General features: G+C 74.0%; 38 protein-coding genes and 4 pseudogenes (1 of these 42 only partly in view). 25 read left to right on the top strand and 17 right to left on the bottom strand.

The annotated features are described in order from the left end of the window. On the top strand, positions 1-1,546 hold the 3' portion of the coding sequence (locus G7070_RS14530; RefSeq protein WP_166234328.1) for an LpqB family beta-propeller domain-containing protein. The gene continues 155 nt to the left of window position 1, outside the view; only the last 1,546 of its 1,701 coding nucleotides appear in the window; its start codon lies beyond the left edge, outside the window; its stop codon occupies positions 1,544-1,546. Positions 1,547-2,450: 904 nt separating this feature from the next. Here G7070_RS14530 and G7070_RS14535 read toward each other — a convergent pair. Together G7070_RS14535 and G7070_RS14540 are read right to left on the bottom strand one after the other, a co-directional pair. Next, positions 2,451-2,789: a P-II family nitrogen regulator gene (locus G7070_RS14535; RefSeq protein WP_166234329.1), complete on the bottom strand. Its 339-nt coding sequence runs from the start codon at positions 2,787-2,789 to the stop codon at positions 2,451-2,453. Next, entirely contained in the window at positions 2,786-4,138 is a 1,353-nt protein-coding gene (locus G7070_RS14540; protein ID WP_166234330.1) for an ammonium transporter, read from the bottom strand. Before G7070_RS14540 ends, G7070_RS14535 begins: the two co-directional genes overlap by 4 nt. 237 nt (positions 4,139-4,375) lie before the next feature. Here G7070_RS14540 and hpf point away from each other — a divergent pair, with 237 nt between their 5' ends. The 3 genes from hpf (at position 4,376) to secA (ending at position 8,980) form a co-directional block, all read left to right on the top strand. Continuing rightward, positions 4,376-4,981, top strand: coding sequence for a ribosome hibernation-promoting factor, HPF/YfiA family (gene hpf / locus G7070_RS14545; RefSeq protein ID WP_166234331.1), 606 nt, complete (start codon positions 4,376-4,378; stop codon positions 4,979-4,981). Positions 4,982-5,015: 34 nt separating this feature from the next. Then, positions 5,016-6,215 carry a winged helix-turn-helix domain-containing protein gene (locus tag G7070_RS14550; protein ID WP_166234332.1) on the top strand — a complete coding sequence of 400 codons (1,200 nt, stop codon included), beginning with the start codon at positions 5,016-5,018 and terminating at the stop codon, positions 6,213-6,215. A 104-nt stretch (positions 6,216-6,319) separates the two neighbouring features. Further along, complete coding sequence (gene secA / locus G7070_RS14555) at positions 6,320-8,980, top strand: preprotein translocase subunit SecA (protein ID WP_166235351.1); 2,661 nt, start codon at positions 6,320-6,322, stop codon at positions 8,978-8,980. A 57-nt stretch (positions 8,981-9,037) separates the two neighbouring features. Here secA and G7070_RS14560 read toward each other — a convergent pair whose 3' ends face one another. Continuing rightward, the gene (locus tag G7070_RS14560; RefSeq protein ID WP_166234333.1) at positions 9,038-9,496 is read right to left on the bottom strand and encodes an Rv3235 family protein; all 459 of its coding nucleotides are present in this window, start codon (positions 9,494-9,496) and stop codon (positions 9,038-9,040) included. An 82-nt stretch (positions 9,497-9,578) separates the two neighbouring features. Here G7070_RS14560 and G7070_RS14565 point away from each other — a divergent pair, with 82 nt between their 5' ends. The 3 genes from G7070_RS14565 to pruA all read left to right on the top strand — a co-directional run bounded on the left by G7070_RS14565 (position 9,579) and on the right by pruA (position 12,646). Further along, on the top strand, positions 9,579-10,043 hold the full coding sequence (locus tag G7070_RS14565; protein WP_166234334.1) for a DUF6912 family protein: 465 nt from the start codon (positions 9,579-9,581) through the stop codon (positions 10,041-10,043). Positions 10,044-10,124: 81 nt separating this feature from the next. Continuing rightward, positions 10,125-10,928: a non-homologous end joining protein Ku gene (locus tag G7070_RS14570; protein ID WP_166234335.1), complete on the top strand. Its 804-nt coding sequence runs from the start codon at positions 10,125-10,127 to the stop codon at positions 10,926-10,928. Positions 10,929-11,017: 89 nt separating this feature from the next. Then, positions 11,018-12,646 (top strand): L-glutamate gamma-semialdehyde dehydrogenase, encoded by a 1,629-nt coding sequence (gene pruA / locus G7070_RS14575; protein WP_166234336.1) that lies wholly within the window; start codon positions 11,018-11,020, stop codon positions 12,644-12,646. A 3-nt stretch (positions 12,647-12,649) separates the two neighbouring features. Here pruA and G7070_RS14580 read toward each other — a convergent pair whose 3' ends face one another. Then, entirely contained in the window at positions 12,650-13,126 is a 477-nt protein-coding gene (locus G7070_RS14580) for a DUF2505 domain-containing protein (protein WP_166234337.1), read from the bottom strand. A 250-nt stretch (positions 13,127-13,376) separates the two neighbouring features. Between G7070_RS14580 and G7070_RS19670 the strand changes: the two are divergent. The 3 genes and pseudogenes from G7070_RS19670 to G7070_RS14595 form a co-directional block, all read left to right on the top strand. Next, positions 13,377-14,681 (top strand): annotated as a pseudogene (locus tag G7070_RS19670) (NAD-glutamate dehydrogenase); the annotation flags it as partial. 5 nt (positions 14,682-14,686) lie between these two features. Beyond that, positions 14,687-18,001, top strand: a pseudogene (locus tag G7070_RS14585) (NAD-glutamate dehydrogenase domain-containing protein); the annotation flags it as partial. A 28-nt stretch (positions 18,002-18,029) separates the two neighbouring features. Beyond that, positions 18,030-18,860 (top strand): PHP domain-containing protein, encoded by an 831-nt coding sequence (locus G7070_RS14595; RefSeq protein ID WP_166234340.1) that lies wholly within the window; start codon positions 18,030-18,032, stop codon positions 18,858-18,860. Positions 18,861-18,863: 3 nt separating this feature from the next. Here the strand turns inward: G7070_RS14595 and G7070_RS18960 are convergent, their stop codons facing one another. Next, a complete protein-coding gene (locus tag G7070_RS18960) occupies positions 18,864-19,463 on the bottom strand; it encodes an excalibur calcium-binding domain-containing protein (RefSeq protein WP_246227139.1) in 600 nt (199 codons plus the stop codon). A gap of 463 nt (positions 19,464-19,926) precedes the next feature. Between G7070_RS18960 and trpS the strand changes: the two genes are divergently transcribed. From trpS to G7070_RS14615, 3 genes are read left to right on the top strand one after another with little or no spacing between them, the layout of a single operon-like run. Then, positions 19,927-21,054 carry a tryptophan--tRNA ligase gene (gene trpS / locus G7070_RS14605; protein ID WP_166234341.1) on the top strand — a complete coding sequence of 376 codons (1,128 nt, stop codon included), beginning with the start codon at positions 19,927-19,929 and terminating at the stop codon, positions 21,052-21,054. Beyond that, positions 21,054-21,947 (top strand): hypothetical protein, encoded by an 894-nt coding sequence (locus G7070_RS14610; RefSeq protein WP_166234342.1) that lies wholly within the window; start codon positions 21,054-21,056, stop codon positions 21,945-21,947. The genes trpS and G7070_RS14610 overlap by 1 nt, the downstream gene beginning before the upstream one ends. Further along, the gene (locus G7070_RS14615) at positions 21,944-22,480 is read left to right on the top strand and encodes a DinB family protein (protein WP_166234343.1); all 537 of its coding nucleotides are present in this window, start codon (positions 21,944-21,946) and stop codon (positions 22,478-22,480) included. The genes G7070_RS14610 and G7070_RS14615 overlap by 4 nt, the downstream gene beginning before the upstream one ends. A gap of 83 nt (positions 22,481-22,563) precedes the next feature. Here the strand turns inward: G7070_RS14615 and G7070_RS14620 are convergent. The 3 genes and pseudogenes from G7070_RS14620 to ligD all read right to left on the bottom strand — a co-directional run. Beyond that, positions 22,564-24,092 (bottom strand): annotated as a pseudogene (locus G7070_RS14620) (DEAD/DEAH box helicase); the annotation flags it as partial. Between the two features lie 119 nt (positions 24,093-24,211). Next, positions 24,212-24,442 carry a DUF3107 domain-containing protein gene (locus G7070_RS14625; protein ID WP_166234344.1) on the bottom strand — a complete coding sequence of 77 codons (231 nt, stop codon included), beginning with the start codon at positions 24,440-24,442 and terminating at the stop codon, positions 24,212-24,214. 140 nt (positions 24,443-24,582) lie between these two features. Further along, entirely contained in the window at positions 24,583-25,503 is a 921-nt protein-coding gene (gene ligD / locus G7070_RS14630; protein ID WP_166234345.1) for a non-homologous end-joining DNA ligase, read from the bottom strand. A gap of 219 nt (positions 25,504-25,722) precedes the next feature. On the opposite strand from ligD, the gene G7070_RS14635 reads away from it, so the two are divergent. The 7 genes and pseudogenes from G7070_RS14635 (at position 25,723) to nudC (ending at position 34,341) form a co-directional block, all read left to right on the top strand. Next, on the top strand, positions 25,723-26,382 hold the full coding sequence (locus tag G7070_RS14635; RefSeq protein WP_166234346.1) for a helix-turn-helix domain-containing protein: 660 nt from the start codon (positions 25,723-25,725) through the stop codon (positions 26,380-26,382). Then, positions 26,379-27,083, top strand: coding sequence for a hypothetical protein (locus G7070_RS18050; RefSeq protein ID WP_206079820.1), 705 nt, complete (start codon positions 26,379-26,381; stop codon positions 27,081-27,083). Before G7070_RS14635 ends, G7070_RS18050 begins: the two co-directional genes overlap by 4 nt. Positions 27,084-27,235: 152 nt before the next feature. After that, positions 27,236-27,460, top strand: a complete 225-nt coding sequence (locus G7070_RS18055) for a UvrD-helicase domain-containing protein (RefSeq protein ID WP_206079821.1) — start codon at positions 27,236-27,238, stop codon at positions 27,458-27,460. 178 nt (positions 27,461-27,638) lie between these two features. Beyond that, entirely contained in the window at positions 27,639-30,311 is a 2,673-nt protein-coding gene (locus tag G7070_RS14645) for a PD-(D/E)XK nuclease family protein (RefSeq protein WP_431977901.1), read from the top strand. A 1-nt stretch (position 30,312) separates the two neighbouring features. Then, positions 30,313-31,293, top strand: a pseudogene (locus tag G7070_RS18965) (UvrD-helicase domain-containing protein); the annotation flags it as partial. A gap of 230 nt (positions 31,294-31,523) precedes the next feature. After that, complete coding sequence (locus G7070_RS14650) at positions 31,524-33,455, top strand: ATP-dependent DNA helicase (protein WP_166234349.1); 1,932 nt, start codon at positions 31,524-31,526, stop codon at positions 33,453-33,455. Between the two features lie 10 nt (positions 33,456-33,465). Beyond that, on the top strand, positions 33,466-34,341 hold the full coding sequence (gene nudC, locus G7070_RS14655) for an NAD(+) diphosphatase (protein WP_166234350.1): 876 nt from the start codon (positions 33,466-33,468) through the stop codon (positions 34,339-34,341). Between the two features lie 6 nt (positions 34,342-34,347). Here nudC and recD read toward each other — a convergent pair whose 3' ends face one another. The 3 genes from recD to G7070_RS14670 are packed head-to-tail and all read right to left on the bottom strand — an operon-like array spanning position 34,348 to position 42,409. Next, the gene (recD, locus tag G7070_RS14660) at positions 34,348-36,006 is read right to left on the bottom strand and encodes an exodeoxyribonuclease V subunit alpha (protein WP_166234351.1); all 1,659 of its coding nucleotides are present in this window, start codon (positions 36,004-36,006) and stop codon (positions 34,348-34,350) included. Further along, positions 36,003-39,308 (bottom strand): UvrD-helicase domain-containing protein, encoded by a 3,306-nt coding sequence (locus G7070_RS14665; RefSeq protein ID WP_166234352.1) that lies wholly within the window; start codon positions 39,306-39,308, stop codon positions 36,003-36,005. Before G7070_RS14665 ends, recD begins: the two co-directional genes overlap by 4 nt. Then, positions 39,305-42,409, bottom strand: a complete 3,105-nt coding sequence (locus G7070_RS14670; RefSeq protein WP_166234353.1) for an exodeoxyribonuclease V subunit gamma — start codon at positions 42,407-42,409, stop codon at positions 39,305-39,307. Before G7070_RS14670 ends, G7070_RS14665 begins: the two co-directional genes overlap by 4 nt. A gap of 93 nt (positions 42,410-42,502) precedes the next feature. Between G7070_RS14670 and G7070_RS14675 the strand changes: the two genes are divergently transcribed. Next, positions 42,503-44,572: an ATP-dependent helicase gene (locus G7070_RS14675; protein WP_166234354.1), complete on the top strand. Its 2,070-nt coding sequence runs from the start codon at positions 42,503-42,505 to the stop codon at positions 44,570-44,572. Between the two features lie 1,730 nt (positions 44,573-46,302). On the opposite strand, the gene G7070_RS14680 is transcribed toward G7070_RS14675, so the two are convergent. Both G7070_RS14680 and G7070_RS14685 read right to left on the bottom strand, forming a co-directional pair. Beyond that, positions 46,303-47,100, bottom strand: a complete 798-nt coding sequence (locus tag G7070_RS14680; protein ID WP_166234355.1) for a hypothetical protein — start codon at positions 47,098-47,100, stop codon at positions 46,303-46,305. Positions 47,101-47,528: 428 nt separating this feature from the next. Continuing rightward, complete coding sequence (locus G7070_RS14685; protein WP_166234356.1) at positions 47,529-47,690, bottom strand: DUF5679 domain-containing protein; 162 nt, start codon at positions 47,688-47,690, stop codon at positions 47,529-47,531. 254 nt (positions 47,691-47,944) lie between these two features. Between G7070_RS14685 and G7070_RS14690 the strand changes: the two genes are divergently transcribed. Then, positions 47,945-48,469: a M48 family metallopeptidase gene (locus tag G7070_RS14690; RefSeq protein ID WP_166234357.1), complete on the top strand. Its 525-nt coding sequence runs from the start codon at positions 47,945-47,947 to the stop codon at positions 48,467-48,469. A gap of 27 nt (positions 48,470-48,496) precedes the next feature. Here G7070_RS14690 and G7070_RS14695 read toward each other — a convergent pair whose 3' ends face one another. After that, positions 48,497-49,834: a zinc-dependent metalloprotease gene (locus G7070_RS14695; RefSeq protein ID WP_166234358.1), complete on the bottom strand. Its 1,338-nt coding sequence runs from the start codon at positions 49,832-49,834 to the stop codon at positions 48,497-48,499. A gap of 92 nt (positions 49,835-49,926) precedes the next feature. Here G7070_RS14695 and G7070_RS14700 point away from each other — a divergent pair, with 92 nt between their 5' ends. From G7070_RS14700 to G7070_RS14710, 3 genes are all read left to right on the top strand, one after another. Further along, positions 49,927-50,988: a YlbL family protein gene (locus G7070_RS14700; RefSeq protein ID WP_166234359.1), complete on the top strand. Its 1,062-nt coding sequence runs from the start codon at positions 49,927-49,929 to the stop codon at positions 50,986-50,988. After that, positions 50,985-51,500 carry a PPA1309 family protein gene (locus G7070_RS14705; RefSeq protein ID WP_246227141.1) on the top strand — a complete coding sequence of 172 codons (516 nt, stop codon included), beginning with the start codon at positions 50,985-50,987 and terminating at the stop codon, positions 51,498-51,500. Before G7070_RS14700 ends, G7070_RS14705 begins: the two co-directional genes overlap by 4 nt. 63 nt (positions 51,501-51,563) lie before the next feature. Continuing rightward, entirely contained in the window at positions 51,564-54,395 is a 2,832-nt protein-coding gene (locus G7070_RS14710; RefSeq protein WP_166234361.1) for a UPF0182 family membrane protein, read from the top strand. A 72-nt stretch (positions 54,396-54,467) separates the two neighbouring features. On the opposite strand, the gene G7070_RS14715 is transcribed toward G7070_RS14710, so the two are convergent. Genes G7070_RS14715 through G7070_RS18975 form a run of 3 tightly spaced genes read right to left on the bottom strand, consistent with a single transcriptional unit; the run spans position 54,468 to position 57,102 of the window. Continuing rightward, positions 54,468-55,808, bottom strand: a complete 1,341-nt coding sequence (locus G7070_RS14715; RefSeq protein ID WP_166234362.1) for a M16 family metallopeptidase — start codon at positions 55,806-55,808, stop codon at positions 54,468-54,470. Next, on the bottom strand, positions 55,805-56,533 hold the full coding sequence (locus tag G7070_RS18970; RefSeq protein ID WP_246227143.1) for a M16 family metallopeptidase: 729 nt from the start codon (positions 56,531-56,533) through the stop codon (positions 55,805-55,807). The genes G7070_RS14715 and G7070_RS18970 overlap by 4 nt, the downstream gene beginning before the upstream one ends. Then, positions 56,506-57,102, bottom strand: a complete 597-nt coding sequence (locus tag G7070_RS18975; RefSeq protein ID WP_246227144.1) for a M16 family metallopeptidase — start codon at positions 57,100-57,102, stop codon at positions 56,506-56,508. The genes G7070_RS18970 and G7070_RS18975 overlap by 28 nt, the downstream gene beginning before the upstream one ends. Positions 57,103-57,671 lie beyond the last annotated feature (569 nt).

Raw genomic sequence — 57,671 nt, forward strand, 5'->3', positions numbered from 1 at the left:
CGCGACCCCCATCGAGGTCGTCGAGGGCTTCCTGCACGCCCAGGCGTCCTGGCAGCCCAACTACCGGGTGGCGCGGGCCTACCTGACCCCGGAGGCGGCCCGCACCTGGCAGCCCGAGGTGGGCGTCCGGATCTACGCCGAGGGCAACCCGGTGATGGCGACCGACACCGCCGCCATGCTCCGGGCCCCCGTGGTGGGGACGCTCGACACGAGCGGGTCCTACCGGCAGTCGGCGGGCGTCCTCGACCACGACTTCGGCCTGGTGAAGGACGCTGAGGGGCACTGGCGGATCAACACCCCGCCGGAAGGTCTCACGATCTCGGAGTACCTGTTCACCAGCGCGTTCTCCCGCGTGACACCCTACTTCTTCGAGCCGGGTGGGCAGTGGCTGGTTCCCGACCCCCGGTACTTCCCGCGGGGGACGCAGGCGTACGAGGGAGCCGTGCGCGCCGTCCTGGAGGGGCCGACCGCCTGGCTCGCGCCCGCGGTGCGCCCGACCGGCGTGGACGCCTCCCTGGCCCGCGTCTCGGTCTCCTCCGACGGGCTCGTCAGCATCGTGCTCCGCGGCCCGGGCGACGGCCCGAGCGCGGACGCGCGCGCGGCGCTGCTCACCCAGTTCGCCCGGACGTTCCGGCAGTTCGACAGCCTCGCCGCCGTCGAGGTGAGCTGGGAGGGCGTCACCGAGCCGTGGACGCTGTCGCCGTACGGGCGCACCATCCCCGTGACGGCCTTCCCGGACGCGGATCCGGTGCCCCGCCAGGGCAGTCGCCAGTTGTTCGCCGTGACCGAGGGCCGGATCGTGCGGGCGATGGAGGGCGGACAGGGCGGTACCAGCCTGGTCGTGGCCCCCGGCATCAGCGGGGTCGTCACCGGGGCGGTCCGCTCCGACGCGGTGGCGGCCGCGGCGATCACCGCCGACCGTTCCTCGCTGCTGTTGGCGCCGCTGGCGGAGAACTCCGTGCGGCAGTCGCTGGCCGGCGCGGGCCTCGAGCGGCCCAACTTCGACCGGCAGGGCCTGCTGTGGGTCAACGACGGCGCTGGGGTGCTCTGGGTGACCCAGCCCGACGGCACCTGGGTCCAACTCGACACCTCCGCGGTGGGCGAGGGGACGATCGAGACGTTCCGGCTCGCCCCGGACGGCGTCCGGATCGCGATCGTCGTGGCGCGCCCCTCGGGGTCGCGGGCGCTGGGCATCGCGCGCGTGGACCGCGCCGAGGGCGTCCACGTCCGGGAGTGGCGCGAGGTCAGCGTCACGACGACGCCGGTGTCCCAGGCCTCGGTCGTGGACGTGGGGTGGCGCACCCCGGATTCGCTGCTGGCGCTGGTGGGGGAGAGCCGCACCACCCAGGTGCTCGCCGTCGCCCAGGACGGGTCGAGCATCGCCTCGATCGGCCCCACCGCGCTGGCCGACCCGGTCGAGCTCGCGGTCGCGCCCGGCGTGCCCCCGATGGTGCGCACGGCCGCCGGCGACGTGTGGCGCTACAACAGCGACTTCCGCTGGTCGCTGCTCGGATCCGGCACCACGAGCGTGTTCTACCCCGGCTGACGTCCCCGGTTTCCCCGGTCTCCGGCCCGGGGCCCGCGATGCGGCTCGGCCGCACGCGGCTCAGGCCTTCGCCACGCCGCTCGGCCTCTCGCGGCTCGGCCTCTCGCGGCTCGGCCTCTCGCGGCTCGGCGGCCGCGTGACGCGGGCCGCCTAACGTGCGGTCGTGGCGGGGTCGACGGACGCGCCGCGCGGCGGCGCGCGGAACCTCGCGGACGCCGCCGCCTCGTTGCTGCTCGGCAGCGCGTGCCCCGGCTGCGGCAACCCCGCGGCCCGGCTGTGCCCGGACTGCGAGGGGAGGCTTGCGGCCGCCGTCCCGGGGCCGGCGCCGGTGCGCGCCGGGTTCACCGTCCTGGCCTGCGCCGGCTACGCGGCGCCCTGGCGCGGCTGCCTGCTGGCCTACAAGGAGCGCTCGGCCTGGTGGCTGGCCCGCCCGCTCGGGGGCACCCTCGCCGTCGGCGTCGCGGCGCTGTGCGGGTCCACCGCGCGCGCCGGGCTGACGCTCGTGCCCGTGCCGTCGCTGCCCGCGACGGTGCGACGCCGGGGCTGGGACACCACGCTCGGGCTCGCCCGGGCCGCCGCCCGGGACCTCGCCGACGCCGGCGCCCCGGTCCGCGCCCTGCCGGCCCTGCGCCACGTCAGGCTGGTGCAGGATCAGGCCGGGCTGGGGCTGGCCGAGCGGGCCGCCAACCTGAGCGGGGCCTTCGGGGCCCGCCCGGCGGCGGGTGCCGGGGCCGCCGTGGTGGTGGACGACCTGGTCACCACGGGAGCTTCGCTGTCCGAGGCCGTCCGCGCCCTTCGGGCGGCGGGCTGGCGGGTCGCCGGGGCGGTCACCGTCGCCGCCACGCCGCGCCGGACGGACCGCGCGGGCCGGGGTCGTGACGACCCCGGCCCCGCGAGGGGTGGGCTAGATGGCGGCCACGCCGAGTTCGCCGGTCCGGACGCGGACCACGGTGTCGACCGGGGTGACCCAGACCTTGCCGTCCCCGACCTGCCCCGTGCGGGCGGCGCCGGCGATGATCGAGAGCAGGGCCTCGGCCTCCTCGTCCTCGCAGAGGATCTCGAGCTTGACCTTCAGGATGAAGTCCACGGTGATCGCCTCGCCGCGGTAGACCTCCCGGTGGCCGCGCTGCCGGGCGTAGCCGGAGACCTCCGAGACCGTCATCCCCTTGACGCCGTAGCGGATCAGAGCGAGTTGGACGTCGTCGAGGGCGTCGGGCTGGATGATGGCTGTGACGAGCTTCACTTCGTCGCCTCCTCGGTGAGTTCGGATGCGGGCAGGTCGGCCGGGTCGATCAGCAGGCTGCGCCGGACGCCGCCCAGGGCCGAGTAGTACACCGGCGAGAGGTCGTAGCCGACCTCGGAGTGCTCGGCGATGTCGATGCCGCCCAACTCGGCCGCCGTGCTGACCCGGAAGCCGACGGTCCGGGAGATCGCCAGGCCGATGACGGCCGTCAGGAGGAAGGAGTAGACCAGCACGATCAGCGCGCCGGCGACCTGGCGTCCGAGCTGGTCGAAGCCGCCGCCGTAGAACAGGCCCGCGACGCCGGCGGGGGAGGCCGGGTCGGCCAGCAGGCCGATCAGCAGCGTCCCGACCAGGCCGCCGACGAGGTGGACGCCCACGACGTCGAGGGAGTCGTCGTAGCCGAAGGCGTTCTTCAGGCCGACGGCGAACGCGCAGGCGACGCCGGCCAGCAGGCCGATGGCCAGGGCGCCCAGGGGGCTGACCGAGCCGGCGGCCGGGGTGATGCCCACCAGGCCCGCCACGATGCCGGACGCCGCTCCCAGCGTCGTCGGGTGGCCGTCGCGGATCTTCTCCACGGCGAGCCAGCCGAGCAGGGCGGCGGCCGTCGCGGCCAGGGTGTTGACCCAGGCCAGCGCCGCCGTGCCGTTCGCGCCCAGCGCCGAGCCGGCGTTGAAGCCGAACCAGCCGAACCACAGCAGCGCCGCGCCCAGCATGACCAGCGTCATGTTGTGGGGCCGCATCGGCTTGCGGCCGAACTCGAGCCGCTTGCCGACGACCAGGGCCAGCGCGAGCGCGGCCGCGCCGGCGTTGATGTGGATGGCCGTTCCGCCGGCGAAGTCGATCGCCTTGATCGAGTTGGCGATGAAGCCGCCGTGCTCGGCCGTGGCCCCGTCGAAGGCGAAGACCCAGTGGGCGGCGGGGAAGTAGACCAGCGTCGCCCACAGCACGGTGAACAGCACCCAGCCCGTGAACGACGCCCGGTCGGCGATCGCGCCGGAGACCAGGGCCACCGCGATGATGGCGAAGCACGCTTGGAAGGCCACGAACGCGAGGGCGGGGATGGTGCCCACCACGGCGTCCGGGCTCATCAGGGAGGCCAGGCCGGCGAACTGCGCCGGGTTGCCGAGCACGCCGCCCAGGCTGTCGCCGAAGGCCATCGAGTAGCCGTAGAGCACCCACAGGACACCCACGGTCCCCATGGTGACGAAGCTCATCATGAGCATGTTCAGCACGCCCTTGGCGCGCACCATGCCCCCGTAGAAGAAGGCGAGACCGGGGGTCATCAGCAGCACGAGGGCCGCGCTGATCAGGACCCAGGCGGTGTCGCCGGCACTGATGTCGTATGTCATGGCCCACAGCCTCGCCCCGGGGTGTTGCGTGCCGATGTGTGCCGCGTTCCGGAACGGTTACCGTGCGTTACGAACGTGTGAGCGCGTGCTGAGGCGGGCTCGTGAGACGTCTCGGGCCGAGGGCGTGAATGTGGCGGTTCCACGCGCTAGGGTCTGCGCATGGCACCTGAGCCGCGAACCGGGATCCTTCCCGATCCAGGCCCGGGTGCCTTCCTGTACCCGAACTAGGAGGTTGACATGGACGTCATCGTCACCGGCCGTCGGTGCACCATCTCGGATGATTTCCGGGAGAAGGCCACGGAGCGCATCCAGGGGATCGAGCGCTTCCGGGACCGTGTGCAACGGGTGGAGGTTCAGGTCTCGGCCTCACCGCACAAGCAGCCGGACCAGGCGGTCCGCGCCGAGATCACGCTGATCGGCAAGGGGCCGGTGATCCGGTCCGAGGCCTCCTCCGATGACAAGTACGTGGCGTTCGAGCACGCCCTGGACAAGATGAAGTCCCAGCTCCGCAAGGCGGCCGACCGCCGCAAGGTCCACCGCGGCCTGCGCGTCGCCGAGACGCTGGACGCCGCCTCCCCGGCCGTCAACGGGGCCGGCGAGGACGAGGGCACCGAGGTGCGGCGCATCGCCGGGCTGGAGGTCACCGGGGACGGCCCGCTGGTCGTCCGGGAGAAGGTCTTCACGACCTCGCCGCTGACGCTGGCCCAGGCGCTGGACGAGATGGAACTGGTCGGCCACGACTTCTTCCTCTACGTCGACGCGGACTCGGGCCGGCCGAGCGTCGTCTACCGGCGCCGGGCCTACGACTACGGCGTCATCCACCTGGACGTCGCCGAGAAGTGAGCGCTGACCACGGCCGGGCATCGGGGAGCCGCTGATGCCCGGCCGGCTCACGCTCGGAGCCGCCCGCCGGATCGCGCTCGCCGCGCAGGGGGTCGGCCGGCCGCGCCCGGCCGCGGTCACCATGCGGCACGTGCAGGCCGAGATCGACCGGGTCGCGCAGTTCCAGATCGACTCGGTCAACGTGGCGGTGCGCGCCCACTACATGCCGCTGTTCACCCGGCTCGGCCCCTACGACGTCGACCTGCTGCGGCGCGCCACCGACCGGGCGCCCCGGCGGCTGTTTGAGTACTGGGGGCACGCGGCGAGCCTGATCGACACCCGGCTCCACCCGGCGCTGCGCTGGCGCATGGACCGGCACCGCGAGCGGGGCGACGAGCGGGTGGCCGCGATCCTGGCCGACAAGCCCGACCTGCACGGCCGCATCCTGGCCCAGCTCGCCGACCACGGGGCGCTGGCGGCCCGCGCGGTGGACAACGAGGAGGTCCGCGAGCGCGAGCACTGGGGGTGGAACTGGTCGGAGGCCAAGCACGTCCTGGAGCACCTGTTCAACACGGGCGAGCTCAGCGTGGCCGGGCGGAACACCGCGTTCGAGCGCCGCTACGACCTGGCGCACCGGGTGCTGCCCGCCGCGGTCATGGACGAGCCGGCCCTGACGCACGCGGAGGGGTACGACGTGCTGGTGGGGCGGGCGGCCCGCGCCCTCGGCGTCGCCGACCTGGATGCGCTCAGCGCCTACTTCTACCTCTCCAAGGAGGGGACGCTGGCCGCCATCGCCCGGCTGCAGGCGGCGGGGCTCCTCGAACCCGTCACGGTGGCGGGGCTGGACGCGCCGCACTGGCTGTGGCACGAGGCGCGCCGCCCGAGGACCTGGCACGCCTGCGCCCTGGTCAGCCCGTTCGACTCGCTGACCTTCGAGCGCGGACGCCTCGAGCGGCTGTTCGGCACCCGCTACCGCATCGAGATCTACGTGCCGGCCGCCAAGCGCGAGTTCGGCTACTACGTCTACCTGTTCTTCCTCGGCGACGCGCCCGCGGCCCGCGTCGACCTGAAGGCCGACCGCGCCCGCGGCGTCCTACTGGTCCGGTCGGCCTGGCTCGAGCCGCACGCGGCGGCCGAGCCGACGGCCCTGGCGCTGGCGTCCGAGCTGCGCGCCATGGCGGGCTGGCTGGGCCTGGCGGACGTGGTCGTGGAGCCCGTCGGCACCCTGGCGGCCACGCTCGCCGCCTCGGTGTGACCGGCGGGCCGGGTCAACCTCTACGATGGAAGGTGGACGCCGAGCCTCGGCGTCCGCGACATGACGACGGAAAGCGCGGAAACGTGGGCCTGTTCGACAAGCTGATGCACCTGGGTGAGGGGCGCTCGATCAAGCGCCTGGAGGCGATCGCCAAGCAGGTGAACCATATCGAGCCCGACTTCGAGGCGATGGACGACGACGAGCTGCGCGCTCAAACGGCCGACTTCCGCCAGCGTCTGGAGAACGGCGAGGAGCTCGACCGGCTGCTGCCCGAGGCGTTCGCGACCGTCCGCGAGGCCAGCCGTCGCGTGCTGGGCAAGCGGCACTACGACGTCCAGATCATGGGCGGCGCCGCGCTGCACCAGGCCACCATCGCCGAGATGAAGACCGGCGAGGGCAAGACGCTGGTCGCGACGCTGCCCAGCTACCTCAACGGTCTGACCGGCAAGGGCGTCCACGTCGTCACCGTCAACGACTACCTCGCCAAGTACCAGTCCGACCAGATGGGCCGCATCCACCACTTCCTCGGCCTGGACACCGGCGTGATCCTGCAGCACATGACGCCGGCCGAGCGCCGCGTCGCCTACGCCGCCGACATCACCTACGGCACCAACAACGAGTTCGGCTTCGACTTCCTGCGCGACAACATGGCGCTGTCGCTTGAGGACTGCGTGCAGCGCGGCCACCACTACGCCATCGTCGACGAGGTGGACTCGATCCTGATCGACGAGGCCCGTACCCCGCTCATCATCTCCGGCCCCGCCGAGGACAACCACCGCTGGTACCCGGTCTTCGCGCGCCTGGTGACCAAGATGATCCGCGACACCCACTACGAGGTCGACGAGAAGAAGAAGACGATCTCGGTGATGGAGCCGGGCATCGCGCTGGTGGAGGACAGCCTCGGCATCGAGAACCTCTACGAGTCGGCCAACACCCCGCTGATCAGCTACCTCAACAACGCCGTGCGCGCCAAGGAACTGTTCAAGCGCGACAAGGACTACATGGTGACCGGCGACGGCGAGGTCGTCATCGTCGACGAGTTCACGGGCCGCACCCTGGCGGGTCGGCGCTACTCCGAGGGTCTGCACCAGGCGCTGGAGGCCAAGGAGGGCGTCCAGATCAAGGAGGAGTTCCAGACGCTGGCGACCATCACGCTGCAGAACTACTTCCGCATGTACGACAAGCTCGCGGGCATGACCGGCACGGCCAAGACCGAGGAGAGCGAGTTCCAGAAGATCTACGGCCTCGGCGTCCTGCCGATCGCCACGAACCGGCCCATGATCCGCAAGGACCAGGGCGACCTGATCTACCGCACCGAGGACGCCAAGTACGACGCCATCGTGGCCGACGTCGTGGAGCGCCACGCGGCCGGCCAGCCCGTGCTGCTGGGCACCGCGTCCGTGGCGAAGTCCGAGCTGCTGAGCAAGCGTCTGGTGCGGGCCGGGGTGGCGCACGAGGTGCTGAACGCGAAGAACCACGCGCGGGAGGCCGCGATCATCGCGATGGCCGGACGCAAGGGCGCGGTCACCGTCGCCACGAACATGGCCGGCCGCGGCACCGACATCATCCTCGGCGGCAACGCCGAGTTCCTCGCCGACGCCGAACTGCGCGAGCAGGGGCTCGACCCGCAGGAGAGCCCCGAGGACTACGAGGCGGCCTGGGCGAAGACCTACCCGCCGATGGAGGAGGCGGCCGAGGCCGAGCACGCCGAGATCGTCGACCTGGGCGGCCTCTACGTGGTGGGCTCGGAGCGGCACGAGAGCCGCCGCATCGACAACCAGCTCCGCGGCCGCTCCGGCCGTCAGGGCGACCCCGGCGAGTCCCGGTTCTACCTGTCGCTGCAGGACGACCTCATGCGCCTGTTCAAGGCCGACCTCATCGACCGCGTGCTGCTGGCGCTCAACGTGCCCGACGACGTGCCGATCGAGCAGAAGCAGGTCACCAACTCCGTCGCGAGCGCGCAGGAGATGGTCGAGAGCCAGAACTTCGAGATGCGCAAGAACGTCCTCAAGTACGACGACGTGATGAACCGCCAGCGCCACACGATCTACGGCGACCGCCGGCGCGTCCTGGAGGGCGAGAACGTCGACGGCCGGCTGCGCGAGGCGACCGCCAAGGTGGTCGAGCAGGTCGTGCGCCAGAACACCGAGGGCTTCTCCGAGGACTGGGACCTCGACGAGCTGTGGGGCCAGCTCCGGTCGCTGTACCCGGTCGGGCTGAAGATCGCCGACTACGAGGACACCTCGATGACGGCCGACGAGCTCGTGGCCGACTTCGTCGAGGACGCCGACCACGCCTACGACCGCCGCGAGGAGGAGCTGGGCGCCGAGGTCATGCGGGAGGTGGAGCGCCGGATCGTGCTCACCGTGCTGGACCGCAAGTGGCGCGAGCACCTCTACGAGATGGACTACCTGCGCGAGGGCATCGGACTGCGCGCGATGGCGCAGCGCGACCCGCTGGTGGAGTACCAGCGCGAGGGCGGCGACATGTTCAACGCCATGATGGGCGCCTTCCTGGAGGAGTCGATCGGGTTCCTGTTCAACCTCGAGGTCCAGACCCAAGCCGGCCCGCAGGTCGGCGTCGTCACCGACGACCAGGGCGCCCCCGCCGACGTGGCGAAGCGCGCCCTGACCTACTCGGGGCCGACCGAGGGCGGCGGCGTCGAGGTCTCCGCCGACGAGGAGGTCGAGGAGCCCGCCGAAGCGGAGACCGCCCCGTCGAACCGCGCGGCGCGTCGGGCGACGAAGAACAAGAAGAAGCGCTGACGCCCTTCGCGCGCCCGGCGTCCGACGTCGGGTCGCGCGGGGGCCCCGCGTCCGGCCTCAGCGGCGCGGCCGGCTGTCGCCGGGCAGCGCGGCCTCGACGGCGACGGCGACCCAGGCGCCCCGGCGGCGCTCCAGTCGGACCGCCACGGCGCAGCATCCCCGCGGCGTCCACAGCAGGGCGTTGGCCTCCACGGCTCCCGGCCGGCACTCCTGCAGCCGGGGGCGCCCCGCGCGCAGCGGCCCCTCGGGCCTGCCCCGGATCAGATCCGCGACGAGCGCGGCGGCGCGCGGCGCCAGCAGGGGACGCACTTGGGCGAGCGGGCGGCGTCCGTCCAGCACCTCGGCCAGCACCCGGTAGAAGGCCGCCGCTGCGCGCTCGGACGCCGGGTCGCGGCCGGGCGGCCCGTCGGGGCCGAGGATGGCCGCCGGCAGCGGCAGCGCCGGGTGCCACGGTGGCCGGTCGGGGGCGGTGAGCCGGACGAGCGGCGGGCGGGTGCGGGTCGGCGACGCGGTCATGGGTCGAGTCTGGGCGGACGCCCCCGGCGCCCGCCAGCGATGCGGCGCCACCCTGTGGACGAACGCGTGCGATGCTGGACCCATGCTTGTGTTCGTGCCCGTCCATCCCTCGGCCCTGGCCGAGTGGGCCACCACCGGCGTCCACGACGTGGAGGGGTTCGCCGCGACACCCTCGTTCCTCGACGCCTTCGACCTGGTCACCGGCGAGTCCGAGGACGCCGACCTCACGCTGCTCGAGGTCGCCGGGATCGAGGGTCTGCTCGCGAACGGCGTCCGCCTGGTGGCGGTGGGGGAGATCGACGCCGAGGGCGTGGAACCCGCCGACTTCGGCGCGGTCTCGGCGCCGCAGGTGCCCTGGTCGCGCGTCGAGAGCCTGTTCGCCGACGACGAGGTGGGCGCGGGGCGGGCGTCGCGCCTGCGGGCGGTGCTGGACGGGGCGCTGCTGCCCGAGGCGTGGGACGCCGAGGAGACCACCGACCTGCTCCGCACGACCGAACTGCTGTGGCACGGGCCCACCGAGTGGGAGGGCCTGGCCGCCCGGGCCTGATGCGCTAACACCGTTACCCGACACGCCCGGGTGCCGGGCGCGGGGGTGTGCGCGCTTGCCCGTCCCTGCCAGACTGGGGCCATGCCTAGGAGTACGTGGAAGGGCGCCGTCTCGTTCGGCCTGGTCACCATCCCGGTCAAGCTGTATTCGGCCACCGAAGAGAAGGACGTCTCGTTCCGACAGGTCCACCCCGCCGACGGCGGCCGGATCAAGTACAAGCGCGTCTGCGAGGTGTGCGGCGAGGAGATCCCCTACGGCGAGATCGCCAAGGGTTACGAGACCGCGGACGGCCGCATGGTGATCCTCGAGGCCTCCGACTTCAACGACCTGCCGCTGCCCACCGCCAAGCAGGTCGAGATCGTGCAGTTCGTCGACGTCGACGAGATCGACCCGGCGGCCTACAACAAGGCCTACTTCCTGGAAGCGGACGGCCCGGGCGCCAAGCCCTACGTGCTGCTCCGGGAGGCCCTCAAGCGCTCGGGCAAGTCGGCGCTGGTGAAGGTGGCGCTGCGGTCCCGGGAGTCGCTGGCGCTGATCCGCGCCGAGGACGACCTGCTGATGCTGCAGACGCTGCTGTGGCCCGACGAACTGCGCGACGGGGCTTTCGCCGCCCCGCCCGACGACGTGACGGCGACGCCGGCCGAGGTCGACATGGCGAGCATGTTCATCGACCAGTTGAGCGCCCCCTACGACCCCACCCAGTTCACCGACTCCTACCGCGAGGCGCTTGAGGCCGTCGTGGCGGCCAAGCTCGGCGAGGCGCCGGCGCCGGAGGCGGCCCCCGAGGAGGAGGGCACCGGCGACGTGGTCGACCTGGTGGCGGCACTGAAGGCGTCCGTCGAGGCGGCCAAGAAGCGTCGCGAGGCGGCCGCCAAGGCCGGCTGACGGCGTCCGGGACGCGCCTGGACGAGAGGATCTTTCGTGGCGGGACCGACGGGGTCGAACTCGTCGTGTCCGCCGCCTAAGCTGCCTTCATGGATGCCGTGACGCATGTTCCCTCGCCCGTCAACGAGCCCGTGCTGGGCTATGCGCCCGGCTCGCACGAACGCGCGGAACTCGAGGCCATGCTCGCGGGCATGGCCGAGCAGGATCCGGTCGAGCTGACGGCCTGGATCGGCGGCGAGCGGCGTCCCGGTGGGGGCGAGGCCATCGAGGTCACCATGCCGTCGGATCACTCCGTGGTGCTGGGCGTGCTGCACGCCGCCACCGAGCAGGACGCCCGGGACGCCATCGACGCCGCGCTGGCCGCGCAGCCGGGCTGGGCCGCGATGAGCTTCGACGACCGGGCCGCCATCATGCTCAAGGCCGCCGACCTGATCGCCGGGCCGCGCCGCGCCACCATGAACGCCGCCACGATGCTGGGCCAGGGCAAGACGGCCCAGCAGGCGGAGATCGACTCCGCCTGCGAGCTCGCGGACTTCCTGCGGTTCAACGTCGCGTTCGCCCGCGAGATCCTGGCCGACCAGCCGATCAGCTCGGCGGGGGTCTGGAACCGGATGGAGTACCGCCCGCTGGAGGGCTTCGTCTACGCGATCACCCCGTTCAACTTCACCGCGATCGCGGGCAACCTGCCCACGTCGGCGGCCCTCATGGGCAACACCGTGGTGTGGAAGCCCGCCGTCACCCAGACGCTCGCCTCGCACCACTTCGTGGAGATCCTGCGCGAGGCCGGGCTGCCCGACGGCGTCATCAACATGCTGCCGGGGCACGGCGCCGTCGTCTCCGACGTGGTCCTGGCCGACCCGCACCTGGCCGGCATCCACTTCACCGGCTCCACCCGCGTCTTCCAGTCGCTGTGGCGGGAGGTCGGCACCAACATCGACCGCTATCACAGCTACCCGCGCCTGGTGGGGGAGACCGGCGGCAAGGACTTCGTGCTCGCGCACCCGTCGGCCGACCCGGCCGCCCTGGTGACCGCGCTGGTCCGCGGCGCCTTCGAGTACTCCGGGCAGAAGTGCTCGGCGGCCTCCCGCGCGTTCATCCCCGCGTCGGTGTGGGAGGTCATCGCCGACGACCTGGCCGCGCAGACCGACGCGCTGGCGGTCGGCGACGTCCGCGACCTGAGCAACTTCACCTCGGCGGTGATCGACAAGCGGGCGTTCGACAAGCTCGCCGCCGTCATCGACACCTGCCACGCCGACCCGACGCTGGAGGTGATCGCCGGCGGCACCTACGACGACTCGGTGGGCTGGTTCATCCGGCCGACGGTCGTGGTCGGCACCGACCCGACCCACGAGGTGTTCTCCACGGAGTACTTCGGCCCGATCCTGTCGGTGCACGTCTACCCCGACGACGACTTCGAGGGCGCGATGGACCTGGTCGACGCGGGCTCGCCCTACGCCCTGACCGGGGCGATCTTCGCCTCCGACCGGGACGCCGTGGCGCGCGCCGCGGAGCGGCTGCGGTTCACCGCGGGCAACTTCTACATCAACGACAAGCCCACGGGCGCGGTCGTGGGGCAGCAGCCCTTCGGCGGCGCGCGGGCGTCCGGCACCAACGACAAGGCGGGGTCCCGCTGGAACATGATCCGCTGGGCCAGCCCGCGGGCCATCAAGGAGACCCTCGTCCCGCCGACGTCGACCGACTACCCGCACATGGGCTGAGGCTCAGCCCTCGCGCCGCAGCCAGGCGCGCCCGACGCGTCCCTGGGCCTCGAAGGCCTCCAGGATCGTCGGCGCCGCCTGGGCCTCGATGCGGGAGCCGAGCAGCGGCACCTTGACCGTGAGGTCGCCGTCGTAGGTGATCTCGCTGCCGGACGCCGTCGGCGCGAGCAGGGCGCTGCCCACCAGCGTGACCGGCGCGCCGGGCACCGTGATGGTCACCGTGCCGCTGCGCCGGCCGTCTTGCTGCGGCTCGGCCCAGGTCGTCTCCTGCACGATCCGCAGGGTCGGGCCGATGAAGGCCCGGATCTCGGACGGGGACGGAACCGAGGCCTCCACCGCGGTGCGGGCGGAGGTGGCCGCCACCCGGGCGTCCACCGAGCCGAGCTCGGCCGCGGCGTGCGCGAGGAAGTCCTCGTCGGTCACCATCGCGTGGACGCGGGCGGGGTCGGCGGGGAACTCCTGGCGGCTGATGAGATGCATGGGTTCTGATCTACCGTGGATCGCCCCGCCCCACAAGCCCGACGGGGCGTCGCGCGCGGGCCGCCCGGGGCGGACGCAGGGCAGCGTCCGTGACGGGCCCGCCCCGTTGCGGGTTACGATGGCGGCAAAGATCACACACGCAAAGGGGCGGATCTTTCATGGGGCCTGACGCGATGACTTCGCAGATCCCGGCCGAAACGGCCGCAATCTTCCCGGGGACGGCGCGGCGCGGCGCTTCGCCGCGGCGTATCTGGGGGTCGACGAACCCTCCGACGGGCCGCAGGACGACGCGCGGCGGCTGGCCGGGCACGTGCGGCTGGGGCGCCGGCGGGCCCCCGGCACCGACCTGATCGACGTGATCGCCCCCGACGGCGAGGGGACCGAGCGCGGCGCCGTCACGGTGCAGGTCGTCACCGACGACCGCCCGTTCCTGGTCGACACCGCCACGACGCGCCTGGTGGAGGAGGGCTGGACGGTGCGCCACGTCTGGCACCCGATCCTGCAGGTGGCGCGCGACGCCGACGGCGCGCTGCTCGGCATCGAGGACGACGGCGCCGCCGAGTCCTGGCTCAGCGTCGAGGCCTACCCGCCGCTCGGCACCTCCGCGGCGGACCGGCTGCCCGCGCTGCTGGACGCCTTGCGGGCCGGGCTGGCCGCGTCCCGCGTCGTGGAGGACGACTCGGACGCCCTGCGCACCGCCGCGCTCCGGGTCGCCGCCCACCTGCACGCCGACGGGGTCCCCGCGGACGTCCAGGGCCGGCCCGACGAGGTCGCCGAACTGCTCACCTGGCTCACCGAGGGGCACTTCGAGTTCTTCGGCTACCGGCACTACCGCGCCGACGGCGACACGTTCGTCCCTGACCAGGGCTCCGGGCTGGGCCTGCTGCGGGACGCCGATGGCGAGGAGTTCCACGCGCGTCTCCCCGGCGTCGACGACCACGCACTGCTCGTCGTGACCCGCGACGACCGGCGGTCCCCGCTGCACCGCTCGGGCTTCCTGGACTACGTCGGCATCCGCGAGTTCGACGCGTCGGGGGCCATCACCGGCGAGCACCGCTTCCTCGGGCTGCGGACCCCCAGCGCGCTCACCGAGCCGCTGGCGGGCATCCCCGTGCTGGGCCACAAGGCGCAGCGGATCCGCGACCTGCTGGCCTACGACCCCGAGGGGCACTCGGGCCAGGTCATCGAGCAGACCCTGACCACCTTCCCGCGGGAGCTGCTGTTCGAGGGCGACACGGCGTCGCTGGCCCAGGACGTGGGGCAGATCGCCGGCGTCCAGGAGCGGCGCACGACCCGACTGTTCCTGCGCCGCGGCCCCTACACGCGGTTCTGGACCGCCCTGGTCTACCTGCCGCGCGACCGCTACCGCACCGCGGTGCGCGAGCGGATCGAGGCGCTCCTGCTCGACCGGCTGCACGGCAGCTCGCTGGAGTTCCAGGCGGCGGTGACCGAGTCGCCCATGGCGCGGCTCATGTTCGTGGTCAAGGTCGCACCGGACGCCCGGGGTGCCGAGGTCGACCCGGCCGCCGTCCAGGAGGAGGTCATCGCGGCGACGCGGGTCTGGGAGGACGACTTCAACGACGCCGCCGCCCAGCTGCCCGCCCAGGCGCGCGGGGTGACGTTCGGGGACGCCTACAGCGAGGCGCACACCGCGCGGCAGGCCGTGCTGGACCTCCTGCTGGCCAACCAGCTCGAGGGCCCCGACGACCTGCGCTTCGCGATCTACCGGCCCGACACCGACGACGACGTGGCCGACCTCCGCTTCAAGGTGATCACCCGGGAGCGGATGTCGCTGTCGCAGGTGATGCCCCACCTCGACGCCCTGGGCATCAGCGTCATCGACGAGCGGCCGTTCCACTGGGACCTGCGCGGCGAATCGGTCTCGCTGTTCGACTTCGGGTTCATGCTGCCCGCGGGGCAGACCATGGAGGACTGGACGCTGGAAGCGCGGGGCCGGTTCGCCGACGCGTTCGCCGCGTCCTACCAGGGCCGCGCGCACGCCGGGAAGCTCAACCGACTCGTCATGACCGCCGGGCTGACCTGGGTCGAGGTCACGTGGCTGCGGGCCATGTCGCGCTACCTGCGGCAGGCGGGGATCCCGTTCAGCCAGCCCTACGTCGCGGCCGCGCTCAACGCGAACCCCCGGATCGCCGCCGCGCTGGTGGACGCCTTCCGCATCCGGTTCGACCCGGAGCGCCCCGGCGATCCGGCGTCCCGCGAGGCGGCCTTCGAGGAGCGGATCGCCGGCATCGAGCACGACCTGGACGCCGTCGAGAGCCTGGACCAGGACCGGATCCTGCGGATGTTCGTCGCCGTCCTGCGCGCCACCGACCGCACCAACGCGTTCGCGAACGACCAGGAGGCCCTGGCGCTCAAGATCGCGCCGACCGAGCTGACCCTGCTGCCCGAACCCCGGCCCGCGCACGAGATCTTCGTGTACAGCCCGCGCGTCGAGGGCGTCCACCTGCGGTTCGGCGACGTCGCGCGCGGCGGCCTGCGCTGGTCGGACCGCCCCGAGGACTTCCGCACCGAGGTGCTCGGGCTGGTCAAGGCCCAGATGGTCAAGAACACCGTGATCGTCCCGGTCGGCGCCAAGGGCGGGTTCGTCCCCCAGCGGCTGCCCGACCCGCGCGTCGACCGCGGCGGCTGGCTCGCCGAGGGGCAGGCGAGCTACCGCGTCTTCATCACCACGCTGCTCAGCGTCACCGACAACCTGGTCGACGGGGAGGTGGTCCCGGCCGACGGCGTGGTCCGGCACGACGGCGACGACACCTACCTCGTCGTGGCCGCCGACAAGGGCACGGCCTCCTTCTCCGACCTGGCCAACGGCATCGCGCTGGACCGCGGCTTCTGGCTGGGCGACGCGTTCGCCTCGGGTGGCTCGGTCGGCTACGACCACAAGGGCATGGGCATCACCGCCCGCGGCGCGTGGGAGTCGGTCAAGCGGCACTTCTACGAGCTGGGCATCGACTGCCAGGCCGAGGAGTTCACCTGCGTGGGGATCGGCGACATGGCCGGGGACGTCTTCGGCAACGGGATGCTGCTGTCGGACCACACCCGCCTGGTGGCGGCGTTCAACCACCAGCACATCTTCCTCGACCCGAACCCGGACGCCGCGGCGTCCTGGGCCGAGCGCAAGCGGCTGTTCGACCTGCCGCGCAGCACGTGGGCCGACTACGACCCGGCGCTGATCTCGGCCGGCGGCGGGGTGTTCGAGCGGTCCGCGAAGTCGGTCCCGGTCAGCCCCGAGGCCGCCGCCGCGCTCGGCCTCGACCCGGCGGTGACGGCGCTCACGCCGGTCGAGCTGATCCGCGCCGTGCTGGCCGCGCCGGTCGACCTGCTGTGGAACGGCGGCATCGGCACCTATGTCAAGGCGGCCGGCGAGACGAACGCCGACGTCGGCGACAAGGCCAACGACGCCCTGCGCATCGACGGCGGCCAGGTGCGCGCCCGGGTCGCGGGGAGGGCGGCAACCTCGGCTGGACCCAGCTCGGACGCATCGAGTACGCCGAGGCCGGGGGCCGGATCAACACCGACTTCATCGACAACTCCGCCGGGGTGGACACCTCCGACCACGAGGTCAACATCAAGATCCTGCTGCAGCCCGCCGTGGCGGAGGGACGCCTCGGGGCGTCCGAGCGCGTCGAACTGCTGGAGTCGATGACCGACGAGGTCGCGCGCCTGGTGCTGGCCCACAACATCGACCAGAACCTCGCCCTGTCGGTCGAGGCTGCGCAGAAGCCGTCCATGGCGGCCGCCTACGAGACCTGGATGCAGCACCTGGAGTCAGCCGCCGGCCTGGACCGCGACCTGGAGGGGCTGCCGAGCCGCGAGGAGATGGTCGAGCGGATCCACGACGGCACGCCGCTGACCCGCCCCGAACTGGCCTCGCTGCTGGCGTGGACGAAGATCCACCTCGAACGGCTCGTCGTCGCCTCGCCGCTGCCCGACGACCCGTACCTCGCCAACCGGCTCACCGACTACTTCCCCTCCCAGCTGCGCGAGACATACGCCCACGACATGGCGCGGCACCCGCTGCGCCGGGAGATCGTCGCGACGGTGACCGTCAACCGGTTCGTGAACTCGCAGGGCATCAGCGCGTTCAGCCGCTTGTCGGGGGAGACCGCCTCCGACATCACCGAGGTGGTGAAGGCGCAGCTCGCGGCCCGCACCATCTTCTCGGTGGCGACCTTCGAGCGGCAGTTGCCGCGGCTCGGCCTGCCCGCGCCCGCGGAGCTGAAGGTGCGGGTGGCGCTGCAGCAGATGATCGAGCGCGGGACGCGCTGGCTGCTCCACAACCGGCGCGGCGACCTGGACATCCGCGCGGAGGAGGCGGCCTTCACCGGCGGCGTCCGGGAGGTGCTCGACACCTTCACCGAGCACGCGACGCCGCGGCAGCGCGCCGTCATGGCCGAGCAGGTGGCCGAGCTGGAGGCGTCCGGCGTGCCGGCCGAGATCGCGGAGGCGACCTCGCGCGCCCTGTGGGCGCACCAGTCGCTCCCGATCGTCGACCTGTCGCGGACGTTGGAGCGCCCCCTGGAGCTCGTGTCGTCGGTGTACTTCGCCATCTCGGGCGAGCTGGGGCTGGACGTGGTCTTCGACCGGGTCAACGAGCTCGACCGGTCCACGCGCTGGGACACCATGGCGCGGGCGGCGCTGCGCGACGACCTGCAGACGCTGCAGACCGAGCTGACGCGGGCGGCCCTGCAGGCCGCGCCCGAGGCGTCCGACGCGGCGACGGTGGTGACGGCGTGGCGCGACGCGGTCGGCGGGGTGGACCGCGAGGCGGCGCAGTTGGCGGAGATCACCGACGGCGAGGCCACGCTGGCCCGGATGTCGGTGGCGCTGCGCACGATCCGCACCCTGCTCGTCTGACGGCGCGCCGGTGGGCCAGACTGCTGCCATGCGGATCGACCTCCACACCCACAGCGCCGTCTCCGACGGCACCGACGCGCCCGCGGTGCTGATCGCGAACGCGGCTCAGGCACGGCTGGGCGCGGTGGCCCTCACCGACCACGACACCTTCGACGGGCTGGCCGAGGCGGTGGACGCCGGCGTCCGGCTCGGCGTCGAGGTGCTGGGCGGCCTGGAGTTCTCGACCCGGCTGGCGGGACGCTCGGTCCACCTGCTGGGCTACGGCCCCGACCCGGACGATGCGGCCCTGAACGCCGAACTGGCGCGGGTCCGCGACGGCCGCGACGGCCGGGTGCCCGCGATGGTCGCGCGCCTGGCCGAACTGGGGTTCCCGCTCGAGATCGACGAGGTGCTCGCCCAGGCGGGCGGCGCCTCGGTGGGGCGTCCCCACGTGGCGGACGCGCTGATCGCGCGGGGCTACGTCCGCGATCGGGACGAGGCCTTCACGCACTGGCTGTACGACGGCGGACCGGCCTACGTGGACCGCTACGCCACGCCGCTGGTGGAGGCGATCGCGCTGGTCAAGGAAGCGGGCGGGGTCGCCGTCGTCGCGCACCCGTGGAGCCGGGGCGCCGCGGCGGTCCTCACGCCCGATGTGCTGGCGGAGCTCGCGGCGGCCGGGCTGGACGGCATCGAGGTCGACCACCCCGACCACGGGCCTGACGAGCGGGCGCGGCTCGCCGAACTGGCGCGGCGGCTGGGCCTGCTCGCCACCGGCAGCAGCGACCATCACGGCACCGGCAAGACGCGCAACCCCCTGGGCGCCTGCACGACCGACCCCGACGTGTACGCCGAGATCAGGCGGCGGGTCCGCGGCTGAGCCTCACTCGCAGGCGACGCCGTCGTTGTCGCGATCCAGGTGCGGGGCGTACCCCGGCTGGCCCTTCCGCAGCGGCGCCTCGCCCGCCGCGCGGACGGCGTCGCAGTTCTTGTAGTACGAGGCGCCGCCCGCCGCCTTGGTCGTCTTCGGCGCCGTCGTCGCCCGGGGCGCGGTCGTCCGGGCGGCCGGCTGCGTGCTGGCCGCCGCCGCCCGAGTGCTGGTGGCCGGCAGCGGGGCGAACTGCGCGATGGTGGGCTGCGCGGTCGTGGGCTCGGGCGTGGCCTCCAGGGCGGACGCCGCGGGGTCGGGGGTCGGCTCGGGCTCGGGCGTCGGCTCCGGCGTGGGCTCCGGCGTGGGCGTGACGGTCACGGTTTCGGTCACCGTGACGGTGACGGTGGGGGCCGGGGCCGCCGCGGGCACCGCCGTGGGCTCGGGGGTCGGCAGCATCAGGCCGCCGGTGACGAACGCGACGAGTGAGCCGCCGAGGACGGCCGCGCCCGCCTTGCGGCTGCGGATGCCGGCCCAGCGGATCCGGCCCGTGGCGACGCCGAGGAGGCCGACGACGAACGCCGCCAGCGACAGCAGGATGATGAAGACGCCCATGGCGGACACTTTCCCGAGGTGGTGGGGCCGCCAGGCGAGGCGGCGCGCGACCGCACGGACGCGGATCGCCATCGGGCACGCTAGACGTCCGCGCGGGCCCGCGCGGCCGGGAGCGCGCGCTGTCGCTCCCGCGGGGGACACGCGGGAGCGAGTCCCTCCGGCGCCGCCCCGCCACACCAATCGCGTCGTGGTCGAGGGGCGCCGCGCATCGCATTATGGCCGAGGGGCGTCGCGCACCGGTCATCACGCACCCGGCATCGCGCACGCGCCACCGCGCACCGGCCGCCACGCGTCCGCACCGGGCAGGCCACGCGGCCGAGAGGGCCCGCGACGGGGGTAGGATGCTGGGCATGAAGCGAGCGGGGTGGTGGCGGCCGTAACGACGGCCCTGCATTCCATCCCGAAACGGCCGTCCCGCGGGCGGCCGTTCTGCTTGTTCGCGGGACTTCACACGAGGAGAACCATGTCCGAGGACATCGCCCCCACCGCCGTCGACGAGGCCGGTGACGCGCTCGCCACGTCCACGTCGGAGGCGAGCCTGCACCGCTCGGAGGAGCGCAGCCGGGCCATCGAGGAGCAGATCGCGAAGGACGCCTCCGGCTTCCGGATGCTGACCGGCGACCGACCGACCGGCCACCTGCACATCGGCCACTACTTCGGGTCGCTGATGAACCGCGTCCGCCTGCAGGACGCCGGCGTCGACACCTACGTGCTGATCGCCGACTACCAGGTGATCGCCGACCGCGACGGCACGGGGCCGATCGCCGAACGCGTCACGTCGCTGCTCACCGACTACCTCTCGATCGGCATCGACCCGGGCAAGACCACGATCTTCACCCACTCCGCGATCCCCGCGCTGAACCAGCTCATGCTGCCGTTCCTGTCGCTGGTCAGCGATTCCGAGCTGTACCGCAACCCCACGGTGAAGGCCGAGCACGAGGCCACCGGCGGGCGCCCGATGTCCGGGCTGCTGCTGACCTACCCGGTGCACCAGGCCGCCGACATCCTGTTCTGCAAGGCCAACCTCGTGCCGGTCGGCAAGGACCAGCTGCCGCACCTGGAGCAGACGCGCGTCATCGCCCGCCGCTTCGACGAGCGCTACGGCCGCGTCGACCCGGCCGCGCCGGTGTTCCCGCAGGCCGAGGCGCTGCTGAGCTCCGGCTCCCTGATCCTGGGGCTGGACGGCACCAAGATGAGCAAGTCCAAGGGCAACACCATCGAACTGCGGATGACCGCCGACGAGACGGCCAAGCTGCTCAAGCGCGCCGTGACCGACTCGGACCGCCACATCACCTACGACCCGGTCGGCCGCCCCGAGGTCAGCAACCTGCTGACCATCGCCGGGTTGGCGTCCGGGCGCGATCCCCGCGCCATCGCCGAGGAGATCGGCGACGGCGGCGGCGGCGGCCTGAAGAAGTACCTCACCGAGGTGCTCAACGAGATGCTGGCCCCGATCCGCGCCCGCCGCCTCGAACTGGAGAAGGACCCCGGGTACCTCGACGACGTGCTCGCCGCGGGCAACGCCCGCGCCAACCAGGTCGCCGACGCGACCCTGGCCGAGGTGCGCGCCGCGATGGGGATGTCCTACTGATGCCGCAGGACGGAGGCTCCGGCTGGCTGGTGTCGCGCCGCACCGGAGGGCGCGCGGTGTGGTCCGGGCTCGGCGTCGTGGTGTTCGGCGCGGTCACGGTCGCCACGCTGATCGGCTTCGTGCGCGCGCCGCACGTCGACTCCGGCGTCCTGGTGCTGATCGCGCTGCCGTTCCTCGTGATGGCGGTCGTGCTCGCGCTGGAGGCGCTGGGCCAGGGACTGGTGCGCGTCGACGGCTCCGGCTACCGGACGCTGCTGGGCACCCGCCGCGCCTGGGGCGACGTGCTGGCCCTGGGTGTCGGGGAGGTCGACGGCCGCACGATGCCGGTGGTCGCCCTCGCGGACGCCGCGGGTGCGTTCCCGCTCACGCAGGAGAGCTTCCCGGGGTTCGCCGAGGAGGAGGCACCGCGCCTGGTCGCGGCGTTCGCCGCCCACTGCGGGCGCGGAGCCGGGTTCGGCGGCGTCACCGTGCCGCAGGGCTGGTGGGACGACGCCGAGGCCGAGGCGTCCCGGGTCGAGGCCGTCGTGACCGCGGGGTGCGGCCGCGCGCCGCAGGGGCGGGACCGGGTGGCGTTCGGCTACCCGGGCGTCCCCAGCGCGGTCCGGCTCGACTACGGGACGAACGCGGCCGGGGACCGCGTCGAGGTGCTGTGTCGGCGCAGTTCCGACCTCGCGCTCACGCGCGCCGGACGCCGCTGGCTCCGGCAGAACCGCAAGCGCTCGGCCGACCCGGCCACGCAGGTGTGCCTGCTGTTCGGGGACTACACGGTGGAGGAGATGCCCAGCCGCGGCGCCGGCTTCGACCGGATCGGCGTCGTGTCCGCCGCGGGCGGGCGGCTGCCGTTCAACGCCGAGGAGCCCGACCGGTTCGCGGGGCAGGGGACGCCGGGGTGAACCCGGCGGACGCACGCACCGATCCGCCCGCCGTCGCGGGGGAGTACGAGACCCTGACCGGCTTCCTGGACTTCCTGCGCGACACGATCGCGTGGAAGACGTCCGGCCTGGACGCCGAGGGGCTCGGCACGCCGCTGCCGCCCTCCACCATGACGCTGGGCGGAATGCTCAAGCACCTCGCGTTCGTGGAGGACTTCTGGGTGGGCATGACGATCACCGGGGACCAGCCGGCCGAGCCGTTCGCGTCCGCGCCCTGGGACGACGACCCCGACTGGGACTGGAGCAGCGCGCCCTGGGACACCCCGGAGGAACTCCGCGCGCTGTGGGAGACCACGGTCGCCCGCTCCCGGGGGCTGCTCGCCGAGGCGGTCGCGCGCAACGACGGCGACCTGCTCACGCCGGTGCGGCGCTGGAACTCCGAGGAGACCCTGTCGCTGCGGTGGATCCTCACCCACCTGATCGAGGAGTACGCCCGCCACGCCGGGCACGCCGATCTGCTGCGCGAGAACGTGGACGGCTCCCGCGGCGAGTAGCCCTCCGCCGCGCCGGGACGAAGGAGCGCCGCGCCCCCGAGGGGGACGCGGCGCTTCGTGTCGTTGAGGTGCCGTGGAGTGCTCAGGCCTCGACGGGCGCGGGGCCGGCGCGGCCTGCTGCTCGCCGGCGGGCTTGCCCCGGCCGCGTCCGCCGCGGCGACGCCGGCGGCGCTGCCCTCGGACTTCTCGCCGTCGTGGTCCCCGGAGGCCGCGGCCGCGTGGTCGGCGGGTGCCTGCTCGGGCTTGCCCTGGGCGGCGTCCCCGGCGACGACCTCGCCGTTGTGGAGCCGGCGGCGGGTGCGTTCGCGCTTGGGGCGCTCCTCGCGGGGCTTGCGCTCGCGCGCCTTGGGCTCGGGCGGCGCTCCTCGCGGAGGCGTCCCCGGGTGCCCTCGGGGATGTTCAGGTCGGCGAACAGATGCGCGCTGGTGGAGTAGGTCTCGACCGGGTCGGTGAAGTCCAGGTTGAGCGCCTTGTTGATGACCTTCCAGCGGGTGACGTCGGCCCAGTCGACCAGGGTCACCGCGACGCCGGTGTTGCCGGCGCGGCCGGTGCGACCGATCCGGTGCACGTAGGTCTTCTCGTCGTCGGGGCACTCGTAGTTGATGACGTGGGTGATGTCGGCCACGTCGATGCCGCGGGCGGCGACGTCGGTGGCGACCAGCACCTTGACCCGGTCCTCGCGGAACTTGGTCAGCGCCTTCTCGCGCATCACCTGCGACAGGTCGCCGTGGATCGAGGTGGCGGAGAACCCGCGCTCCTCCAGGTCGTCGGCCAGCCGCTGCGCGGCGCGCTTGGTGCGGGTGAAGATCATCACCTTGCCGGCGTGGTCGGCCTGCAGGATCCTGGCGACGATCTCGGGCTTGTCGAGGTCGTGGGCCTGGTACACGTACTGCGTGGTGGCCGGGACGGTCGTCTGGGCGTCGTGCGCCTCGGCGCGGATGTTCACCGGCTGGCTGAGGTGGCTGCGGGCCAGCGACATGATCGCGCTGGGCATCGTCGCGGAGAACAGCAGCGTCTGCCGCGACGCCGGGGTCTTGGCGACCAGGCGCTCCACGTCGGGCAGGAAGCCCAGGTCGAGCATCTCGTCGGCCTCGTCGAGGACCAGCACCTTGACGTGGCTCAGGTCCAGCGAGCGGCGGTTGGCCAGGTCCAGGAGGCGTCCGGGGGTGCCCACGACGACGTCGACGCCGGCGGCCAGCGCGTCCAGCTGCGGCTCGTAGCCGACGCCGCCGTACACGGTGAGGATGCGGGCCTTGCGGACCGCCGAGGCGTCCTCGAGGTCGCCGGTGATCTGCAGGGCCAGCTCGCGGGTCGGCGTCATGATGAACGCCTGCGGCTTGCCGGGGTGCGCCAGGTCGGCGTAGCCGGGGTCGGACTCGACGGTGATCCGCTCCAGCAGCGCGATGCCGAAGGCCAACGTCTTGCCGGTGCCGGTGCGCGCCTGGCCGATCATGTCGGTGCCGGACATGGCGATCGGCAGGGACATGGCCTGGATCGGGAAGGGATGGGTGATGCCCTTGCCGGCCAGCGCCTCGACGATCTCGGGACGGACGCCGAGATCGGCGAAGGTGGGCGGCTCAGGGGTCTGCGTGGGCAGAGGCGATTCGCTCAAGACGTGCCTTACTGTTCACCGGCGCGGAGCCGGGGACGGGACCCGTCACGTGCGCGACGCGCGTGGGTGCGCACAGCGACGAGGACGCACGAAGGCGTGCGTACCCGTGCAGTCTACCCCTAGTTGTTGACGGCGCCGAACCCGACGGCGCGGGTGTGCTCGCTGCCCAGCTCCACGTAGGCGATCTGCGCGGCGGGGATGATGACCTTGCGGCCCTTCTCGTCGGTCAGGGTCAGCAGGCCCTGCTCCTTCAGCGCCTCGGCGAGGGCCGCCTCGATGGCGCTCCCGGACTCGTTGGTCTCGACGATCACTTCGCGCGGCACGTCCCGCACGCCCACCTTGATCTCCATGCTCTCCCCTTCGACGCGTTCGTTCGGGCGAAACACTACCCGCGGCGACCGAGGGACCGGAGGCCGCTTCGCGATGGGCGAACGAATCCGCGCCGGCGCCGCGGTCGGGCCGCCAGGGGCACGGCGGTCCGGCCGGACGCTCAGCCGGCGGCGTCGGGGAGGGTGCCGCGTCGGCCGTCCAGCAGCGGGGCGAACAGGTCGCCGAGCTCGGCCACGCGCGCGAGCACCTGCGGGGCGGTGAAGCTCAGCGGGGCGCCCTCGGCGGCGGCCTCCACCTCGTCCCACGTGACGGGGGTCGCGACCGTGGGCTCGTCGCGGGCGCGCAGCGAGTAGGCGGTGACGGTGGTGCGTCCGGGGAGGTTCTGGTTGATGTCGATGAGGATCCTGCCCGCGCGCGCCTCCTTGGCGATGGCCGTCACGAACAGGTCGGGGTGCCGTGCGACGAGCGCGTCGGCGAGCCCGTGCACCCACTCCAGGACGCGGCCTGCGGGGGTCGGCACGAGGGGCGCGTACAGCTGCAGCCCCTTGCTGCCCGAGGTCTTGACGTGGGCCACCAGGCCCGCGTCGCCCAGTTCGCCGGCGATCAGCAGCGCCGCGGTCGCGATGAGCGGCATGGTGACGCCGGCGCCGGGATCGAGGTCGATGACCAGCTGATCGACCGGAAGCTCGGGCGACAGCGTGGTCGGCGTCCCCGGATCGTCGGTGTGCCACTGCGGGGTGTGGAGTTCCAGGGCGGCGAGGTTGGCCAGGTACACCAGCGCGGGCACGCCGTCGACGATCGGATAGAGGACGGGCCCTTCCGAGCCGTCCACCGTGTGACGCACCAGCCAGGGCGGGGCGCCCGCGGGCACGTTCTTCTCGAAGAACGAGGGTGCCTTCGTCCCGTTGGGGAACCGGATCCGGGTCACGGTGCGCCCGGCCAGGTGCGGCAGCATCACCGGCGCGATGCCGTGGTAGTACTCGATCACCTCGCCCTTGGTGAAGCCGGACGGGTAGAGCACCTTGTCGAGGTTGGACAGCTTGAGCGTCCGCCCGTCCACCTCGGTCACGACATCGGCCATGCCCCCACGGTAGCGGCGGGCCGGCTCGGCGAGGAGAGGGATGCGGCTGCAGGCGACGCTCGGCGTGTGAGGGCGTGAGGGTGGCGCTGGCCAGGGACGGGTACGGGCGGTTGTGTGCGTCCTTGCCGGGGTGGGTCAGCGCCCGAGGTACTCATGTGGCAGAGAACGGATGACGCCAGATGCTTGCCAGATATATGTCGAACTCGCCATACTTGTGGCATGCCCATGTCGGTGTCTGAGGCGGCGGAGCGGCTCGGATTGAGCAGCAGTCGCGTCAAGCAGATGCTCGTCGCAGGTGACCTGCCCGGCGAGCGGGTCGGACATGTGTGGGTGCTGAACGAGCGCGATGTGCGCGATGCGATCGCGCGGTGGCGGCCACGCGGTCGGCCTCTGTCGCAGCAGATGGCCGCAGGTCTGGTCGACCTGCTCGCCCAGCAGTTCGGCAGCACGGAGGGTCGGGCCTGGCTGGCGCTCGACAACCGCAACCGGTCCAGGTTGCGCTCCCACCTGCGGGCGTTGCGAGGCGCTGACCATCCCGCCGCGCTGCTGCGGGCGCTGGCCCCCAACGTGAGCGAGCGCCGAACGTTCCACTACACCGATCCGCTGCAGCCCCTTCTCGACGATGGTCGTCTGCTTGCCGGAGGGAACCTCAACCAAGCCGTCGGGATGCCCGGCGGCGATGCGTACGACTTCCACATCGCCGCGGCGGACGTGGCCGCGGTCATCGCGCACCACCTGCTGGTCGAAGATCCGCGCGGCAACCTGACTCTTCACGTGCAGGCGGCACCGCGGGCAGACCTGGCCGCATCGCTTCTCGACCTGGCGTTGCGGGGCGGCTCGCGCGCCGATGCGGTCGTCGCGGAACGGATCCAGGCATGATCGTCGTCGTCCCCTCCACCACCCCGGACGTGCAGGCGGAGGCCTGGCAGGCGGTCGGGGAGTTGTACCGCCGTCTTCCGGGCGGATGGGTGGTGGTCGGCGGCCAGATGGTTCAGTTCCACTGCTGGCGCGCCGGGGTTGCACCGCCTCGGGCAACCCTGGACATCGATCTGGGGCTCGCGACGCGGCCAGAGCCGAGCATCTTCCCGCGACTCACCGGTGAGTTGGAGGCGATGGGGTTCCGCCCGGTCCTGCATGACAGCGAGATCGAGTACCGGTGGGTCAGGCCGTCGCAGGCGGCCCCCGCCCTTCCTGTCCAGTTCGATGTTCTGCTTCCCTCGAACCTGGGGCAGCACGCGCCACGGAGCGTGAACGGCCGTCGTGGACTGGAGTCGCGCGGGATCGAATGGGTGACGCGCACCAGGCAGACCCACGAAGTGTGCGTCGGCGGCAGCACGTTCACGGTGCCAGTGCCGCATCTCCTGGGCGCGATGGTGGCCAAGTCGTCAGCCCTGCTGAACACTGCGGACAGGTACAAGGGCCGGCATCTGGAAGATCTGGCGTTGCTGTGCGACCTGGCCACGGTTGCCGACCTGCGACGCCCGCTCACCGCCAAGGAGCGCGACCGGCTCGGGCGGGCTCTCGCCCGGTGCGAACAGACGACGGCGGTCCGGCGCGCCCTGCTGGCGGTCCGAGACTGACCGCGACCGCGCGGTGGGGGTGCTCCTGGGGCCGGGCTGCGTGGGACCGGCACCGGATACCGGTGCCTGCGCGCGGACGGCCTGGCTCGTGTCTGCGTTGCGATCGACCCCCGGCTCAGCACACCGCAGAAATGTCGGAGCGAGGTGATGGGATGATCGACGTGATGAACGTCGTGGCCGCTGCGGAAGGACCGCTGCTGGTGCTCGGGGGGCCGGGCACCGGCAAGACCAGCCTCCTCGTGGACGCCGCGGCGCAGCGGCTGCGCGAGGGGCGTCCGCCCGCGCTGATCTTCGCCGCGTCCCGGCAGGCCGCCTCCGAACTGCGCGACCGGATCGTGCGCGCCTGCGGGCAGACGATGTTCGCCCCCGCGTCCTGACCATCCACGCCTTCTGCCTGGAGGTGGTGCACGCGTTCGGGCACGACGACGACGCCCTGCCCCAGCTGCTGACCGCCCCGAGCAGGAGTTCCGCATCCGCGAGCTGCTGGCCGGCTGGGTCGGGGAGTGGCCGGACGAGCTGGGCGAGGCGGTCGGCACCCGGGCGTTCGCCTCGCAGGTGCGTGCGGTGCTGGCGCGCGCCCGCCAGCTGGGCCTCGACCCGGCCGACGTGGCGGCCCACGGCCGCGAGGCCGGCGAGCGCGGCTGGGCGGACCTGGGGGCCTTCATGGCCGAGTACCTGGACGTCCTGGACGCCGAGGCGCGCCTGGACTACGCCGAGCTCGTGCACCGGGCGCGGCTGCTCCTGGAGCACCCCGGCGTGCGCGACGCCCTGCTGGCGGACGTGGGCGCCGTCTACGTCGACGAGTGGTGCGAGCTGGATCCGGCGCAGATCGCGCTGCTGCGCTCCCTGGTGCCCGACGGCTTCCCCGTCGTGGCGCTCGCCGACCCCGACACGGCGATCTTCTCGTTCCGCGGCGCCCACCCGCGCGCCGCCGCCGAGTTCGTGCGGCTGTTCGGCGGGTCCGACCGCGTCGGGATCGAGGTGCTCACCACCGCCCACGGGCAGTCGCCCGCCCTCGTCGAAGCCCTGGGCGCCGTCCGCCGCCGGCTCGGCGCGCCCGCGCTGGACGGCGCCGACACCGCCCGCGCGTACCGGGCCCCCCGGCCCGGCGGCAGCGGCACGGTCGGGGTGTGGACGCTGCCCGACGAGGCCACCCAGGCGCGCGTGATCGCGGGCGAGCTCCGCGCCGCCCACCTGGAGCGGGACGTGCCCTGGGGCGACATGGCGGTGCTCGTGCGCTCGGGCCGCCGGCAGATCCCCGCGCTCGCCCGCGTGCTGGCCGACGCCGGCATCCCGGTCGAGGTCGCAGGCGACGAGATCGGGCTGGCCGCGGAGCTGGCGGTCCGCCCGCTGCTGCTCGCTCTCGAGGTCGCCGGGGCGGGCGGCGTCCCGGACGCCGATGAGGCGCACCGGCTGCTGCTGTCGGGCTGGGGCGGCTTCGACGCCGTCTCGGTCCGCAGGCTGGGGCGACGGCTGCGCGCCGCCGACCCCGCGGCCGCGACGATGCCTGCGGAGACCCTCATCGCCCAGGCGCTCGCCGGCACCCGGGCCGTCCCCGAGGGTGAGGAGGCGCTGGCGCTGCGGCGCGACCTGCTGGCGGGGGCGACGGCCGTCGTCGCGCGGGGCGGACGCCCCGACGAGGCGCTGTGGCTGCTGTGGGACGGCACCGACTGGCCGGCCGCGCTGCGCTCCGAGGCGCTCCGCGGCCAGGATTCTGCCCCGCGGGCGCACCGGGACCTCGACGCCGTCACCGCCCTGTTCCGGCTCGCGCACGAGTCGCTGGCGCCGCCCGGCGCCGAGGGCGTCCGCTGGTTCCTGGCGGAGGTGGCGCAGCAGCAGATCCCGGCCGACAGCCAGCGCGAGGCCGCGGTGGCGGGGCGCGGCGTCCGGGTGCTGACCGCGCATCGGGCGAAGGGGCACCACTGGCCGTTCGTCGTCGTGGCCGGGGTGCAGGAGGGGATCTGGCCCGACATCACCCGGCACGGCTCGGTGTTCGACCCGCTGCGGCTCTCGACGGCCGGGCTGGGCGACGGCGTCCAGACCCGCGAGCTGGTCGCCTCCGAGCGGCGGCTGTTCCTGCTGGCCTGCTCGCGCGCGACCGACCGGCTGCTGGTGACCGCCGTCGAGGGCGTCGAGGGCGAGGAGGACCGGCCCTCCCGGTTCCTCGCCGAGTTGGGGCGCGCGGTGCGCCGGGTCGAGGCGCCGGAGCCGCGCCTCACCACGCTGCGCGCGCTCGTCGCCGAGCTGCGCCGCGTGCTGCAGGACGCGTCCGCGTCGCCCACGCTGCGCTCCGCGGCGGCGCAGCGACTCGCCCGGCTCGCCGACGCCGGCGAGGTGGACGGCCTGCGCCCGGCACCCGACGCCGATCCGCACCGCTGGTGGGGGATGCGCCCGCCCACGAGCTGGGCTGCGCCGGCCCGGGGCACGCTGCAGCTCAGCCCCTCCCAGCTGCAGTCGATCCTGCAGTGCCCGCGGCAGTACTTCCTGCAGCGCGAGGCCCGCGCCGACCCGCCGCGCCGCAGCGCGACCATCCTGGGCTCCGTGATCCACGCGGTCGCCGAGCGGGCCGCGACCGGCGAGCTGAGCCCGGACTCCGCCGCCGACCTGCTCGACGAGGTGTGGGCCGACATCCCGTTCCCCGCGGCGTGGCTGTCGGCGTCCGAGCGCGTCGAGGCGGACGCCGCCGTCGCGCGCTTCCTGGCCTGGCAGGCGGGGCACGAGCACGCGGACGTCGTGGGGGTCGAGGTGCCCTTCGCGGTCGAGGTGCAGGTGGACGGGCACCCGGTCACCCTGCGCGGCGCGGTGGACCGGCTCGAACGCACGCCGCAGGGGCACCTGCGCGTCATCGACTTCAAGACCGGGCGGCACGCCCCGACCACGGCCGAGGCCGCCGCCATGCCGCAGATCGGCGTCTACCAGCTGGCGATCGAGGCCGGTGCGTTCGCCGACGCCGCGCCGGGGGCGTCCTCGGCGGGCGGCAGCCTGGTCTACCTGCGGATGGACAGCACCGAGGGCTACCCCAAGGAGCTGCGCCAGCCCTCGCTCACGGAGGCACCGCACCTGAGCGACGACCCCGAGGAGCTCGCGCACCCGACCTGGGTGCATCACCGGGTCGCGCAGGCCCGGCGCATCCTGGCCGAGGGCAGCTTCGAGGCCCGCCCGGGCGACCACTGCACGTACTGCCCGGTGCGCTCCAGTTGCCCGGCCCGCAGCGGACAGGTGGTCTGACATGACGTTCACGCGACCCGAGCAGGTCAGCGACGCCCTGGGCATCCCGTTCTCCGACCAGCAACTCGCCGCCATCACGGCGCCGCTGGAGCCGGGCGTCATCATCGCCGGCGCGGGATCGGGCAAGACCACGGTGATGGCGGCCCGCGTCGTCTGGCTCGTCGGCACCGGCCAGGTGCGGCCCGAGCACGTGCTGGGCCTCACCTTCACCCGCAAGGCGGCCGCCGAGCTGAGCGGCCGGGTCCGCGCGGCGCTGGCCCGCGCGGGAGTGGTGGACGCCGACGGCTACGACGACGCCGGCGAACAGCTGATCATGACCTACGACGCGTTCGCCGCGCGCCTGGTGGCCGACCACGGCCTGCGGATCGGCGTGGAGGGCGACGCGCGCATGCTCACCGGCGCGTCCCGGTTCCGGGTCGCCTCCCGGGTGGTGTCGGCCGCCACCGGCCCGTGGCAGCAACTGGCGCGGCTCCGGCCCGACTCGGTCACCGAGCGCGTGCTGGCCCTGGACGGCGAGCTGTCCTCGCACCTGGTCGAGCCCGATCGACTCTACGACCACTCGCTGGAGGTGATCGGTGACGTCGAGCGGTCGCCGCGCAGCCGCACCAAGGACCTGTACGTCTCGATGAAGAAGGCGGGCTCGTTCGCCGCGGAGCGCACCGAGCTGGCCGGCCTGGTCGAGGAGTACCAGCGGCTCAAGCGGCGGCTGGGCGCGGTCGAGTTCGCCGACCAGATGGGCGTGGCGGCCGAGCTGGCCCGCCGGGTGCCGCAGGTGTCGGCGACGCTGCGCGACCAGTTCCGCGTCGTGCTGCTGGACGAGTACCAGGACACCTCCAGCGCGCAGGCCGAACTGCTGCGCGCGCTGTTCTCCGGACGGGATGCGTCCGACGGCAGGGGCCACCCGGTGACCGCCGTCGGCGACCCGTGCCAGGCCATCTACGGCTGGCGGGGCGCCGCGGCCGCCAACATCATCACCTTCGCCGAGCACTTCCCCCGCGCGGACGGCAGCCCGGCGCCCGGGTACGCCCTGACCGTGAACCGGCGTTCGGGCCAGCGCATCCTGGACGCGGCCAACGCGCTGTCCACGCCGCTGCGGGCCGACGAGGAACTGCAGTGGGACGGCATCGACACCGACCTGGTGGCCCCGAGGGGACGCCGCCGGGCGACATCACGGTGGCCAGCTTCGACAGCTGGCCGGACGAGATGGGCTGGGTGGCCGACCACATCGCCTCCGCCCACGACTCCGGACGGGCCGCGACGTGGTCGGACATCGCGGTGCTCGCCCGGCGCAACGCGCACATCCGGCCGCTGTACGCCGAGTTGCTCGCGCGCGGCGTCCCGGTCGAGATCGTGGGCCTGGACGGCCTGCTGGCGGTGCCCGAGGTGGCCGACGTGGTCGCCGTGCTCCGCGTGCTGGGCGACGCCACGGCCAACCCCGACCTGGTCCGCATCCTGACCGGCCCGCGCTGGAACATCGGCCCCACCGACCTGGCGATCCTGGGACGCCGGGCCCGCGAACTCGCCGGCGGCGGCGCGCTGGAGGACGAGCTGAGCCCGCGCGAGGAGATCGCCCGCATCATCGACACCACCCAGGCCGCCCAGTCGCCCAGCCTGGCCGAGGCGCTGATCGACCCGGGGGAGGGGCCCTACACCGACGCCGGGCGCGCCCGGCTCGGCCAGTGCGCCCGCGAGCTCACCGCGCTGCGGGGGCACGTCGGGGCGCCGGTCACCGACCTCGTCCGGCGCATCATCACCACGATCGGGCTCGAGGTCGAGCTGGCGCTGCGCGGGCCGCAGGGCACCCGTCAGCTCGACGCGTTCGTCGCGCAGGTCGCCGGCTACGCCGACATCGACGGCGACGGCTCCCTGCCCGGGCTGCTCGCCTGGCTCGCGGCCGAGGAGGACCACGGCGTCGGGCTGGAGCAGGCCGTGCCCACGGCGTCCGACTCCGTGAAGCTGCTGACCATCCACCGCGCGAAGGGCCTGGAGTGGGAGGTGGTCTACCTGCCCGCGCTGGCGGACAAGGTGTTCCCGTCGGACCGGGTCCAGGGCAACTGGCTGACCCGTTCCGACGTGCTCCCGGCGGACCTGCGCGGCGACGCCGACAACGTGCCGCAGTTGGCCGAGATGAGCGACGCCGCGTCCAAGGCCTACGCGGCCGCCCTGAAGGACGAGGCGCGGCGGGCCGACGACCGGCTCGCCTACGTCGCGGTCACCCGGGCGCGGCAGCACCTGGTCGCGACCACGCACGCGTGGAGCGACCTGCTCCGGCCGCGCGCCCACTCCCCGTACTTGACCGTGTTGGAGGGCCACGCCGACGGGGTGACCCACGCGGCCGTGTCGCCCGAGAACCCCCTGCTCACCGGGTCGGGCGGCGTCGCCTGGCCGCGGCCGTTCGACGAGGCGCAGGCGGCCCTGCGGCGCGACGCCGCCGACCTGGTGCAGCAGGCGCGCGCCGGCCGGAACGACCACCCCGAGACGCTGCTGCTCGACGAGGCGGCCGTCGTCGCGTCCTGGGACGCGGCGGCCGACCGGCTCCTGGCCGAGGCGCGGCTGCGGCGCGGCGGGGCGGACGCCGTGGCGCCGCCGTACTGGTCCGCGACCAGCCTGATCGCGCTCCAGGCCGACGCCGACGCGTTCCGCGCCGACCTGCTGCGGCCGATGCCGGCCGCCCCGCGGCGCTCGGCGCTGATCGGGGAGCAGTTCCACGCCTGGCTGGAGCGCCGCGCCCGCGAGGAGCCCGCCCTCCTGGAGGAGCCGGCCCTCGCGCGCCCCGATCCCCGGCTGCAGCGACTGATCGACGCCTTCGAGACCGGGCGTTACGCCGACCTGCGGCCGACCGCGACCGAGGTGGCCTTCTCGCTGTTCCTGGGCGGTCAGGTGGTCCGCGGCCGCATCGACGCCGTGTTCGCCACCGACGACGGGTTCCAGGTGGTCGACTGGAAGACCGGCAGGGCGCAGGACCCCGACCCGCTGCAGTTGGCCCTGTACCGGCTGGCGTGGTCCGAGCTCAGCGGCGCCCCCCTCGAGCGGGTCGACGCGGTGTTCTACGACGTGCTGGGGCGGGCGGTGATCCGGCCGGGGTCGCTTCCGGGGCGTCCGGAACTGGAACGCCTTGTAGGCACGCTGGGGGCGCCCCGCTAGTTTGGGCGTTATGGAACCGTGGGTGCCGCAGAGCGCGCTGGATCGACTCCTGGCCGAACGCGTCGACCCCGCGTGGGTGGCGGCGCAGTGGGTGGCGCCGGGCGCCCGCGTCATCGGGGTGGACGACCGCTCGAACGTCTCCTCCTCGCCCGAGGGCGACGCGCTGCGCTGGATCACCCCGGGTGGTGACTTCGACCCCGAGCACCACTTCCTGATCGGGGCGGTCGACGGCGAGCCCTGGTTCGCGGTCGCCGCGACTCCGCAGGGCCCCGCGGCCTCGCTGCGGACGCTCGGCGGCGTCCTGCCCGAGACCGAGGTCGACATCGCCATGTCCGCGGTCGCGCTGGTGAACTGGCACCGGGAGGGCGGTTTCTGCTCCGGGTGCGGCGCCGCCACCGACGTCCGCGAGGGCGGGCACACCCGCGTGTGCACCGGGTGCGCGTCGCAGTGGTTCCCGCGGATGGACCCGGCAGTCATCGTCGCCGTGCTGGACGAGGAGGGCCGCCTGCTGCTCGGCCACCGGGCGGGCTGGGAGGACGACCGGGTGTCGATCCTCGCGGGGTTCGTGGAGGCCGGGGAGTCGCTGGAGCAGGCCGTCCACCGCGAGATCCTGGAGGAGTCCGCCGTCGCTCTGACCTCGCTGCGGTACGTCGGCAGCCAGCCGTGGCCGTTCCCGCGCTCCCTGATGCTCGGCTTCGTCGCCCACGCCCGCGGGCAGCAGGTGGTGCCCGACGGCGAGGAGATCGAGTGGGCGCGGTTCTACTCCCGCGAGGAGGTCGACCAGCAGGAGGCGTCCGGGGAGCTCACGCTGCCGATGCGGTCCTCGATCGCGTCGCGGATCATCACCGCCTGGCGCGAGGGCGCCTTCGACGGCCCCGCTGACTGACCGGGCTCACCCCAGCCGCGCCGCCAGACCGCTCATCCGGCGCGCGGGGTGCGCGATGGCCTCGCGGACGGCCTGTTCCTCCCCGACCAGCAGCACCGACTCCCGCGCCCGCGAGACCGCCGTGTAGAGCAGTTCGCGGGTCAACAGCGGCGAGCCGGCGGGCGGCAGCACGACGCTGACGTGCCGGAACTGGCTGCCCTGGGCCTTGTGCACCGTCATCGCGTGGACGCTGGTGAGGCCGTCCAGCACGTAGGGGGAGTAGTCGCGCGGCGTGCCGCCGACGAGGAACCAGGCGTGCGCCCGGCCCGCGCGCGGCACCACCACGCCCGTGTCGCCGTTGTAGAGCCCGATCTCGGGCCGGTTCACGGTCATCATCACCGGCCGCCCGGGGTAGGCCTCGCCGTCGGCCACGAAGCCGGGCACGCCGGCGGACAGCCACGCGACGGCGTGGCGCGACCACTGGGCGACTCCGTAGGGGCCCGTGCGGTGCCCGCACAGCAGCCGGTGCGTCTCCAGCGCGGCGAGGGCGGCGGCGGGGTCGCCCGCCCCGACCGCCTCGAAGGTCGCTCTGCCGGCGGCCAGGACGCGCTCGCGGATCAGCGCCTGGCCCTGGGCCTCCGGCGCCAACGCGACCGCGTCGTCCGGGCCGCGCAGCGCGGCGAGCGCCGCGTCGGCGTCGCCGTGCCGGATGGCGGTCGCCAGCGTGGCGATCGCCCCCTCGAAGCGGTAGTTGTGGGTGAGCCGCGCAACGACCCCGGCGCTGGCCGGTGCCGTCGTGATGTCGGCGAGGACGCTGCCCGCGTCGACCGAGGAGAGCTGGTCGGGGTCGCCGACGAGCACCAGCCGCGCCGACGGTTTGAGCGCCTCCAGCAGCCGCGCCATCAGGGTCATCGAAACCATCGACATCTCGTCGATGATCACGACGTCGTGCGGCAGCGGCCGGGACGCGTCGTGGGCGAACCGGTTCCGCGAGCCGGCCTTCCAGCCCAGCAGCGAGTGCAGTGTGACGGCGCGGGCGTCGGGGTCGCCGAGCGACTCGGTCATGCGCGCTGCTGCCTTGCCCGTCGGAGCCGCGAGGGCGACGAGCCCGTCGGGCTGCTCGGCGCGGAGCCGGGCCATGATGCGCCGGATGGTCCACGTCTTGCCGGTGCCCGGGCCGCCCGCGATCACGGTGACCGGGCTGCCGAGCGCCAGGTCGACGGCCGCGTCCTGCCCCTGCGGCAGCCCGACGGCCGGGGCGGTCCCCAGGCGGGCCAGCAGTTCCTTGCGCACGACCTCCTGGTCGGCGTAGTGCCGCTCCAGGTACAGCGCGCCGTCCAGCAGGCGCACCGGACGGGAGGGCGGCCCGTCGGTGCCCACGGTGACCGCCGGGCTCGCGCGCAGGGCGGCGTCCCAGGCGGCCGCGTCGGGCCACCACTCGTCGGGGATCGCCGCGGCGTCCTCGACCTGACCGAGCTCGCGGATCCGGTCCAGCTGCAGGCAGATCGACCCCGCCCGCAGGGCGCGGACGGTGAGCGCCAGGGCGAGCAGTACCCGCTCGTCGGACTCCCCGAACAGGTGGCCCCACTGCTGGGCGGGATGCACGTCCGACCAGCTCAGGGCGCCCGCGGCGTTGAAGTCGGCCAGCAGCCCGGTCGCGCTCACGGCGACCCGCGTGCCGTTCATCGGCGTTCCCCCCTCAGCAGCGCGGACGTGGCGAGCACGAGCTCGGTCGACGGCGACCAGCTGAACACGCCCAGGGGGTGCCCCTCGGGCGCCGGCGTGTCCGGGCCCGCCATCCCGCGGACGAACAGGTACCCGACCCCGCCCAGGTGTCGACCCGGCTCGTACAGCGACCAGCGCCGCGCCAGGAAGCGGTGCAGGGCGACGCTGTAGAGCAGGGCCTGCAGCGGGTAGTGGCTGCCCATCATCGCCTCGGCCATCGCCTCGCGCGTGTAGTGGCCGACCGTCACGGGCTCGCCCGGGGCCGAGAGCCGGTTGGTCTTGTAGTCCACCACGACGAAGCGGGCGTCGGCGCCCTCCCCGTCGCGGAGCACCGCGTCGATCGACCCGGTCAGGAACCCGTGAAGCCGCTGCTCGGCCAGCAGCGGCTGGGCCAGCCGTTCGGGGTACGCGGCGAGCGGGTCGGAGGACGGCAGGTGCTCCGCGAGGAGCGCCGCAAGGTCGGCCACGGTGGCGCGGGGGTTGTCCAGGGCGAACTCGAAGTCCATCTCGGCGAGCCGGTCCCGGGGCGAGAAGTCCCGCAGCGTGCGCCCGGGCAGCAACGGACCCAGCGGCGTGGTGAAGCTCGGCGCCAGCGCCGCCGCGAGCGCCGCGGGCTCGACCTCGGGCAGCGGCCAGCGCCGCAGCGCCGCACCCGCCTCGCGCTCCAGCGCGTCGCGCCACTGCTCGCCCGTGGCGTCCACCGCCTCGTAGACGGCGTGCACCAGCGTGCCGAAGGCGGCGCCCGCGGGCAGGTCGGTCATGGGGGAGGGCTGTGCGAACGCCGGATCGGCGGCGACGTCGGCGGCCGGCGCCGGCTCGTCGTCGAGCAGCCCGGCCTCGGGGAGGACCGGCAGGTCGTGCGCCGCCGCGGTGAGTCCCGAGTAGGAGGTGCGGCGCCAATCGTGGTCGATGACGCGGTTCCAGGGGCGGACGTCCAGCGACGGCGCGGGCGGCCGGGGACGGCGGGTCCCGGCCCCGGCGTCGGCCCGCACGGCCGCGATCCCGGCGCCGGGCAGCCAGCCCAGCGTCAGCGGCGAGCGGTCCTCGGGGCCCTGCAGCGGGTACTCCGCGGCCGGACGCTGCGGGGACGCCGCGTCGTGGGGGGCGTGCAACAGCCGGTGCAGCGGCGAGGCGACGACGCGGGTCTGCGGCGCCCACCACGTCAGGACGCGCGACTGCGCGCGGGTCGCGCCGACGTAGAAGGCCCGCAGCGACTCGTCGCCGTCCTCGTCGAGGTGGCGGCGCCACCGGTCCGGGCGAGCGGGACCCCCGCGGCCGCCGATGTCGAGGAGTCGCTTCTCGCCGAGCGGCAGGACCAGGGGCGCGCCGCGGTCCCGCTCGACCGGGCGCTCGTCGCCGGCCTCCGGCAGCAGCACGATCGGCCACTGCAGGCCCTTGGCGCGGTGGATCGTCATCACCGTGACGGCGTCGGCGTCCGTCGCGCGGCGGCGGGTCGCCTCGCCGCCCAGCGAGGGGGCCGACCGCTGCGCGCGCAGCCAGCCGGCCAGGTCGCGGGCCCGCCGGGTCGCGGAGGCCACCTGCTGGCGGTGGAGCAGTTCCACCAGTTGCCGGTGATCGGTGGCGGCCTGCTCGCCGTCGGGACGGGCCAGTAGCCGCGCGGTCAGGCCGGTGTCGGCGTCGATCGCGGCGAACAACGCCGGGACGCCGAAGCGATCCAGGACGCGCGCCCACGTGTGCAGCAGCACGGCCCACGCGGAGTGCTGCTCGTCGCCGACCAGCGCGAGGTCGGGCACGGTCGCCCCGACGAAGTCGGTGAGATAGGCGAGCTGCAGGAACGGCCGGCGCGGCTCGTCGATGGCCTGCAGCAGCGCGACCCAGTCGGTCTGGGCGGGGGAGTCGAACACGCTGCGGGAGCCGGTGAACGTCGCCGGGATGCCCGCCGTGGCCAGGGCGGCCGCCAGGTCGCGGCCGCGGTAGTTGGAGCGCACGAGCACGGCGATGTCGGTCGGGGCCGGCGGGGCGTCGGTCGCGCGGACGCGCAACGGCCCGTCGCGGCGCAGCAGGTCGGCGACGACGCCGACGAGGTCGGCCTCGATCGCGCGTGACGCCTCGTGCGGCGCCATCTCCTCCTTGGCCGTGGGCACCACCCGCACCTGGACGCCGGCGTCCCAGCCGCTGCCGGGCTCGCCCACGAGCCGGGACGCGGCGTGGGCGTGCACTCGCGGGGCGGTGATCCCCGCGCCAAGTTCGACGCCGCGGAACAGCGCCAGCACGGCGTCGACGACCTCGGGGTCGGAGCGGAAGTTCGTCCGCAGCGTCGTGGCGGCGTCGGCGGCGGCGGTCGCAAGCTGGTAGGTGTGCACGTCGCCGCCCCGGAAGCCGTAGATGGCCTGCTTGGGGTCGCCGATCAGCACCAGGGTCGCGCTGCCGTGGAACGCCCGGCGCAGGATCGACCACTGCACCGGGTCGGTGTCCTGGAACTCGTCGACCAGCACCACGGGGAACCGCTCGGCCAGCCGCCGGCGGGCCGCGTCGCCCGTCTCGGGGTCGGCCAGGGCGGCGTCCAGGCGGCGGAGCTGGTCGTCGAAGGAGAAGATGCGACGCTCCTCCTTGCGGCGCGCCACCTCGTGGCGGACCGAGCGGGCGAACTCGACGCGGTCCCCGACCACGCCCGGCGAGCCGTGGCCCACCAGCTCGGCCTCCTCGGCGACGGCGCGGCGCGCGACGAGCTGCGCCGCCGGGTCCTCGTCGCGGCGCCCGGAGAACCGGAACGAGGCGCCGTGCGGCTCGCGGGCGAACATCCGGACGTAGACGTCCTCGGCGGCCTCGTCGGCCAGCGGCGTCAGCTCCTCGACCAGCGTCGACAGCGGCGTCTGCGGGGCCAACACCCCCAGCCCGGTGAGCATGTTGTGGCAGAACTCGTGGGTCGTCATGATCGTCGCGCGGTCGAATCCGGCGAAGGCCGCCGCCAGCCGCTCGGCGCGCGCCTCGACCTCGTCGGGGGTGCCCTCGGCGAGCAGGGCCGTGACCGCGTCGGTCGAGGCGTTCGGCACCGCGCCCGCGCGCACGGCGGCGAGGGCGTCGGCGGTCTCCTTGAGGCGCTCGCGAACGCGCAGCCGCAGCTCGGCCGTCGCCGCGCGCGAGAACGTCACCAGCAGCAGGTCGTCCACCTCGGCGTGGCCGTCGGCGAGGTAGCGCGCCGCCAGCGCGGCGATCGCGTAGGTCTTGCCGGTGCCGGCGGACGCCTCCAGCACCGTGGTCCCCGTGGGCAGCGCCCCGGTCAATGAGAAATCCGTGTTCATCCCTGCGCCTTCACGATCGGCCCCCACACCCGAACGGCGAGCGCCCCCAGCAGCGTCGGCTCCCCAGGGACCGCCCACGGGTGGCCCTTCGAGGGTTCGCCGCGCCACGGGGCCTCGTGGGCGCGGTACCAGGTGCGCCACACCTGGTCCTTGTCGTAGCCCCACAGCTTCTCCAGCTGCGGGGTCTGGCTCAACGGGTCGCCGTGACCCGCGCGCACCCGTGCCCAGAACTCGGAGACCCGCGGCGGCAGCGGCAGCACCCGCTGCGTGCCGTCGTGGGCCAGGGCGACGAGGTCGGAGAGGAAGCCGCGCGCCAGCTCGGGGGGCGGGCCGCTCAGGCGCGTGACGCCGCCCGGACCGGCGAGCAGCGCGTCGGTGCGGCGGCCGGTCTGCGCGGTCACCGCGAGTTGGCGGACCCAGGCCAGGCCCAGGTGGCGGGCGTCGACGCGGCCGTACTGCGCCTGGGCGACCACCCCGCCGCGGGTCACGACGCGTCCGCTGAGACGGACGCCGTCGACGTCGAGGTCGACCGAGGTGGTGTGCGGGTCCTCGGGGGCGGCCTCGCTGAAGCGGCGGTGGATGCTCGTCGCCTTGGTCTGGATCTCCAGCAGCGCCCCGCGGCCGAGGTGGTGCGGCGGGACGTCGCCGCTGAGCCAGCGCGCCATCAGCACCTGCTCGGCGTCCTGTCCGGCCAGCAGGCCCTCCAGCATCGTGTCGCCGACCTGCCAGCTCTCCATGTAGCCCAGTTCGAGCGGGATCGACTCGGACGCGGACTCGTCCGACAGCAGGGACAGCCCGGCCCGCTCGCGCAGCAGGAACTTGCCGGGGTGCTTCAGCAGCGACCCCAGCTGGTCCAGCCCCAGGTCGGTCAGCGGCGCCTCGCGGGGCAGCAGCCCGATCGCGTAGCGGTCCGGGGCGGGGCGGGGCTCCCTGACCAGGGCGGACGCGGCCGCGTGGGCGGCGCGGTCGAAGCTGCGGGGCGCCGCGGCGTCGAAGTTGACGGGCGCGAACGGCTGCAGCGACTCCGGCTGCACGCGGCCCTGCCCGACGGCCTCGATCAGCTCGACGACCCCGGCCGGCGGGGGGTGCCCCTCGGGGGTCAACGACGACTGGCCCTGGTAGATGACGACGAGCCGCTCCGTGGCCGCGAGCACGGCGTCCAGCACGGCCTGGCGGTCGTCGGCGCCCGGGTCCGGGTCGAGCGGGCCGCGGTCGCGGGCGATGAGGTCGTCCCCGTCGCCCAGGCCGCGGCGCGGGAAGGTGCGCTCGTCCAGGCCGACGAGGCACACGAGCCGGTGCGGCACGCGCGGGAGATCCTCCAGCCCCGCGACGACCAGGGTGCCGTTGCCGAAGGCGGGGCGCTCGCGGCGGCGTCCCCAGGCGTCCTGCAGGAGGGCGACCACGTCGGTGGAGCGCAGCGGCACCGACGTGCCCGCGCCGCGTTCCTCGATGTCGGCCAGCACCGACCAGACTTGGGCCAGCTGCCAGCCCTCCTCGAAGGGCACCTCGACCAGGAGCTCCAGCGCCTCGCGCAGGCCGGCCAGCCAGTCGGTCAGCGTGGCCTCGCCGGCGAAGCGACGCGTGAGGCGTGACAGCCGGCTCACCAGCTCGGCGAGCGCCCCGATCCGATCGGTGTCGGTGGAGGACACGTCGTCCACGGTGGCCACGGTCCCGACGCTGGCGTGGGTGTCGTCGCTGAAGGCCTCGCCGAGCGTCAGTCGCTGGACGCCGAGCTGCCAGGTGTTCTGCTGGACGTCGACCCCGAACCACGCGCGCTGCTCGCCGTTGATGCCCCAGCGCACGCCCGCGGCGGTGACCAGGTCCTCCAGGCGATCCAGGTCGTCGGGGCTGAACCCGAAGCGGCGAGCGACGAAGGGGTGCGCGGCCCAGCCGAGCAACTGGGACGCCGTCGCGCGGCTGGTGCGCAGGGCGAGCAGGTCGAGCAGGAGCGCGTGCACCTGGTTGACCCCCGCCTGCCGCGGCACCGCCACCCGGAGCTCGGCGGCCGGGTGTCGGCGTGCGGTGCCCCGGGCGTCGAGCGCGCCGTCGAACAGGGCGGCGATGTGCGGGGCGAGCGCCTCGGGGTCGGGGGTCAGCACCACCACGTCGCGCGGCTCGAGGGTGGGATCGTCCGCGAACGCCGTCGTGAGGAGCTCGCGCAGCACCTCGGCCTGCCGGCCGAGCGCGTGGCTGCTGTGCAGGGAAACGGTGTCGTCGGCCGGCAGCGGGTGGGGGAGCGGCGCGCCGGCGGCCACCGCCGCCTGCAGCGCCCCCAGCGCCGTGTCCGGACGCGCCGGGGCGGGCACCGCCACCTCGGCGTCGGCCACGGCCCGCCAGGGCGCGGCCCAGTGCGCGGCGCGGCGCCCGAGCGCCAGCGCGAGCTCGTTGGCGCTCGTCTCCGGCCCGACGACCGGGAGCCACACGTCGACCGGCAGCGCGTCGGCCAGAGCGCGGACGAGGCCCAGCCGCACCGGGGTGAGCCGGCGCGGGGCGAACACGTGCGCGGCGGGCCACGGCGGGGTGAGGGTTCCGTCGCTCAGGGATGCGGCCAGCGCCGCGCGGCGCTCGACGGGATCGGCGGCCGGGATCCGCGCGTGCAGCGCGTGCCACAGCCACGGCTGCCAGCCGTCCGGCCCGAGACCGGCCGCCGCGGCTGCGGGGTCGTCGCGCCAGGCGGTGAGCATCGTCGGCCGATGTTCGGCGTAGCGGCGGAGCAGGCGGGCGATCCGCAGGGCGTTGGCGTAGCGCTGGTCGTTGGCGTCCAGGTGCCGGCGCAGCGGGTCGAGCCCGGGCGCGGCGTCGGCGCAGGCGTCGAGGATGACCCAGACGAGGCGGGCGGCCTCCCAGGCGTCCTCGCGCGCCGGGGCGCCGCCCAGCAGTGACTCCAGCGCACCGAAGGGATGGACCTCGTACCCGGCCATGATCCCCTCGCCGTCGCGGGGGGCGGTGGCGACCCGCTGCGACAGCCAGCGCTGGACGCCGGGGCCGGCGGTCAGCAGCAGCGGTCGGGCGAACGGGTCCTGCGCGTCGGCCTCCACCGAGGCGAACGCGTGCGCCAGGGCGGCCTGATCGGCCGAGGTGTGGAGTCGCAGCTGGTTCATCGCCGACCACTGTAGGGGGCCCCGCCGACAGTTCCCGGCGGTTCCGGGAAGGCGTGATCGAGGTGTCGGTGACCGCGCCTACAGTGGGGCCTTGTGACCATCGACCCCGACGCCATCCTCGACGGCCTCGACCCCGAACAGCGCGCCGTCGCCACGGCGCTGAGCGGCCCGGTCGTCGTCGTCGCGGGCGCCGGCACCGGCAAGACGCGGGCGATGACGCACCGGCTCGCCTACGGCGCGGCCGTGGGCGCGTTCGACCCCCGCCAGGTCCTGGCGCTGACCTTCACCACGCGGGCGGCGGGCGAACTGCGCGAGCGGCTGCGGGGCCTGGGCGTCCCCGCGGTGCAGGCCCGCACCTTCCACTCCGCGGCCCTGCGGCAGGCCCAGTACTTCTGGCCGCGCGCCTACGGCAACGAACTGCCCCCCGTCGCCGACCACCGCCTGGGGCTGGTGGCGGACGCGCTGCGGCGTGAGGGGCTGCCGACCGAGACCGCGCTGCTGCGCGACATGGCGGGGGAGATCAGCTGGGCGAAGGTCAGCAACGTGTCGCCCGCCGACTACCCGGCGATCGCGGACCGGCGCCACCGCGAGGTGGCCGGGCGCACCGCCGACGAGGTGGGCCGGGTGATGGCCCACTACGAGGCGGTCAAGGCCGCCCGCGGCGTCATCGACTTCGAGGACATCCTGCTGTGCGCCGCGGGGCTGCTGGCCGAGCACCCCGACGTGGCGGGCGAGGTCCGGCGGCAGTACCGCCACTTCGTCGTCGACGAGTACCAGGACGTGAGCCCGCTGCAGCAGGCGCTGCTGGACCTGTGGCGCGGGGACTCCGACGACGTGTGCGTGGTGGGGGATCCCGCCCAGACCATCCACTCCTTCGCCGGTGCGCAGGCGGGGTTCCTGACCGGCTTCACGCGCCGACACCCCGCGGCAGTGCGGATCGAACTCGTGCGCGACTACCGCTCCACGCCGGAGGTGGTCGCGCTCGCGAACGCCGTGATGGCGGGCCGCCCCGAGGCCGTCGAGCTGCGGGCCCAGCGACCCTCCGGCCCGGCGCCGACGGTCGTCGGCGCGGACAGCGAGCCCGCCGAGGCCGCCGCGGTGGCCGAATGGCTCACGGGGCTGCACGCGGCCGGCACGCCGTGGGACGAGATGGCGGTCCTGTACCGCATCCACGCCCAGTCGCCCGCCTACGAGGCGGCCCTCGCGGACGCCGGCGTCCCGTTCACGACCCGGGGCAGCGAGGGATTCTTCGAGCGGGCCGAGGTCCGGGCGGCGCTGCGGGCGCTGGCGGGCGCGGCGAAGGCCGCGACGCCGGGGCCGGCCGCCGCGCTGCGCGGGGCCGTCAGCGGCCTGGGCTGGACGCACGAGCCCCCCGCGGGGCAGGGCAGCGTCAGGGAACGCTGGGAGTCATGGGCCGCGCTGGTCGGCCTCGCCGACGACTTCGAGCGCGACCACCCGGACGCCGACGCCGCCGCCCTGCTGGCCGAACTCGAGCGCCGCGCCGCGGCGCAGCACGCGCCGGTCGGCCAGGGCGTGGTTCTGTCGTCGCTGCACGCGGCGAAGGGGCTCGAATGGGACGCGGTGGCGGTGGTGGGCGTCCACGAGGGTGGGCTGCCGTTCACTCTGGCGTCGACCCCCGAAGAGGTCGAGGAGGAGCGCCGGCTGTTCTACGTCGGCGTCACCCGGGCGCGCGAACACCTGCGGGTCTCGTGGTCCACCAGCCGCAACGGCGGCGGGCCGCGGCGCGGCGCGAGCCGCTTCCTCGATGGGTTGGCGACCTCCCAGGCGCCGCGCCGGCCGCTGCCCCCGCGCGCCGCGCGTCCGGGGCGGAGCTCGGCGCTCAGCGCCGTGTGCCGGGTCTGCGGCCGGGGGCTCACCTCGGGTGCCGAGCGCAAACTGATGCGCCACCTGGGCTGCGAGGCCGAACTCGACGAGGCGCTGTGGGAGGCCCTGCGCGCCTGGCGCGGCGAGGTCGCGGCCCGCTCGGGCCTGCCCGCCTTCGTGGTCCTGACCGACGCCACGCTGCTGGCCGTGGCCGAGCGCCGGCCCGGCAGCCGGGCCGAGCTGGCGGCCATCGCCGGGATCGGCGCCCGGAAGCTGGCCAGCTACGGCGATGACGTCCTGGCCGTGCTGGCGTCCCATCCCGCCCCCGACGCCCCCTGACACCCGACGCCCCTGGCCTGGGGCGGCTCGTGGCCGCGGGCGATTCGTCGCGAGCCGGTGACTCGTCGCAAGCGGAGCCGGCTCCTCGCAAGCTGGGCCAGGGGGTTCGTCACAAGCAGAGGCCGCTCCTCGGGGCCGGTGCGACTCGATGCAAAGGCGGGCGACTCGACGCAGAGCCTGGCGATTCGCTGCAGAGCGCTGCGACTCGACGCACGTGGAGCGGCTGGTCGAACTCGGGGGAGGCGCGAAGCAAACTGGGCGACTCCATGCAGACGCGGCGTCGCGGCGTGGGGCCGCTCACCCGATGCCCAGACGCCCCCGTTTGGGTCAGTTGCCCCCGTTCCTACGTGGGCAACTGACTCAAGCGCGGGCGACTCGTCACAAGCAGGGGCGGCTGGTCGTAAGCGGGGGCGAGTCGTCGCAAGCGGGGGCGGTTGGTCGTAAGCGGGGGCGACTTGTCGCACGTGGGGGCGGCAGGTCGAAAGAGGGGGCGGCTCGACGCGCACCGGGCGGATCCTTGCGGACGCGGGCGTCGCGGCGGCGGTACCGCTCACCCCGATGCCCAGACGCCCTCCGTTGCGTCAAACGCCCCCGTTCCTGCGCGGGCAACTGACACAAAGCGTGGGGGATTCGTTGCTAGCGGGGCGGCCGGTCGTGAACGGAGGCGGCTGGTCGTGAGCGGGGGCGGTCGGTCGTGCGCGGGGCGGCTCGACGCGCACCGGGCGACTCCTTGCAGACCGCAAGCGCGGGCGGCTCGTCACAAGCGGGGGCGGATCCTCGCAAACGGGGGCGGCTGGTCTTGTGCGGGGGCGATTCGTCGTAAGAGGGGGCGGCTGGTCGTAAGCGCGGGCGGCTCGTCGGAAGCGGGGGCGGCTCGACGCAAGCGGGGGCGGCTCGTCGTAAGAGGGGGCGGCTGGTCGTAAGCGGGGCGGCTGGTCGTGAGCGGGGGCGATTCGTCGCAAGAGGGGGCGGCCGGTCGTAAGCGCGGGCAGCTCGTCGCAAGCGGGGGCGGCTCGTCGTAAGAGGGGGCGGCTGGTCGTGAGCGGGGGTGGCCGTCGTACGCGGGGTGGCCGGGAGTACGCGGGGCGGCTCGACGCAACGGGGCGACTCTCTGCAGAAGCGGGCGTCGCGGCGTCGGAGCCGCTCGCGGTGCCGAGACGCCCCCGTTTGCGTCAGACGCCCCCGTTCCTACGTGGGCAACTGACTCAAGCGCGGGCGGCTCGTCACAAGCGGGGGCAGCTCCTCGCAAACGGGGGCGATTCGTCGCAAACGGGGGCGGCTGGTCGTAAGCGCGGGCGGCTCGTCGCAAGCGGGGGCATCTCGTCGCAAGCGGGGGCGGCTGGTCGTGTGCGGGGGCGATTCGTCGTAAGCGGGGGCGACTGGTCGTAAGCGGGGGCGGGCCGTCGCAGAGGTGGGCGGCGCCGCGACCTGGGTGCACGCTTGGCTTGGGCGGAGCGGGCAGAGGGCTCCGCACGGAGAAGCGCTGGAATGGGAAGCGCGCCCGCTCGGACAAGTCCTGGGAATGCCACGTCGCCCAGAGTGGGCGGCGACCCGCACCCCGCGGGAAGCGGCTCACGCGCAGGCAGGGCCTCAGGCGGGATGCGGCTCAGGCGCGGGCAGCGGTCGGGTGTGAAGGGGGTCAGGTGCGGGCGGGGAACGGCTCAGGTGCGGGCAGTCAGGCGAGAACCGGTCGGGGGCGGCTCAGGCGCTCCCTGCCTTCATGCCGAACCTCACGCCGCCAGTTCCTCGGCCGGGTGCGACAGACAGTCGGGGCGCACCGGCCAGCGCCGCGCCCCCAGGACGCCGTCGGCGCAGGAGAGTTCGAGGGTGCCGCCGACGGTGTCCGGGAGCGTCCCGGACGACCAGGCCGTGGCCTGCGCCAGCGCCGTTCCGGCCGCCCAGGCGGCCCAGGCGCGGGCGGGCGAGTGGCGCGTGCGGCACAGCTGGATGAGCACGTGGGGCCAGCCCGGGTCCAGGTCGCGCCGCACGAGGTCGGTGCACGCGACGCACGCGGCCCCGGGGATCACGAAGGGGCCGACCACGGCGCGCTCGGGCTCGGCGCGCACCACCAGGTGCGGGCGCCCCGCCCGCGCGAGTTCCCGGGCCGCGACCCGGTCGACCTCGACGGCGCCCGGGCACAGCACGACGAGGCGGCCGGGGTGCGCCTCCGGCGACCAGGCCGACGCGGGGATGGCCGCGACACCGGCGGCGGACGCCACGGCGTCCGCCAGCAGCCCGTCGCCGACGATCACGGGCGGCGCCGGGCCCGCGCGGCCGTCCGGGACGAGCAGTCCGGCTGTCGCGAGCGAGGCCACCGCCCGCCGAAGCCACGCCAGTGGCACGGCGCCGCGGGCCCGCTCCAGGTCGGCCAGCGTCGCCCCAGCCCGCAGCGAGCGGATGAGCGGGGCCGCGCCGTCGGGGGCGTCGGGCAGCAGCACCTGGTCGGTGACGTCGAGCCCGACCTGCACGGTCGCGTCGGGCCGACGGACGACGCTCAGATCGGCACGCAGCCGGTAGCGGATGGCCATGGGGCCAGCGTGCCGGGGAGCATCAGCCCCCGACAGGCCTCGGCCGCGGCGGGCGACACGAGGACAACACCGCCGCACCCCGGCCGTGCGGCGGGGGAGGGGGCTGCCGCCGAGCCGGCGGTTCCACCCAGGAGCGGGTGGTCCACCAGGAGCGGGTGGTCCACTCAGGAGCGGGCGGTCCCACCACAGGAGCGGGTGGTCCCACTCAGGAGCGCGCGGCTCCACCCATGGCCGGCGGCAGCGTGCTTGGTCTGCCGTGGATGCGATGCGGATGACCAACCTGCGCGGACGCCACAACAGCCGCCGCAGTCCCCCGTGACACGGAGCAGGCCGCGCGCGTCCTCTGCCGTGAGGTGCCGCGCCTGCGCCCGGACACGCAGCAGGGGCACCGAGTTCGACTCGGTGCCCCTGGGGATGCGCTGCGGCGCTCAGGCCTTCGGCAGGAAGCGGGTCAGGTTGGTGCCGCACACGGGGCACTTGGCCTTCGCGATACGCGTGCCCTTCTCGTTCACGGTCACGTTGCCTTCGGCTTCGCGGTGGTCCTTGCACTTCACGCAGTAGAACTTGCCGCTGTAGGTGTCGTTCGCCACAGGTTTCCTCCTGGCTGAATGGGTACCCCGGCGGCGGCCGCCGGAGCGCTGACCGATTCAGCATAGGGCACCGCGGCGCTACGCCGAATAAGCGCGCGAGAAGGCCCCCGGGTGTGTCGCACGCCACGCCTTCCCCTGCGGGCGTCCCTCACATCCGGGGGCCGTGATCACAACGTAGCGTGCCCGACCCGCCGGGTCAAAACCCCGGTCCAGGATCGCTGGACGCCGCCGACGCGAGCCCTAGGCTGTCGCCCATGCCAGCCGAGGACTACGAGGTGCGCCCGTCCCGACGCCGGACCCGGACGATGACCGCGTTCCGCGAGGAGGGGCGGCTCGTCGTGGTGGTGCCCGAGCACATGACGGCCCGGCAGCGCCGCGACCTGATCCCCGGCCTGGTCGAGCGCTACCTCAGCAAGGAGGCCCGGCAGCGGCCGCCGCGGGCGGACCAGGAGATCACCCAGCGGGCGGTCGAGCTGTACCAGGCCTACATCGCGGGGCACACCGACCAGCCGGAGCCGACCATCGGGGCGCGCTGGGTGTCCAACATGGCCTCCCGCTGGGCGTCCTGCACGCCGACGTCGGGGGAGATCCGGGTCAGCGACCGGCTGCAGGCGATGCCGTCGTGGGTGCTCGACTACGTGCTGCTGCACGAGGTGGCGCACCTGGTCGAGCGCGAGCACAACGACCGGTTCTGGCAGCTCGTGCACGCCCACGCGGAGTCCCAGCGGGCGCGCGGCTTCCTCGAGGGCGTCGACTACGTCCGACGCCACCAGCCCTGACGGCCCTCCTCGCGACGAGGGCGGGGCTCAGCCCTCGGCGGAGCCGCCTCCCTTGCCGCGCTCCTCGTCGAGGAGCTGGGCGAGCATGGCGTCCAGATCGTCGGGCGGCGCCGCGACGTGGCCGCTCTCGGCGAAGCCCAGCGGGTCGTCCAGGTCGGCGCCGGTCGGCACCATGTCGGGGTGCGACCACACCTCGTCGCGGCCGGCCACGCCCCGCTGGGTGCGCACCGCGGCCCACAGGTTCGCGGCGTCGCGGATGCGACGCGGCCGCAGTTCGAGGTTGAGCAGAGTCTTGAGCGCCGCGTCCGAGGTGGACGCCGAGGCCCGACGGCGCCGGACGATCTCCAGCAGGGCGGCGCCCCGCGGGAGGAAGGCGGCGCTCGCCTGCGTCACGACGTCGTCGACCCAGCCCTCCACCAGGGCGACGAGGGTCTCGAGCCGGCCGAGGATCTCGGCCTGCTCCGGCGTGACGACCGGCTGGAACAGCTTGCCCGCGAGTTGGTTGCCGAACTCCTCGATCCGCTCGGCGGTCAGGCCGCCCTGCATCTGGGCCTCGATGGCCTCCTCGAAGGCCGCCTGGTCGAGCTTGAGGTCGCGCGCGTAGTGCTCGATGAGGGCCAGCATCTGCGGGCCGAGCCACGACACCTGCGCGAACAGCCGCTGGCGCGCCGTCTCCCGCAGCGCCAGGTAGAGCCGGACGTCGGCCAGCGGGATGTCGAGGCCGTCGGCGAACGCGTTCACGTTGGTGGGCAGCAGCGCGACGACGGGTCGCTGGGTGAGCGGGAAGCCGAGGTCGGAGGTGCTGAGCACGTCGGTCGAGAGCCGCCCGATGCCCTGGCCGACGTGGGCGGCCAGCATGCCCGCGGCGGCGGTGCGCATCATCGGCTCCATCATGGCGGCCATGCTCGCCAGTTCGGGGTCGGGGCGCTCCATCAGGCCGCCGACGGCGCCCGCGAGCGACGAGGACACCGACCCGGCGAGTTGCTGCCAGGTGGCGATGGTCTGCTCGACCCACTCGGCGCGGCTCCACGCGCTGGCCGCGGTGTCGATGCGTCCCATCGTCAGGTGGTCGTCGAGCCACAGATCGGCCAGCCCCACCGCGTCCCGGATGGTCGCGGCCTGGGTCGCCGAGGGGGACGGGTCGGGGCCGGACGCGGCGGTCACCTTGCGGGCCACATCCTTGACCAGCGTCCAGTTGAGACCGTCGCCGTCGCCGGCGGCGTCCATCTGGGCGCTGAACTGCTGGAACGCCTGCTGCAGCGGCCCCATCAGCTGATTGAGGTCGAAGGTCCCGTCGGGCCCGGGCTGGATGCCGAACTGCCGAAGGAACTCCTCCATCGGGTTCGGATCGTCTCCGGTTGCCATGGTCGTAACTCCCTTCGCTGGTGCCTCCATTGTGCGGCATCGTGCAAGCGCGCGCGTCGGGCGGGCCCACCGCGCCACGGTAGGATCGGCGCGTGACGAGGCAGACGTGGACGGCAGCCGTGTCCGCGTTGATCTTCGTCATCGCGGCCGCGATCGTCGCCATGACCCCGGTGCCCTTCGTGACCTACTCCCCGGGCGCCACGCACGACCTGTTCGCCCGGGGCGACCGCGCTCCGATCGAGGTCGCGGGCGCCCCCAGCTTCCCGGCCACCGGCAGCCTGCTCGTCGCGACCACGACGGTCACGCGCCCCGACACCCCCGTCTCGCTGCCAGAAGTCCTGTACGCCCACGTCGCGCCCGACCGCGAGGTGTTCCCGCGGGACGCGGTGTACGCGGCGGGGTCGACCAGCGCCGAGATCCGCAACCGCGAGGTGCAGCAGTTGGCCACGTCTCAGTCGGACGCCGCCGCCGCGGCCCTGCGCTCGGCCGGCTTCGTGGTGCGGCAGGTGCCGATGGTCCAGTCGGTCGCCCAGACCGGTCCCGCCGTGGACAAGCTGTTCCCCGGCGACTTCGTCACGGCCGTCGACGGCGTGCCGACGCCCACGGTCGCCGCGGTGCGCGCCGAGATCGAGAAGCGCAGCATCGGTGAATCGGTGACGTTCACCGTGCAGCGCGACATGCCCGACGGCCGCCGCGAGACCCTGGCCGTCCCGGTCGACACCACCGCGTCCAAGACGCAGGCGAACCTGCCCGTGTGGGGCGGGAACATGGTGATGGGCTACGCCCACGACCCGCGGATCACCTTCACCCTCGACCCGACCCTGGGCGGACCGACCAACGGCCTCATCCTCGCCCTCGGCGTGTTCGACCGGGTCACGTCCGACAACGTGGTCGGCGGCCGGATCGTCTCGGGCACCGGCATCATCGACGGCGCAGGCAACGTCTCGCCGGTCGGCGGCGTGCGGGAGAAGCTCGTGGGGGCCGAACGTGCCCGCGCCGAGGTCTTCTTCGTGCCGTCGGGCAACTGCGGGGACCTGGTCGGGGTCACCTCCAGCGCCCGCATCGTCAGCGTCTCGACCCTCGATGACGCCATCAGCGCCCTGGACGCGTTGGCCGACCCGGCCACCCAGGCACTCGTGAAGGGATGTTCATGACCGACGACGCGCTCGCCGCGGCCCTGATGGAGATCGAACGCCACGTGGCGCACGGCGGCTGGGACCAACCCGCCCGCCTGTTCGCGCTGGTGCCGACCGCCGAGCTGATCGCCGCCGAGCCGAGCCTGGCCGCGCAGCTGGAGCGTCCCGACGGCGTGGCGCAGGACGCCCTGAGCTCGATCGAGCAGGAGGGGTTCAACGCGGGCACCGACGTGCTCGACGCGCTGGCCGGCATCGCCTGGCCGGCGGCGGTGTTCGGCTGCGCCGTCGTGCTGGAGCGGCTGTTCGTGCCCCCGCACGTCGAGGAGCAGATCCCCGACGACGAGGCGGAGGCCGAGACCTTCGTCGCGCACCACCCCGAGCGGCAGGACGTCCGCGTCGTGGTCGGCGTCACGCGGGCCGGCGGCCAGTTCGGCGTCGCCCGGCTGAAGACGCGCCCCGAAGAGCTCCTGGCCGCCGAGGACCTGGTCCCCGGGCTGGCTCAGGTGCTGTCACGTACGCTGGCCGAATAACGACTTCACAAGGAGCCCCTGGACGTGCCCGCCACCGCTGCCCCACGCCGTAGTCCGCTGTTGATGACGGCGGTGATCCTCGCCGTCGCCATCGGGTTGTTCCTGGTGTTCGCCGCCGTCTGGACCGAGAAACTCTGGTTCGACTTCACGGGCTTCACCGGCGTCTTCACCACCCAACTGGTGACCCACATCGCGCTGTTCGTCGTGGCGGCCCTGGTGGTGGGTGGCCTCATCGGCGGCAACATGGCGGCCGCGATCCGGCTCCGCCCGAAGACCCGGACGCGCGGGGTGTCGGCGGTGCTCGACCGCTACCGCGACCTGCTGGAGTCCAACCGCGTCCCCGCCGTCCTGATCCCCGCGGCGGTGTTCGGCGCCATGGCGGGCATGTCGATGTCGACCCAGGTGATGCCGGTGCTCGCCTGGCTGAACCGGCAGCCGTCCGGCGTCGTCGACCCCTACTTCGGCCTCGACACGACCTTCTACATGCTCGACTACCCGGTGATCCGGCTGGCGCTCTCGCTGCTGATGAGCGGCCTGGTGTTCGGGCTGATCGCCGCCGCCGCGGTCCACTTCGCGGTGGGCAACATCGGTTTCGGCCGCGAGCGCCGGGCCACGGGCAACGCGCGCGGCGCGCTGGTGCATCTGTCCCTGATGGGTGCGCTCATCCTCGTGGTGTTCGGCCTGCAGAGCCTCGTCGACCGCTACGGGCTGCTGCTGGAGCAGGGATCGCTGTTCACCGGCCTGCAGTACACCGACGGCCAGGCGCGCATGACCGCCCAGCTCGTGCTTGCGGTGATTTCGTTCATCGTCGCCGCGCTGTTCGTCGCCAACGCGTTCCTCAACAAGACGATCGTGCCCGCGGCCGGCGTCGTGCTCATGCTGGTCACCAGCCTCATCCTCGGGATGATCTACCCGATGGTCGTGCAGACGTTCCAGGTCAAGCCCAACGAGCCCGACCGCGAGCACGACTACATCCAGGCGCACCTGGCGGCGACCAAGGATGCCTACGGGATCGCGGGCACCCAGATCGAGGACTACGCGGCCGTCACGCACGTCGCGCCCGGCCAGCTCAAGGAGGACGCCGCGGCGCTGCCCGGCATCCGCCTGATGGACCCCCAGGTCGTCGGCCCGGCGTTCGAGCAGCTGCAGCAGGTCCGCGGTTACTACTCCTTCCCCGAGATCCTCGACATCGACCGCTACACCATCGACGGTCAGGAGACCGACGTCGTGGTGGCCGCGCGCGAGCTCAGCGAGGAGGGCATCCCCGACCGCAACTGGAACAACCTCCACACCGTCTACACCCACGGCCACGGCTTCGTGTCGGCCTACGGCAACCGGCGCCAGGGCAACGGTGAGCCGGTCTGGGTCACCCGCGACATCCCGCCGGTGGGGGAGATCGAGGAGAGCCAGTCGCGGATCTACTTCGGCGAGAAGTCGAACAACTTCGCGATCGTGGGGCGCGCCGAGGGCCAGGCGCCCATCGAGCTCGACACCCCCGGCGGCGCGCAGGGCGGCGGCGAGCAGTACAACGAGTACGACGGCGCCGGCGGCGTCCCGATGGGCAACCTGTGGGGCCGGCTGCTGTTCAGCACCCGGTTCGCCGACCTGAACATCCTGCTGTCCGACCGCGTCAACAGCGAGTCCAAGATCCTGTACGACCGGACGCCCAAGCAGCGTGTGGAGAAGGTCGCGCCGTGGCTGACCGTCGACCAGAACCTGTACCCGGCCATCGTGGACGGTCGACTGGTCTGGATCGTGGACGGCTACACCACGTCCAGCACGTACCCCAACAGCCAGCGCGTGCAGCTGAGCCAGGCGACCTCCGACACCCAGAGCTCGGTGCTCGGCGGCCAGATCGACCAGCCGATCAACTACATCCGCAACTCGGTCAAGGCCGTCGTGGACGCCTACGACGGGACGGTCAAGCTGTACGCCTGGGACGAGGCCGACCCGCTGCTGCGCACGTTCTCGGCGGCGTTCCCCGGCACCGTGACGCCCAAGAACGAGATCAGCCCCGACCTGCTGGAGCACCTGCGCTACCCCGAGGACCTGTTCAAGGTGCAGCGCGAACTCCTGGGTCGCTACCACGTGTCCGACCCCCGCGTCTGGTACAACGGCACGGACGTCTGGGAGGTGCCGATCGACCCGGTGCAGGGCAACGACCGCACCAAGGAGCCTAGCTACTACCTGTCGATCAAGTGGCCGGGCGACGACGCGCCGACCTTCAGCCAGACCGCGGTGTTCGTGCCGCGCAGCCGGCAGAACCTGTCGGCCTACCTCGCGGTGAACGCGGACGCGGCGTCCTCGGACTACGGCAAGCTCCGGATCCTGCGGATGTCGGACACCCAGCAGATCGACGGCCCCGGCCAGACCCAGAACGCCATCACGCAGAACACCGCCGTGGCCGCGGAACTGCTGCCCTACCAGCAGAACCGGGGGGCGGCGTCCATCAAGTACGGCAACCTCCTGACGCTGCCGATGGGCAACGGCCTGCTCTACGTCGAGCCGATCTACACCGAGCGCAGCGGCAACGCGGGCGCCTACCCGGCCCTGACGTTCGTCGTGGTCCGCTTCGGCGAGCACGTCGGCATCGGCAACACGCTGCAGGAGGCGCTGGACAAGGTGTTCGCCGGCGACGCGGGCGCGGACACCGGCGAGCTCCCCGCCGGGCAGGGCGGCTCATCGCCGCCCACGCCGGGCACGCCGACGCCTCCGGCCCCCGGGCCGGGCGGGCCGGTCGACGAGGCGGCGGCGGTCGCCGCCATGCAGAAGGCGGAGCAGGCCTTCACCGAGGCCGAGGCCGCCCTGCGCAACGGCGACCTCGCGGCCTACCAGGCCAAGACCAACGAGGCGAAGGCCGCCCTGGCCGACGCCCTCAAGCAGATGGGCCGGTGATCGGGGGTCGCGACGACGACTGACCCGGGGACGCGAACGGGGGCCGGTGTGAGCCGGCCCCCGTTTCGCGCATCACGGGGCGGGACGGACCTCGGCGTCGTAGCCCGCGCGGCTCACCTGGTCGACGAGCGCGTCGGCGTCCCCGACGAGCACCAGGGTCGCGGCGTCGGGGTCGAGCAACTCCGCGGCGACGGCCGTGGCGCGCTCGGGCGTCGCCCGGGCGTACCCCGCGACCTGCTCGGCCACGAAGCTCGCCGGTAGCCCGGCGCCCGCCAGCGAGAGCACGCCCCCGGTGACCCCCGCCGCCGTGGCGAACCGCAGCGGCGTGGTGCCGGTGAGGTAGTCCCGGGCCCGGGCCACCTCGTCGGGGGTGATGGGCGCGGCGTCCAGCGTCAGCAGTTCGCGGGCCAGCGCGAGGGCGTCCCCGACGACCTCGGTGCGGAAGGCGCCCTGGGCGTAGCTGAGGCCACCGTGCCGCATCGGTCCGTTGACCAGGCTGATCCCGTAGGTGAAGCCGCGCTCCTCGCGCAGCACCTTGTTCAGCCGGCTCAGGTAGGCCCCGCCGAGGGCGTTGGTGGCGATCTGGAGGTCGGTCCAGCGCGGATCGGACCGGTCGATCGTGGCCCACCCCAACCTGAGGTCGGCCTGGACCGCACCCGGGCGGTCGATGATGATCGCGGCGGGTCGCGCCGACCGCGGCCGCGTGTGCTCGCCCGTCACCTGGGCCGGGTTGGCCCACGAGCCGAAGGCGGCCTCCACGTCGGCCAGCACCGACGGCGCCACGTCGCCGGCCACGACGATCAGGGCGCCCCGCGGTCCGGCCGTCCGGGCGTGGTGGGCGCGCGCGTCCGCCCCGGTGAGGGCGCGCACCGACGCCGGGTCGCCCGAGCGCGGACGCGACTCCCGCGAGGCGGGATCGAGCAGCGCGGCGCGCAGCGCGCGGGCGGCGATGCCGGGGCCGGTCGCGAGCTGCTGGTCCAGTCCGGCGGCGAGCTGGGCGGCGTGGCGCGCCACGGCCGCATCGGTCAGCGCGGGGGAGATCACCGCCTCGGCGAGCAGCGGGAGCGCCCGGGTCAGGTGCGACACGGGCACGTCGAGGAGCACCTGGGTGGTCGAGAAGTCGACGCCACCGCCCAGGACCGCCCCCTCGTCCTCGATGGCCTCGGCGAAGGAGCCGCCCGGGTGGTCGGCGGTGCCCTCGATGAGGGCGGCGGAGGTGACGGTCGCCACCCCCTCGCGCCCGGCGGGCTCCGACGACAGCGGCGCGTCGAGCAGGACGCCGACGGAGGCGACGTACTGGCCGGGCAGCGGGTAGACGGCGACCTCCGCGCCGTTGGCCAGCGCGGCGCGCTCGGCGGCGGGGAAGGTCCAGGCGGGCGCCGGGGCGATGGCGGGACGGGGGAGCGTGGTCACGGCGCGGTGGTTCCCTTCGGGTCGGGGCGGTACTCCAGCGCGGCCCGGTCCTCGGGCCGCAGCCAGGTCGCGGCGGCGTTCTGCACGGCGTCGGCGTCCACCGCGGCCATCTCGAGGACGCGGCGGTTCAGGCGTCCGGGGTCGTCGTCGAGCATCGCGTGCGCGCTGATCAGGTCGGCGCGGGACTCCAGGCGGGCGGCCTCCGAGAGCCACTCCCGCTCGAACTGGACCTTGGCGCGGTGGAGTTCCTGCGGGGTGGGCCCGTCCTGGGCCAGCCGGGCGATGTCGGTGAGGACCGCATCCTCGAGCTGCTCAAGCTCGACCCCGGCGTGCGCCCGCGCGAACACGTGGCCCAGCGAGTTGCCGGTGGCCAGCGGGAGCGCCCCAGCTCCGGCGGCCGAGGCGAGGTCGGACTCGCGCACCAGCCGTCGGTAGAGCCGCGAAGTCTCGCTGCCGCCGAGGATCGACAGCGCCAACTCGACCGCGTCGGCGTCCGGGTGGTGCCGCGCCGGCGTGCGCCACTGCAGGTAGAGCTGGGCCGCCGGGACGGCGCCCGTCGCCCGGTCCCGGGGGACGCCGGTGGTCGGCGGCAGCGGATCCGCGACGCGGCGGGCCGGGTGCACCTGCGCGGCGAGGCCGCCGAAGTAGCGTTCGGCGAGCGCGAGGCCGTGGTCGGGGGCGACGTCGCCGCTGAGGGTCAGGACGGCGTTCGCGGGGAGTACCACCGGGTGAAGAACGCGTGGGTGTCGGCGAGCGTCGCGGCGTCCAGGTCGTCCATCGACCCGATGACGGTGTGTCCGTACGGGTGATCGGCCGGGAACGCCAGCCCGAGCAGCCGCTCGATGGTGTCGCCGTAGGGCGCGTTGTCGTAGCGCTGCCGCTTCTCCTCCTTGACGACCTCACGCTGGGTGTCGAGGTTCGCCTGGGTGAGCGCGGGCAGCAGGTGGCCCATCCGGTCGGCCTCGAGCCACAGGGCGAGTTCCAGCGCGCCGGTCGGGACGGCCTCGAAGTAGTTGGTGCGGTCGAACCACGTGGTGGCGTTCCCCGTGGCGCCGGCCGCCTGCAGCCGGTCGAAGTGCTCGCCGGAGGCGACGTTCTCCGAGCCCTGGAACATGACGTGCTCGAACAGGTGCGCCAGCCCGGTGCTGCCCGGCTCCTCGTCGCGCGACCCGACGCCGTACCAGAGGTTCACGGCGACGACGGGGGCGTGGTGCTCGGGGTTGACGATCACGCGCAGCCCGTTGGGCAGGGTGTGTTCGTGGAGGGCGTAGGTCAGCTCGGCGGGCGGTGTCACGCGGCCCATCCAAGCACACCGGGCCAACGCCGACGGGGCGGTTCAGCGGCGCCGGCCGCCGAGGCTCGGGGGTGCGGCCGCCACCATGATCGCGGCGACCAGGACGCCCCCGGCCGCGATCGCCGTGGCCGGGGCGTCGAGCACCCGGGTGACCAGCGACGGCTCGGCCGCGGGGGACGGCGTCCCGGGCGCGGGGGCGGGGGAGCCGCGGTCGATCCCGAGGGCGGGGCCGCGGTCGGGTGCGCGCTCGTCGGGTCGGGGACCGGCGCCGGGGTGGGTGACGCGGCGGACTACCGCTGGGCGGCGCCGGCGAAGCTTCGGCGGTGGGTGACGCGGCGTCCGGGCCGGCGGGTGCGGCTGCCGGGGTGAGGGGCGCGGCAGCCGGGGTGGCGGGTGCGACCTCAGACGAGGCGGTCGGGGTGGCCGCGGGTGCCGACGGGACCACGCTCGGGGCGTCGGGCTCCTGGCTGGGGCGCGTCGTCGGGCTTGTGGGGCGCGCGGTCGTCGGGTCGGGCGTGGGGGTCGCGCCGGGGCTGGGAACTTCCACGAAGGTCAGGACGCGGTCGCGC

It is taken from the genome of Propioniciclava coleopterorum (assembly GCF_011393335.1).
Taxonomy (GTDB): domain Bacteria; phylum Actinomycetota; class Actinomycetes; order Propionibacteriales; family Propionibacteriaceae; genus Propioniciclava; species Propioniciclava coleopterorum.

What these genes read in the sequence shown, in the direction of transcription:
- G7070_RS14695 (WP_166234358.1), bottom strand. Translation starts at nt 49,834, where the DNA reads ATGGCAACCGGAGACGATCCGAACCCGATGGAGGAGTTCCTTCGGCAG.
- G7070_RS18050 (WP_206079820.1), top strand. Translation starts at nt 26,379, where the DNA reads ATGATCGTCGTCGTCCCCTCCACCACCCCGGACGTGCAGGCGGAGGCC.
- secA (WP_166235351.1), top strand. Translation starts at nt 6,320, where the DNA reads ATGCACCTGGGTGAGGGGCGCTCGATCAAGCGCCTGGAGGCGATCGCC.
- ligD (WP_166234345.1), bottom strand. Translation starts at nt 25,503, where the DNA reads ATGGCCGATGTCGTGACCGAGGTGGACGGGCGGACGCTCAAGCTGTCC.
- G7070_RS18960 (WP_246227139.1), bottom strand. Translation starts at nt 19,463, where the DNA reads ATGGGCGTCTTCATCATCCTGCTGTCGCTGGCGGCGTTCGTCGTCGGC.
- G7070_RS14595 (WP_166234340.1), top strand. Translation starts at nt 18,030, where the DNA reads ATGCGGATCGACCTCCACACCCACAGCGCCGTCTCCGACGGCACCGAC.
- G7070_RS14670 (WP_166234353.1), bottom strand. Translation starts at nt 42,409, where the DNA reads ATGAACCAGCTGCGACTCCACACCTCGGCCGATCAGGCCGCCCTGGCG.
- G7070_RS14625 (WP_166234344.1), bottom strand. Translation starts at nt 24,442, where the DNA reads ATGGAGATCAAGGTGGGCGTGCGGGACGTGCCGCGCGAAGTGATCGTC.
- G7070_RS14635 (WP_166234346.1), top strand. Translation starts at nt 25,723, where the DNA reads ATGCCCATGTCGGTGTCTGAGGCGGCGGAGCGGCTCGGATTGAGCAGC.
- G7070_RS14580 (WP_166234337.1), bottom strand. Translation starts at nt 13,126, where the DNA reads ATGCATCTCATCAGCCGCCAGGAGTTCCCCGCCGACCCCGCCCGCGTC.
- G7070_RS14680 (WP_166234355.1), bottom strand. Translation starts at nt 47,100, where the DNA reads ATGGCCATCCGCTACCGGCTGCGTGCCGATCTGAGCGTCGTCCGTCGG.
- hpf (WP_166234331.1), top strand. Translation starts at nt 4,376, where the DNA reads ATGGACGTCATCGTCACCGGCCGTCGGTGCACCATCTCGGATGATTTC.
- G7070_RS14665 (WP_166234352.1), bottom strand. Translation starts at nt 39,308, where the DNA reads ATGAACACGGATTTCTCATTGACCGGGGCGCTGCCCACGGGGACCACG.
- G7070_RS14710 (WP_166234361.1), top strand. Translation starts at nt 51,564, where the DNA reads ATGACGGCGGTGATCCTCGCCGTCGCCATCGGGTTGTTCCTGGTGTTC.
- recD (WP_166234351.1), bottom strand. Translation starts at nt 36,006, where the DNA reads ATGAACGGCACGCGGGTCGCCGTGAGCGCGACCGGGCTGCTGGCCGAC.
- G7070_RS14550 (WP_166234332.1), top strand. Translation starts at nt 5,016, where the DNA reads ATGCCCGGCCGGCTCACGCTCGGAGCCGCCCGCCGGATCGCGCTCGCC.
- G7070_RS14690 (WP_166234357.1), top strand. Translation starts at nt 47,945, where the DNA reads ATGCCAGCCGAGGACTACGAGGTGCGCCCGTCCCGACGCCGGACCCGG.
- G7070_RS14540 (WP_166234330.1), bottom strand. Translation starts at nt 4,138, where the DNA reads ATGACATACGACATCAGTGCCGGCGACACCGCCTGGGTCCTGATCAGC.
- G7070_RS14570 (WP_166234335.1), top strand. Translation starts at nt 10,125, where the DNA reads ATGCCTAGGAGTACGTGGAAGGGCGCCGTCTCGTTCGGCCTGGTCACC.
- G7070_RS14565 (WP_166234334.1), top strand. Translation starts at nt 9,579, where the DNA reads ATGCTTGTGTTCGTGCCCGTCCATCCCTCGGCCCTGGCCGAGTGGGCC.
- nudC (WP_166234350.1), top strand. Translation starts at nt 33,466, where the DNA reads ATGGAACCGTGGGTGCCGCAGAGCGCGCTGGATCGACTCCTGGCCGAA.
- pruA (WP_166234336.1), top strand. Translation starts at nt 11,018, where the DNA reads ATGGATGCCGTGACGCATGTTCCCTCGCCCGTCAACGAGCCCGTGCTG.
- G7070_RS14560 (WP_166234333.1), bottom strand. Translation starts at nt 9,496, where the DNA reads ATGACCGCGTCGCCGACCCGCACCCGCCCGCCGCTCGTCCGGCTCACC.
- G7070_RS18055 (WP_206079821.1), top strand. Translation starts at nt 27,236, where the DNA reads ATGATCGACGTGATGAACGTCGTGGCCGCTGCGGAAGGACCGCTGCTG.
- G7070_RS14705 (WP_246227141.1), top strand. Translation starts at nt 50,985, where the DNA reads ATGACCGACGACGCGCTCGCCGCGGCCCTGATGGAGATCGAACGCCAC.
- trpS (WP_166234341.1), top strand. Translation starts at nt 19,927, where the DNA reads ATGTCCGAGGACATCGCCCCCACCGCCGTCGACGAGGCCGGTGACGCG.
- G7070_RS14610 (WP_166234342.1), top strand. Translation starts at nt 21,054, where the DNA reads ATGCCGCAGGACGGAGGCTCCGGCTGGCTGGTGTCGCGCCGCACCGGA.